The sequence below is a fragment of the Brevundimonas sp. genome (assembly GCF_035626535.1).
GTDB lineage: Bacteria > Pseudomonadota > Alphaproteobacteria > Caulobacterales > Caulobacteraceae > Brevundimonas.
In genome coordinates this window covers 1-53,888 of record NZ_DASPNO010000017.1, presented here as the reverse complement: position 1 = coordinate 53,888, position 53,888 = coordinate 1, and the positions used below count along the sequence as shown (strand labels likewise).

General features: G+C 69.4%; 61 protein-coding genes and 1 tRNA gene (1 of these 62 running past the window's edge). 26 read left to right on the top strand and 36 right to left on the bottom strand.

The window, feature by feature from the left end; translation table 11 throughout:
- The 3 genes from VEC04_RS02505 to VEC04_RS02495 all read right to left on the bottom strand — a co-directional run.
- Positions 1-506, bottom strand: the 5' portion of a protein-coding gene (locus VEC04_RS02505) for a hypothetical protein (RefSeq protein ID WP_324773529.1). 277 nt of this gene lie to the left of the window's left edge; only the first 506 of its 783 coding nucleotides appear in the window; the start codon lies at positions 504-506; the stop codon falls past the left edge of the window.
- Between the two features lie 20 nt (positions 507-526).
- Positions 527-1,477 carry a DUF2971 domain-containing protein gene (locus VEC04_RS02500; RefSeq protein WP_324773527.1) on the bottom strand — a complete coding sequence of 317 codons (951 nt, stop codon included), beginning with the start codon at positions 1,475-1,477 and terminating at the stop codon, positions 527-529.
- 231 nt (positions 1,478-1,708) lie between these two features.
- Entirely contained in the window at positions 1,709-2,824 is a 1,116-nt protein-coding gene (locus tag VEC04_RS02495) for a Kelch repeat-containing protein (protein WP_324773525.1), read from the bottom strand.
- 141 nt (positions 2,825-2,965) lie between these two features.
- Between VEC04_RS02495 and VEC04_RS02490 the strand changes: the two genes are divergently transcribed.
- A complete protein-coding gene (locus VEC04_RS02490; protein ID WP_324773523.1) occupies positions 2,966-3,685 on the top strand; it encodes a rhomboid family intramembrane serine protease in 720 nt (239 codons plus the stop codon).
- A gap of 329 nt (positions 3,686-4,014) precedes the next feature.
- On the opposite strand, the gene VEC04_RS02485 is transcribed toward VEC04_RS02490, so the two are convergent.
- From VEC04_RS02485 to VEC04_RS02470, 4 genes are all read right to left on the bottom strand, one after another.
- Positions 4,015-4,488: a hypothetical protein gene (locus tag VEC04_RS02485; RefSeq protein ID WP_324773522.1), complete on the bottom strand. Its 474-nt coding sequence runs from the start codon at positions 4,486-4,488 to the stop codon at positions 4,015-4,017.
- A 22-nt stretch (positions 4,489-4,510) separates the two neighbouring features.
- Positions 4,511-6,109, bottom strand: coding sequence for a 2-polyprenylphenol 6-hydroxylase (ubiB, locus tag VEC04_RS02480; RefSeq protein WP_324773520.1), 1,599 nt, complete (start codon positions 6,107-6,109; stop codon positions 4,511-4,513).
- Entirely contained in the window at positions 6,097-6,879 is a 783-nt protein-coding gene (locus tag VEC04_RS02475) for a class I SAM-dependent methyltransferase (protein WP_324773518.1), read from the bottom strand. Before VEC04_RS02475 ends, ubiB begins: the two co-directional genes overlap by 13 nt.
- A 65-nt stretch (positions 6,880-6,944) precedes the next feature.
- Positions 6,945-7,652: a Crp/Fnr family transcriptional regulator gene (locus tag VEC04_RS02470; RefSeq protein WP_324773516.1), complete on the bottom strand. Its 708-nt coding sequence runs from the start codon at positions 7,650-7,652 to the stop codon at positions 6,945-6,947.
- 140 nt (positions 7,653-7,792) lie between these two features.
- Here VEC04_RS02470 and VEC04_RS02465 point away from each other — a divergent pair, with 140 nt between their 5' ends.
- Together VEC04_RS02465 and VEC04_RS02460 are read left to right on the top strand one after the other, a co-directional pair.
- A complete protein-coding gene (locus tag VEC04_RS02465; protein ID WP_324773514.1) occupies positions 7,793-8,095 on the top strand; it encodes a 4a-hydroxytetrahydrobiopterin dehydratase in 303 nt (100 codons plus the stop codon).
- Complete coding sequence (locus VEC04_RS02460; RefSeq protein WP_324773512.1) at positions 8,092-8,874, top strand: SDR family oxidoreductase; 783 nt, start codon at positions 8,092-8,094, stop codon at positions 8,872-8,874. Before VEC04_RS02465 ends, VEC04_RS02460 begins: the two co-directional genes overlap by 4 nt.
- A gap of 10 nt (positions 8,875-8,884) precedes the next feature.
- On the opposite strand, the gene VEC04_RS02455 is transcribed toward VEC04_RS02460, so the two are convergent.
- Positions 8,885-10,177: a hypothetical protein gene (locus VEC04_RS02455; RefSeq protein ID WP_324773510.1), complete on the bottom strand. Its 1,293-nt coding sequence runs from the start codon at positions 10,175-10,177 to the stop codon at positions 8,885-8,887.
- A gap of 162 nt (positions 10,178-10,339) precedes the next feature.
- Here VEC04_RS02455 and VEC04_RS02450 point away from each other — a divergent pair.
- A tRNA-Arg gene (locus VEC04_RS02450) sits at positions 10,340-10,416 on the top strand.
- 91 nt (positions 10,417-10,507) lie between these two features.
- Positions 10,508-10,942, top strand: coding sequence for a surface-adhesin E family protein (locus tag VEC04_RS02445; protein ID WP_324773508.1), 435 nt, complete (start codon positions 10,508-10,510; stop codon positions 10,940-10,942).
- A gap of 6 nt (positions 10,943-10,948) precedes the next feature.
- Here VEC04_RS02445 and gyrB read toward each other — a convergent pair whose 3' ends face one another.
- Positions 10,949-13,399 carry a DNA topoisomerase (ATP-hydrolyzing) subunit B gene (gene gyrB / locus VEC04_RS02440; RefSeq protein ID WP_324773506.1) on the bottom strand — a complete coding sequence of 817 codons (2,451 nt, stop codon included), beginning with the start codon at positions 13,397-13,399 and terminating at the stop codon, positions 10,949-10,951.
- Between the two features lie 255 nt (positions 13,400-13,654).
- On the bottom strand, positions 13,655-14,617 hold the full coding sequence (mdh, locus tag VEC04_RS02435; protein ID WP_324773504.1) for a malate dehydrogenase: 963 nt from the start codon (positions 14,615-14,617) through the stop codon (positions 13,655-13,657).
- Positions 14,618-14,724: 107 nt separating this feature from the next.
- On the opposite strand from mdh, the gene VEC04_RS02430 reads away from it, so the two are divergent.
- The 3 genes from VEC04_RS02430 to VEC04_RS02420 all read left to right on the top strand — a co-directional run bounded on the left by VEC04_RS02430 (position 14,725) and on the right by VEC04_RS02420 (position 19,403).
- Positions 14,725-15,504 carry an EcsC family protein gene (locus VEC04_RS02430; RefSeq protein WP_324773502.1) on the top strand — a complete coding sequence of 260 codons (780 nt, stop codon included), beginning with the start codon at positions 14,725-14,727 and terminating at the stop codon, positions 15,502-15,504.
- Between the two features lie 74 nt (positions 15,505-15,578).
- Positions 15,579-16,466, top strand: coding sequence for a hydrogen peroxide-inducible genes activator (locus VEC04_RS02425; RefSeq protein WP_324773500.1), 888 nt, complete (start codon positions 15,579-15,581; stop codon positions 16,464-16,466).
- A gap of 87 nt (positions 16,467-16,553) precedes the next feature.
- On the top strand, positions 16,554-19,403 hold the full coding sequence (locus VEC04_RS02420) for a pitrilysin family protein (RefSeq protein ID WP_324773498.1): 2,850 nt from the start codon (positions 16,554-16,556) through the stop codon (positions 19,401-19,403).
- 3 nt (positions 19,404-19,406) lie between these two features.
- On the opposite strand, the gene VEC04_RS02415 is transcribed toward VEC04_RS02420, so the two are convergent.
- The 4 genes from VEC04_RS02415 to VEC04_RS02400 all read right to left on the bottom strand — a co-directional run bounded on the left by VEC04_RS02415 (position 19,407) and on the right by VEC04_RS02400 (position 22,845).
- Positions 19,407-20,231, bottom strand: coding sequence for a serine protease (locus tag VEC04_RS02415; RefSeq protein ID WP_324773496.1), 825 nt, complete (start codon positions 20,229-20,231; stop codon positions 19,407-19,409).
- 4 nt (positions 20,232-20,235) lie between these two features.
- The gene (locus tag VEC04_RS02410) at positions 20,236-20,679 is read right to left on the bottom strand and encodes a DUF350 domain-containing protein (RefSeq protein WP_324773494.1); all 444 of its coding nucleotides are present in this window, start codon (positions 20,677-20,679) and stop codon (positions 20,236-20,238) included.
- Positions 20,680-20,829: 150 nt separating this feature from the next.
- The gene (gene rlmN / locus VEC04_RS02405; protein ID WP_324773492.1) at positions 20,830-22,005 is read right to left on the bottom strand and encodes a 23S rRNA (adenine(2503)-C(2))-methyltransferase RlmN; all 1,176 of its coding nucleotides are present in this window, start codon (positions 22,003-22,005) and stop codon (positions 20,830-20,832) included.
- 429 nt (positions 22,006-22,434) lie between these two features.
- Positions 22,435-22,845, bottom strand: coding sequence for a metallopeptidase family protein (locus tag VEC04_RS02400; RefSeq protein WP_324773490.1), 411 nt, complete (start codon positions 22,843-22,845; stop codon positions 22,435-22,437).
- 118 nt (positions 22,846-22,963) lie between these two features.
- Here VEC04_RS02400 and VEC04_RS02395 point away from each other — a divergent pair, with 118 nt between their 5' ends.
- Together VEC04_RS02395 and VEC04_RS02390 are read left to right on the top strand one after the other, a co-directional pair.
- Complete coding sequence (locus VEC04_RS02395; protein ID WP_324773488.1) at positions 22,964-25,288, top strand: PAS domain-containing sensor histidine kinase; 2,325 nt, start codon at positions 22,964-22,966, stop codon at positions 25,286-25,288.
- A 179-nt stretch (positions 25,289-25,467) separates the two neighbouring features.
- Positions 25,468-26,322: an HAD family hydrolase gene (locus VEC04_RS02390; protein WP_324773486.1), complete on the top strand. Its 855-nt coding sequence runs from the start codon at positions 25,468-25,470 to the stop codon at positions 26,320-26,322.
- A gap of 3 nt (positions 26,323-26,325) precedes the next feature.
- Here the strand turns inward: VEC04_RS02390 and VEC04_RS02385 are convergent, their stop codons facing one another.
- The 11 genes from VEC04_RS02385 to VEC04_RS02335 all read right to left on the bottom strand — a co-directional run bounded on the left by VEC04_RS02385 (position 26,326) and on the right by VEC04_RS02335 (position 33,907).
- The gene (locus VEC04_RS02385) at positions 26,326-26,655 is read right to left on the bottom strand and encodes a PilZ domain-containing protein (protein WP_324773484.1); all 330 of its coding nucleotides are present in this window, start codon (positions 26,653-26,655) and stop codon (positions 26,326-26,328) included.
- Positions 26,652-27,452, bottom strand: coding sequence for a kinase (locus VEC04_RS02380; RefSeq protein ID WP_324773482.1), 801 nt, complete (start codon positions 27,450-27,452; stop codon positions 26,652-26,654). Before VEC04_RS02380 ends, VEC04_RS02385 begins: the two co-directional genes overlap by 4 nt.
- A gap of 7 nt (positions 27,453-27,459) precedes the next feature.
- Positions 27,460-27,780: a 2Fe-2S iron-sulfur cluster-binding protein gene (locus VEC04_RS02375; protein WP_324773480.1), complete on the bottom strand. Its 321-nt coding sequence runs from the start codon at positions 27,778-27,780 to the stop codon at positions 27,460-27,462.
- A 92-nt stretch (positions 27,781-27,872) separates the two neighbouring features.
- Complete coding sequence (locus VEC04_RS02370) at positions 27,873-28,436, bottom strand: DUF4142 domain-containing protein (protein ID WP_324773478.1); 564 nt, start codon at positions 28,434-28,436, stop codon at positions 27,873-27,875.
- An 83-nt stretch (positions 28,437-28,519) separates the two neighbouring features.
- A complete protein-coding gene (locus VEC04_RS02365) occupies positions 28,520-29,320 on the bottom strand; it encodes a succinate dehydrogenase iron-sulfur subunit (RefSeq protein WP_324773476.1) in 801 nt (266 codons plus the stop codon).
- A 4-nt stretch (positions 29,321-29,324) separates the two neighbouring features.
- Positions 29,325-29,723, bottom strand: a complete 399-nt coding sequence (locus tag VEC04_RS02360; protein ID WP_324773475.1) for a GFA family protein — start codon at positions 29,721-29,723, stop codon at positions 29,325-29,327.
- Complete coding sequence (gene sdhA / locus VEC04_RS02355) at positions 29,724-31,508, bottom strand: succinate dehydrogenase flavoprotein subunit (protein ID WP_324773473.1); 1,785 nt, start codon at positions 31,506-31,508, stop codon at positions 29,724-29,726.
- A 4-nt stretch (positions 31,509-31,512) separates the two neighbouring features.
- Positions 31,513-31,920 carry a succinate dehydrogenase, hydrophobic membrane anchor protein gene (gene sdhD, locus VEC04_RS02350; RefSeq protein WP_324773471.1) on the bottom strand — a complete coding sequence of 136 codons (408 nt, stop codon included), beginning with the start codon at positions 31,918-31,920 and terminating at the stop codon, positions 31,513-31,515.
- Entirely contained in the window at positions 31,917-32,390 is a 474-nt protein-coding gene (gene sdhC, locus VEC04_RS02345) for a succinate dehydrogenase, cytochrome b556 subunit (protein ID WP_324773469.1), read from the bottom strand. Before sdhC ends, sdhD begins: the two co-directional genes overlap by 4 nt.
- Positions 32,391-32,523: 133 nt before the next feature.
- Positions 32,524-32,952: an HIT domain-containing protein gene (locus VEC04_RS02340; protein ID WP_324773467.1), complete on the bottom strand. Its 429-nt coding sequence runs from the start codon at positions 32,950-32,952 to the stop codon at positions 32,524-32,526.
- 46 nt (positions 32,953-32,998) lie between these two features.
- Entirely contained in the window at positions 32,999-33,907 is a 909-nt protein-coding gene (locus tag VEC04_RS02335) for an SIMPL domain-containing protein (RefSeq protein WP_324773465.1), read from the bottom strand.
- Positions 33,908-34,139: 232 nt separating this feature from the next.
- On the opposite strand from VEC04_RS02335, the gene VEC04_RS02330 reads away from it, so the two are divergent.
- Together VEC04_RS02330 and VEC04_RS02325 are read left to right on the top strand one after the other, a co-directional pair.
- Complete coding sequence (locus VEC04_RS02330; RefSeq protein ID WP_324773463.1) at positions 34,140-34,694, top strand: peroxiredoxin; 555 nt, start codon at positions 34,140-34,142, stop codon at positions 34,692-34,694.
- Positions 34,695-34,779: 85 nt separating this feature from the next.
- Positions 34,780-35,313, top strand: a complete 534-nt coding sequence (locus VEC04_RS02325; RefSeq protein ID WP_324773461.1) for a carboxymuconolactone decarboxylase family protein — start codon at positions 34,780-34,782, stop codon at positions 35,311-35,313.
- On the opposite strand, the gene VEC04_RS02320 is transcribed toward VEC04_RS02325, so the two are convergent.
- Positions 35,310-36,098, bottom strand: a complete 789-nt coding sequence (locus tag VEC04_RS02320; RefSeq protein ID WP_324773459.1) for a LytTR family transcriptional regulator DNA-binding domain-containing protein — start codon at positions 36,096-36,098, stop codon at positions 35,310-35,312. The two genes, VEC04_RS02325 and VEC04_RS02320, sit on opposite strands and share 4 nt — an antisense overlap.
- Before the next feature lie 101 nt (positions 36,099-36,199).
- On the opposite strand from VEC04_RS02320, the gene VEC04_RS02315 reads away from it, so the two are divergent.
- Positions 36,200-36,838, top strand: coding sequence for a DUF2306 domain-containing protein (locus VEC04_RS02315; RefSeq protein WP_324773457.1), 639 nt, complete (start codon positions 36,200-36,202; stop codon positions 36,836-36,838).
- 4 nt (positions 36,839-36,842) lie between these two features.
- Here the strand turns inward: VEC04_RS02315 and VEC04_RS02310 are convergent, their stop codons facing one another.
- From VEC04_RS02310 to VEC04_RS02300, 3 genes are read right to left on the bottom strand one after another with little or no spacing between them, the layout of a single operon-like run.
- A complete protein-coding gene (locus VEC04_RS02310; protein WP_324773456.1) occupies positions 36,843-37,208 on the bottom strand; it encodes an MmcQ/YjbR family DNA-binding protein in 366 nt (121 codons plus the stop codon).
- Positions 37,205-37,726 (bottom strand): SRPBCC family protein, encoded by a 522-nt coding sequence (locus VEC04_RS02305; RefSeq protein WP_324773454.1) that lies wholly within the window; start codon positions 37,724-37,726, stop codon positions 37,205-37,207. The genes VEC04_RS02310 and VEC04_RS02305 overlap by 4 nt, the downstream gene beginning before the upstream one ends.
- Before the next feature lie 44 nt (positions 37,727-37,770).
- A complete protein-coding gene (locus VEC04_RS02300; RefSeq protein ID WP_324773452.1) occupies positions 37,771-38,622 on the bottom strand; it encodes a glutamate racemase in 852 nt (283 codons plus the stop codon).
- 124 nt (positions 38,623-38,746) lie between these two features.
- Between VEC04_RS02300 and VEC04_RS02295 the strand changes: the two genes are divergently transcribed.
- On the top strand, positions 38,747-40,918 hold the full coding sequence (locus VEC04_RS02295) for a M3 family metallopeptidase (RefSeq protein WP_324773450.1): 2,172 nt from the start codon (positions 38,747-38,749) through the stop codon (positions 40,916-40,918).
- A 96-nt stretch (positions 40,919-41,014) separates the two neighbouring features.
- Here the strand turns inward: VEC04_RS02295 and VEC04_RS02290 are convergent, their stop codons facing one another.
- Together VEC04_RS02290 and VEC04_RS02285 are read right to left on the bottom strand one after the other, a co-directional pair.
- Entirely contained in the window at positions 41,015-41,332 is a 318-nt protein-coding gene (locus VEC04_RS02290; RefSeq protein WP_324773448.1) for a UrcA family protein, read from the bottom strand.
- Positions 41,333-41,514: 182 nt separating this feature from the next.
- The gene (locus tag VEC04_RS02285; protein WP_324773446.1) at positions 41,515-41,814 is read right to left on the bottom strand and encodes a UrcA family protein; all 300 of its coding nucleotides are present in this window, start codon (positions 41,812-41,814) and stop codon (positions 41,515-41,517) included.
- Positions 41,815-42,010: 196 nt separating this feature from the next.
- Here VEC04_RS02285 and VEC04_RS02280 point away from each other — a divergent pair, with 196 nt between their 5' ends.
- The 9 genes from VEC04_RS02280 (at position 42,011) to VEC04_RS02240 (ending at position 48,324) form a co-directional block, all read left to right on the top strand.
- Positions 42,011-42,157: a hypothetical protein gene (locus VEC04_RS02280; protein WP_324773443.1), complete on the top strand. Its 147-nt coding sequence runs from the start codon at positions 42,011-42,013 to the stop codon at positions 42,155-42,157.
- Positions 42,158-42,422: 265 nt separating this feature from the next.
- Positions 42,423-43,943, top strand: coding sequence for a signal recognition particle protein (ffh, locus tag VEC04_RS02275; RefSeq protein WP_324773441.1), 1,521 nt, complete (start codon positions 42,423-42,425; stop codon positions 43,941-43,943).
- A 25-nt stretch (positions 43,944-43,968) separates the two neighbouring features.
- A complete protein-coding gene (gene rpsP / locus VEC04_RS02270; RefSeq protein ID WP_324773439.1) occupies positions 43,969-44,580 on the top strand; it encodes a 30S ribosomal protein S16 in 612 nt (203 codons plus the stop codon).
- A 195-nt stretch (positions 44,581-44,775) separates the two neighbouring features.
- On the top strand, positions 44,776-45,303 hold the full coding sequence (rimM, locus tag VEC04_RS02265; protein WP_324773437.1) for a ribosome maturation factor RimM: 528 nt from the start codon (positions 44,776-44,778) through the stop codon (positions 45,301-45,303).
- Between the two features lie 21 nt (positions 45,304-45,324).
- Entirely contained in the window at positions 45,325-45,540 is a 216-nt protein-coding gene (locus VEC04_RS02260) for a KTSC domain-containing protein (RefSeq protein ID WP_324773435.1), read from the top strand.
- Between the two features lie 74 nt (positions 45,541-45,614).
- Positions 45,615-45,986, top strand: coding sequence for a hypothetical protein (locus VEC04_RS02255; RefSeq protein ID WP_324773433.1), 372 nt, complete (start codon positions 45,615-45,617; stop codon positions 45,984-45,986).
- A gap of 36 nt (positions 45,987-46,022) precedes the next feature.
- Complete coding sequence (locus VEC04_RS02250) at positions 46,023-47,168, top strand: acyltransferase (protein WP_324773431.1); 1,146 nt, start codon at positions 46,023-46,025, stop codon at positions 47,166-47,168.
- Positions 47,169-47,207: 39 nt separating this feature from the next.
- Complete coding sequence (locus VEC04_RS02245) at positions 47,208-47,732, top strand: CHAP domain-containing protein (RefSeq protein WP_324773429.1); 525 nt, start codon at positions 47,208-47,210, stop codon at positions 47,730-47,732.
- Positions 47,733-47,817: 85 nt separating this feature from the next.
- Entirely contained in the window at positions 47,818-48,324 is a 507-nt protein-coding gene (locus VEC04_RS02240) for a hypothetical protein (RefSeq protein WP_324773427.1), read from the top strand.
- Here VEC04_RS02240 and mmcB read toward each other — a convergent pair.
- The gene (mmcB, locus tag VEC04_RS02235) at positions 48,309-48,752 is read right to left on the bottom strand and encodes a DNA repair putative endonuclease MmcB (RefSeq protein WP_414642635.1); all 444 of its coding nucleotides are present in this window, start codon (positions 48,750-48,752) and stop codon (positions 48,309-48,311) included. The genes VEC04_RS02240 and mmcB overlap by 16 nt on opposite strands.
- 179 nt (positions 48,753-48,931) lie before the next feature.
- Here mmcB and VEC04_RS02230 point away from each other — a divergent pair, with 179 nt between their 5' ends.
- Positions 48,932-49,153: a hypothetical protein gene (locus VEC04_RS02230; protein ID WP_324773423.1), complete on the top strand. Its 222-nt coding sequence runs from the start codon at positions 48,932-48,934 to the stop codon at positions 49,151-49,153.
- A gap of 6 nt (positions 49,154-49,159) precedes the next feature.
- Here the strand turns inward: VEC04_RS02230 and hslU are convergent, their stop codons facing one another.
- The 3 genes from hslU to hslV form a co-directional block, all read right to left on the bottom strand.
- Positions 49,160-50,461, bottom strand: a complete 1,302-nt coding sequence (gene hslU / locus VEC04_RS02225) for an ATP-dependent protease ATPase subunit HslU (RefSeq protein WP_324773421.1) — start codon at positions 50,459-50,461, stop codon at positions 49,160-49,162.
- Between the two features lie 19 nt (positions 50,462-50,480).
- The gene (locus VEC04_RS02220) at positions 50,481-51,401 is read right to left on the bottom strand and encodes a nuclear transport factor 2 family protein (RefSeq protein ID WP_324773419.1); all 921 of its coding nucleotides are present in this window, start codon (positions 51,399-51,401) and stop codon (positions 50,481-50,483) included.
- A 64-nt stretch (positions 51,402-51,465) separates the two neighbouring features.
- On the bottom strand, positions 51,466-52,026 hold the full coding sequence (gene hslV, locus VEC04_RS02215; RefSeq protein WP_324773417.1) for an ATP-dependent protease subunit HslV: 561 nt from the start codon (positions 52,024-52,026) through the stop codon (positions 51,466-51,468).
- A gap of 142 nt (positions 52,027-52,168) precedes the next feature.
- On the opposite strand from hslV, the gene VEC04_RS02210 reads away from it, so the two are divergent.
- On the top strand, positions 52,169-52,558 hold the full coding sequence (locus VEC04_RS02210) for a BLUF domain-containing protein (protein ID WP_324773414.1): 390 nt from the start codon (positions 52,169-52,171) through the stop codon (positions 52,556-52,558).
- A gap of 31 nt (positions 52,559-52,589) precedes the next feature.
- On the top strand, positions 52,590-53,324 hold the full coding sequence (locus VEC04_RS02205; RefSeq protein ID WP_324773412.1) for a molybdopterin-synthase adenylyltransferase MoeB: 735 nt from the start codon (positions 52,590-52,592) through the stop codon (positions 53,322-53,324).
- Here VEC04_RS02205 and VEC04_RS02200 read toward each other — a convergent pair.
- Positions 53,321-53,888 (bottom strand): alpha/beta hydrolase family protein (locus tag VEC04_RS02200; protein WP_324773410.1); only part of this gene is annotated, 568 nt, incomplete at its 5' end. The genes VEC04_RS02205 and VEC04_RS02200 overlap by 4 nt on opposite strands.

Genomic DNA, 53,888 nt, shown 5'->3' with positions numbered 1-53,888 from the left:
AGGGCGTGACGAACAGCATAGGCTACTAGGCTCGCTTCAATCCTCTGCCCCTGCTCAAGGACCAAAATGGCAAGGCCGGTCGCCGACTGGACGTCGAAGGCGCGCCGGGTTGCGGCGATCTGCTTGTCGGCACGTTGCAATTGCTGGCGGACAGCACGCCCTCCAATGTGGACCATCTGCCGGTTCACTTCCTCCCCGTTCGCTCGCTTTTGAAGCATCGGCTGGATACCGACTCGGCCAACAGCAAACATCCGCGGCTCTTCCGCCATCGCGTCGCGAACCAAGGCGGATACCCGAGCTGAAGGATCACCTTTCACAGTCTTGAGCTCCACGATCAGTCGGCGTTGATCAAGCAAGTAGTCAGCAATCTTGCCAACGAACCGAGTGCCGAAAGTTAGTTCGTCGAGGACTTCCGCTGACGGTCCAGCATTCAGAAACTTGGCAATCCGCGACTCTAGTCGGCCCGCTTTGCGGGTACTTGGGATAGGGCGCGCAAAGACGAGCATTCTCGCTCGAGAGACACCCATCAACGTAACGGAATGTCGGAGATGAAGACGCGCCTTTGCGCGTCCTCGACGCCAGCCTCCTGTAGAAGGCGGACGAAAGCATCTCGCATCGACCACGCGTCGACTGCTGGCCCGATGATTATGCGCTCGATTAGCTCCGCGACCTCAGCCCCCACGAAGCCTTCGTCTGGGTAATTCCTAAGAGGAATTTTGTGAACACACTGGGGAACGCCGCGCACCACCTCAACATTGGATGGTAGCCGGTCCGTCCCTTCCAGCGCCGGCGTATGGATGATCCTCCACTCTCGTTCTTCGTGAAACCCAGGGTGTTTGGTGCAAACGGTCGAGAACCGCATCATCTGAAAAACCGCCTCAATGACGCTCTCTTGGCCGAGTTCGCGCCATAGTTCGCGGCTGCTTGCGATGTTTTCGCTGACGGTACCGAATTCCCGAAAGAACTGCGCATCGCTGAGGTACGCTACAGGACTCGTATAGGCTCCAAGGGCATCGCTCGCTGTAGCGAAGGCCGTACTGTTCAAGACCATCGCTACACCGGCGGTTGCTCCGTATGCCCGCCACATCGAAAGCCGACCAATTCCGTCTTCGCTATCGTCATGTTCTGAAATGCACGTGACGTAGGTTTCACCCCGAAACGACGGAAGCCAAAGATTGAATCTCCGCTCAAGTTCCTCGCAGGTTCCGGGAAATTCCTCCTCTAGTGCGGCTTTCATCCTAGCGCCTGCCTCGCCTTTGTAGGCTGCGTTAAGGCATTCAAAGCCGTACTCCACCTCCATGTAGTCGTTCATGGTGGTCGTCCGTCGCATCCAGACTTCGCGGTTCTGAATTATTCGGACTGCGGCTTCGGCAGTCGTGTAGTGCACAAAACGGGTCTTCCCGTTTCTGACATCGTTCTGCTTCTTCGTGGCGTACGGGAAGAACAGCGCCGCCAGTTGATCGTCAACATCGCTCATAAAACTACGATAGGCCGAGTCGCGGAGCCGTAGCACTAGAACAGCTACGCCACCGCCTCATGCCCCTCTCCCGATGGGAGAGGGCTTGAGCGCACGGCGGCGCAGCCGTCGTTCTGGCGCTCAAGGGTGAGGGTCGGCCGTCCGGGGGCGGCTTCGCCGCTTCCACCAGCCGACCCTCATCCGGCCCTCCGGGCCACCTTCTCCCAAGGGGAGAAGGAAGGCACCCCCTCCTCACTCACAACTCATCTCCGGCCGGTACACCTGCATCGCGTTCGTCCCACTGTTCCCCCCCAGCGTGATCCCCCCGCCCGGCAGGAAGATCCGCCCGTCGATCACCGCCGCGCCCTTCAGCCCGTGCACCGCGATCGGCAGGTCGGGCAGCTGGGTCCAGCGGTCCTCCCCCGGATGATAGGCGTAGGTGTTCGGCGTCAGGCCCAGCACATGGGTCGGTTCGCCCTCGCCGCCGAACACGAACATGCAGCCGCCGTGGGCCGCGCCGGTGATCCCGCCCCGCGGCGCCGGCATCGGCGCGCCGCGCGTCCAGGTCCGGGTGGCGGGGTCGTAGATCTCGACCACGTCGGTGCGCTCGGCCCCGGCGCCCGGGCCGAAGCGGCCGCCGGCGACGATGACCTTGCCGCCGATGGCGACCATGGCCAGGTGGTTGCGCTGGGTCGGCAGGTCCGGGAGCTTTTCCCAGGTGTCGGTCGCCGGATCGTAGACCTCGAAGGCGTGGCCCCCGGGCGGGCGGCCGCCGGCCACATAGATTTTGCCGTCGATCACCGCCTTGCCGCCGCCGCTGCGCGCGGTCGGCATCGGCGCGCGCGGGACCCATCCGCCGACGGCCGGGTCATGCATCCAGACCGTGTCCAGATAGACCTCGGGCCGGCCGGTGCTGGCCCCGTCGCGTTCGCCGCCGATGACGTAGAGCTTCCCGTCCACCGCCGCCACCATCATGTGGTGCAGGGGCTCGGGCAGGCGCGGGCCGAGGGTCCAGCGGCTGGTCGCCGGGTCGTAGATCTGCACCAGGCTGGACGGCAGCCGGCCCGGCGGATAGCCGCCCAGCACCCAGATCTTCCCGTCGAACAGCGCCACGGCATGTTCGGAGCGGGGCAGCGGCATGGCCACGCCCATGCTCCAGCCGTCAAACTCGGGCATGGCCCCGACCGGCGGACCGGCGCTCACCCGCGCATTCCACGCCTCGAACAGTTCGCCGTCCTGGATCGGGGTGGCCGGCCCCAAAGGCGGTCCCTGCGGCGGTCCCCCGCCCGGCCCCTGCTGCGCCGCCGCCGCGCTCCCGATCAGCAAGGCCGCCGTCGCCGCGGCTGTCGCAATCCGATACCGTCCCATGCCGTCCTCCCGTCCCTCACCACCCGGCCAAGGTCTGCGAGGCCGGCTTCCGCTGCAAGATTCAACGGGCGGCGCCTCTCCGATCCGTCGCGGGGCCGATGCCCCTTGCCCCCGCGCCTCCGGTCCCGCCACACTCCCCCGATGGACGAACCCCTTGAGCCCTTCCGGCCCTCGGCCCTGACCCGCGCCACGGACGGGCGGGAGGCGCGCGGCTCGATCTTCTCTCCCGCGGACTGGGAGGACGAATACGGTCCCGACGGCGCCACCGGCATCTGGCCCGCCGTCGTCCTCGGCCTCGCCTTCGTCGGCCAGTGGTTCGTCGGCGGACCGGAGCCGTGGGGCCTGTCCGCCGAGGCCCTGGCCGAGGGGCGGTGGTACACGCCGCTGACCTCCATCCTGGTCCACGGCGGCCTCGCCCACATCTGGATGAACGTCGGCGGGGTGATGGCGCTGACGCCGCCGGTGCTGAGCCGGTTCGGCGGCTACCGGCGCGGCTGGGGGCGCTGGCTGCTGCTGTTCGTCGTCTCCGGCCTGGCGGGCGCGGCGCTATTTCTCGCCGTCAATCCCACCGGCGTCGTGCCGATGGTCGGAGCCTCCGGCGCCATCTGCGGCCTGTGGGGCGCGGCCGCCCGCTTCGATCCGGAAGGCGGCGTCGCGTTCCTGACCTCGCGGCGCGTGCGCGATCAGGTCGTCGGATTTCTCAAGATGAACGCGATCCTGTTCTTCATCCTGTTCGTCCTCGTCCGGCTCAGCGGCGGCGTCGGCGGTCTGGCGTGGGAGGCGCACCTCGGCGGCTTCCTCGTCGGCCTGCTCGTCGGCCCCCGGCTGGCGCGCCGGCACGCGCGCGAGGCGGCGGCCTGAGTCCGCACCTCCGCCTGACCCGTGACGCTGTGCTGGCAATCTGCGGAATTATAGTCCGATAGCGCGGAGAACCCCTCGCGCTTTCAATGACCTGACCTTTTCTCGAGTCGATCTTCCCGCCTGAGGAAAGACCCGGCGCATACTGTTCCGGTCCCTTCGCAGGGCCCGGTCTTTGACAATCGAACCACCGACCCGCCGCCCCCAGGCGCCGTCATGACCCCGAGCCGGCGATGTAGACTCTGCCGACTCCGCCACAGCGAATTCTGCAGACCTTGCCGACTCTGCCACAGCGTTTTTCGGATTTCACCCGGGTAGAACCGGGCCGGTCCCTACTCCGCCGGGCGGAACAGCAGGGCGGAGACCTTGCCTTCGGGATTGATGCCGATCAGCCACTGGGTGGCGGCGTTGGCGAAGGTGGCGTTGAACACGTCGATGCCGTTCTGACTGCCCACGAAGTCGAGCGTGACCAGCTCGCCGAAGCCGTCGATCACCGGCCGCATCGCCGCCGACTGCTCGCGCACCGCGGTGGCGATGGCGTCGGTCATCCGGCTGTAGTCGGGTTCGCCGGCCTGCAGTTCGGCGATGAGAGTGCGCAGGGTCTCTTCCGACGCCTCGTTGGCCCGCTCGGGCGACACCGGCGCCTGGGACGGCGCGGTCCGGACGGCGGGGCCGGGAGCCGGCGCGGCGGCCCGGGCCCGGGCGGCCGGATCGTCGAAGGTGTTGGGCACCGTGCCGGCGGCGACCTGGGCGTGGGCCGCGGCGGGAAGGAGGAGCAGGGCGGCGGCGAGCAGAAGCGGCTTCATGAGGGTCGTCTCCGGACGGAACTCAGACGATGGCGGGCCAAAGCGACAGAACAAGGGCGGCCCCCGCGGCGGCGAGGGCCAGCGTCATCCCGGCGACCATCCAGCCCGGCGTACGCACCTCGCGGATGACCACTGTGCGGGGCTCTGGCGGGTTCTGGGCCAGCCGCGACAGTGCTCTCAGCGTGGCCCTGAGCTCCTCCAGCGCGTCGCGGATCTGGGCCTGCGGACCCAGTTCGCGGCGGATCCAGCGCTCGACCACCGAATGCGAGGCGGCCCACAGGTCGTGGTCCGGGTTGAGCCGCCGTGCCACGCCCTCGACCGAGACCATCGTCTTCTGCAGCAGGATCAGCTCGGGCCTCAGATGCATGTCGAACAGGGCGGTGATCTCGAACAGCTGGCCCAGCAGCCGGCCCATCGACACCTGCGACGCCTGCTTGCCGATGACCGGTTCGCCCACCGCCCGCAGGGCCTGGGCGAAGGCCTCGACGGAGTGCTCCGGCGGCACGTATCCGGCCTCGAAATGGACCCGGCTTATGCGGTCGTAGTCGCGGCTCAGGAAGCCCCACAGGATCTCGGCCAGATAGCGCCGCTCCGACGGTCCCAGCCGCCCGACGATGCCGAAGTCGATCGCCGTCAGCTCCGCCGGCGCGTGGCAGAACAGATTGCCCTCGTGCAGGTCGGCGTGGAATGTCCCGTAGTCCAGCGCCTGGGTCAGGAAGGCCTGCACCACGTGGTCGGCGAGGGCGTTGCGGTCCAGCCCCGGCTGCTCGACGGCGGCCGGATCGGTCATCGCCAGCCCCGGGGCCCACTCCAGCGTCAGAACCCGCTTGCCGACCCCGTCCCAGATCACCGCCGGCGCGGTCATGTGGCAGGCGCCGCTGTCCCGGGCCCGGTCCATGATGTCCTTGAGCTCGGAGGCCGCCGCCGCCTCCAGCCGCATGTCCAGTTCGAGCTGCAGCGCGCGGGCGATGGTCTCGACGAAGGCCGAGGGCTCCAGCCGCCGCGCCGGGGCCACGAAACGCACCGCCAGCCGGGCCGCCAGCCGCATCGAGTCCAGCCCCTGTGCCACGCGCCGCTCGACCCCCGGCCGCAGCACCTTGACCGCCACCTTGCGCCCGTCGGCCAGCCAGGCCGGATGCGCCTGGGCCAGCGAGGCGGCGGCCACCGGCGGTCCGAAATCGGTGAACAGGGACTCCACCGGCCGCCCCAGCGAGCGCTCGACCTCGCGCCGCGCCTGATCGACCGGGAAGGGCTCCAGCGCGTCCTTCAGCCGCCCGAGGTCGCGGGCGAACTCGACGCCGAAGATGTCCGCCCGGGTGGCCAGCACCTGGCCCAGCTTGATGGCCACCGGACCGAGATGCTCGAACGCCCGGCCCAGCCTCTGGCCCGGCCGTCCCTCGCGACCCTCGCGGCCGGAGAAGGCGTGCAGCAGATGGGCGATCCAGCGCACCCAGACCGGCAGCAGCGGCGTGACCTCGCGCGGCAGCAGGGCGTCGTGGCGGACCAGCACCCAGCCCCAGCCGAGCAGGCGCACGAAGGCCTCGCCCGGATGCCGCACGGGAACCGTGGCGGGCGGCGGCGGCGGGGTCGCGGGGTCGATCCGGCGCGTCAGATCGCCCACCCATGATGGATCGCCGCCACGCCGCCGGACAGGTTGGTCACCGTCACCCGGCTGAAGCCCGCGGCCTCGATCATGGCCCTGAAGGCCGACTGGTCCGGGAAGCGGCGGATGCTCTCGACGAGGTACTGGTAGCTGTCGCGATCTCCCGCCACCCAGCCGCCGATGCGCGGGATAGCGTGGAACGACCAGGCGTCGTAGGCCTTGCGGATCGCCGAGGCCGTCGGGCGCGAGAACTCCAGGCACAGGAACCGTCCGCCCGGCTTCAGCACCCGCCGCGCCTCGCCCAGCGCCTGCGCAATGTCGGCCACGTTGCGGATGCCGAAGCTGATCGAATAGGCGTCGACCGAGGCGTCCGGCAGCGGGAGGGCCATGGCGTCGCCGACCGTCCACGACATCTCCGGCTCACCGCCCTTGTGGACGCCCGCCATGATCATCTCGGCGTTGTAGTCCAGCACGACGACCGAGGCGTCCTCCCCGCCGCGCCGCCGCTGCGCCGCCCGCGCCATCTTCGCATAGCGCCGCGCCATGTCCCCGGTGCCGCCGGCGACGTCGAGGATGGTCTCGCCCGGCCGCGGGTTCAGCTTCGCCGCCGCCGCGTCCTTCCACAGCCGGTGCACGCCCCCGCTCATCAGATCGTTCATCAGGTCGTAGTTCGAGGCCACGCTGTCGAACACGCCGCGGACCAGACGCACCTTCTCCCTGGCGTCCACGTCGCGGAACCCGAACGAAGAAGTCTTGCCGGATGAAGCGTCGGAGGCCGTGTCGGTCATGTCGGCGGTCTAGCGCGTCCCCGCGACGCCGTCATCCGTCCGCATGGCCGCAGCACGACACCGGCTCAGTGCATCGGCGAGCTGGGTCGCGGCACGCCGAGGTCCTTCATCACCGCGCGGATCATCGCGTAGCAGCCGCAAGACGCCTTCTCCAGCGCCTTGCGGTCCAGCACCTCGACCCAGCCACGGCCGCGCCGGATCAGTCCCTTCTCCTCCAGCGCCGACCCGACCTCGGACACCGTGGCCCGGCGCACACCCAGCATGCCCGCGATATCGGCCTGGGTCAGGGCGAAGCGATCCGCGTCGGCGCGGTCGTGGATGGTCAGCAGCCAGCGGGCCAAACGCTCGTCCAGCCGATGCTGCGCGTTGCAGGCCGCGGCCTGCTGCACCTGGGCGAACAGGCTTTCGGTGAATTTCGACAGCGCGGCCCGCATCCCCTCGCTGTCGCTGAGCGCGTCGGCGAAGACCCCGGCGGGGCAGCAGGCGGAGACCCCGTCAACCTGGGCGACGGCGCGGCTGGCGGCGCGGGCGTTGAGCGGGCCGCAGGTGACCCCAACCAGTCCCTCGCGCCCGATGGCCGCCGTCTCGATCATCCGGCCCCCATCGACAAGCGTCATCAGCGAGACCACGCCGCTCATTGGAAACCAGACCTCTTCGACAGACTCCCCGGCGTCATACAGCACCTGTCCCTGGCTGAAGGGACGCTCGTTCAGATGCGGCTCGATCCGCTGTCGGTCGGCGGGCTCGAGCGCGGCGATCCATAGATTGTCCATGTCCGGGCTCCAGCATTTCGGGCGTGACGCTCGGTAACGCTCAAGCTTCAACCGCGTTCCTGTGTCGGAATTCGGCGTCTTGTGGCCCGGAGGCGCGCGCGATACGGCTCGGGAGGGATCGTGGAACGAAGGACGGGACGATGGCTGAGCGGCTGGATGTTGACGAGGTCCTGAAGGCGCTGCCGTCATGGCGCGCCCATCCCGGCGACCGGCCCGCCATCGAGCGCAAGCTGGTGTTCGCGGATTTCAACGCCGCGTTCGGCTTCATGACCCGCGTGGCCCTGCTGGCCGACAAGGTCGACCATCATCCGGAGTGGTTCAACGTCTACAACCGAGTCGAGGTCGTGCTGACCACGCACGACGCCGGCGGAGTGACGCGGCGCGATCTCGACATGGCCCGCTTCATCGACGAGACCGCCGCCGCCATGGGCGCGAAGGCGTGAGCGGCCGCGTCGCCGGCAAGACGGCCCTGGTCACCGGCGCCGCCGGCGGACTGGGCCAGGCCATGGCGCGGATGCTGGCCCGCGAAGGCGCGAGGGTCGCGGTCACCGATATGAACCTCGAAGGCGCGAGGGAGCTGGCCGGGGAGATCAACGCCGATCACCCCGGCGCCGCCTTCGCCTTCGCCCATGACGTCACGGACGAGGCGCAGTGGGCCTCCGTGGTCGATCAAGCTGCGGCGGCAATGGGCGGGCTGTCGATCCTCGTCAACAACGCCGGCATAGGCTGCGACTTCGTCTGGTCCGAGCAGGACACGCTGGAGAACTGGCGCCGCGTTCAGGCGGTCAACGTCGAGTCGATCATGCTCGGCTGCAAGCACGCCATGCCGCACCTGCGGGCCTCGGGGGCCGCCTCGATCGTCAACATCAGCTCGGTCGCCGGACTCGCCGCCGCCCCGGGGATGGGGGCCTACAACGCCACTAAGGCCGCCGTCTGGATGTACACCAAGACCATCGCCCTCGAGGCGGCGAAGGGCGGCTGGAACGTGCGCTGCAATTCGGTCCATCCGGTCTTCATCAAGACGCCGATCCTCGATCCGTTCGTGGCCATGGCCGGCGGCGATGAGGCGACGGCGCACGAGAAGCTGGCCCGCGGCATTCCGCTGAAACGTATCGGCGAGCCGGACGACGTGGCGTACTGCGTCCTCTATCTCGCCTCGGACGAGTCGAAATTCGTCACCGGCGCCGAGTTCAAGATCGACGGCGGCATGCTGGCGCAGTGAGTCTCCGGGTTCAGTCTATGTCGGCGGGCAGTATCTGGCTCGAGAGCAGCGTCTCCATCGCCTCCCAGCGATCCCGCCCCTGCCGTTCGACCCAGGCCTGCACCACATCGCGGCCGAGGCCGTAGTTGATGATGTAGCTGCGGTAGGTGTCGATGAAGCGCAGCCGCTGGGTCGCCTTGGCGCGGTCGGCGAGGCTGTATTTCATCAGCTGCTCGATGGCCGTGTCACGGCTGATGCGGCCGGCCAGATAGGCGTCGGCGATCGTGTATTCCGCCCGGGCGAGCTGTCGGGTCAGCGCGGCCAGCTGCGCCTTCTTTTCCACCGTCGACGGATCCAGACCGGCCAGCGGGAACAGCACTTCGCGCTCGAAGTCCGTGCCCTCGTCGCCCGGGAAGGCGAGGTCGATGCCGTAGTTGGCGCTGCCCTCGGCCACGAACGACATGGGCGAAAACAGCGGATAGACGCTCATCTCGACCCAGCCGCGGTCGGTGACGAAGGTCTTCTCCAGCAGCGCATTGTAGACGTGGTGGCCCGGGTAGCCTTCGTGGCAGCCCAGATCGATCGCCCGCTCGGTGTAGATCGGGAAGTCGGCGTTGATCTCGATCTTCGAGTGCGAATTGCCCTGGTAATAATTATACCCCGACCACGGCTTGTCGCTGACGAAGGCGAGGGTGAAATTCTCGTTGGCGGGCAGGGTGATGTGCTGCGCGGTGCGGCGGCGGCATTCGGCGATGGCGGCGTCCATGACCACCTGCAGCCGGTCCTTCGGAATGACGTAGTGGGACTTGAACTCGGTGACCCGCTCGGCCAGCGAGCCGGGCCCCGGCAGGAGGGCGTCGATCTCGGCCAGAACCGGGTCGTAGGAGGACAGGGGCCGCAGCTCGGGGCGGACCCCGAACAGCGCCTCGGCCTCGTCGGCGAAGCTCAGCTTCTCGCCGGAGAGCATGCGCAGCCGGGCCGCCGCCGCCGAGACATGGGCGAGCAGATAGGCCCTGCGCTGCGCCACGGCCGGCTCCGCGCCGCGGGTCGATACCGCGTTCAGCCGGTCGGTGAGGGTCGCGGCGCCCTGGATCAGCTGCGGAATCTCGCGCGGATTGGCCTCGGCCGCCGCCAGCCATTCCGGCGGGCCGTAGTAGGCGTCGACGTAGCCTTCCTCGCGTTCGCCGATCTCGAGGATCAGGGCGACGTAGTCCCGGGCGATGGCGTCCAGGCTATCACCCGACGGGTCCGCCGGACCGGCCGGTGCCATGGGGGTCGCGCAGGCGCCGACCAGCAACAACAGGGCGAGAAGAACCGCACGCATCGAAAACCCTCCATCGTCGAAGCGGCGGCAGGCTAGAGCAGGACGCGCCGCGGCGGACCATTACAAATCGTCCAGAATGCTGCGGGGTTCAGGCGCGCATTCGGGATTGAGGGCGGAGCGGACCTGCTGTAAGCCCCTTCGTCCCGGCTTTGGCCGTCAGACGCACCCGTAGCTCAGCTGGATAGAGTACTGCCCTCCGAAGGCAGGGGTCAGAGGTTCGAATCCTCTCGGGTGCGCCATTCTCCCATCACATCGCAGCGACCGGCGCGGGGGCTCTTGCCAAGCGCCCGGCGCGGGGCATCATGGCGGGGCTGATCTGGGGAGGTCACAATGAAAATCGCCGCATCCATTGCCATCGTCGCATTCGCACTGGGGGGACCGGCCGCGGCCGAAACGTGGCAGGCGTTTTCGCGCAGCACCAACAACGCCTTCATGGCCGACGCCGACAGCATCGTGAGCGTGGACGGGATCACCTCCATCAAGGTCGCCACCGTGCCCCGCGCCGGCGAATCCGGCGACCGGAGCCATTCTGTCGAGACCTACCAGTTCCGCTGTGACGCCGGGCAGTGGCGCACCGCCGGCGTGGTCGAGTACGGGCCCGACGGAAGCGAGATTGGGCAGTATCCGGAGGACGACGCCGCATGGGAGCCGCTCCGCCGGGACACCATGCCCAACTACCTGAAGGAGATCGCCTGCGATGGCGCGCGCGCCGTGCCGCCGCACTGGCCGTCGATCCAGGCCTTCATCGACGCCGGGCGGCCATAGCGGCGGTCAGGCGTCGACGGCGGCGTCCAAGGCGTTGGCCTGGATGAACTCCCGACGCGGCTCGACCACGTCGCCCATCAGCTTGGCGAACAGGTCCGAGGCGTCCTCCTGGTGTTCGACGCTGACCTTGAGCAGGGTGCGGGCGTTGGCGTCCAAGGTGGTTTCCCACAGCTGCTCGGGATTCATCTCGCCCAGACCCTTGTAGCGCTGGATGGCGATGCCCTTCTTGCCCGCGTCTAGGACCGCTTCGAGCAGGTCCAGCGGACCGCGGATGGTCACGGTCTTGTCCTTGCGGCGATAGACGGCCAGCCTGTCGAACAGGCCCTCGAAGGCAGCGGAGCGTTCGGCCAGACGGCGGGCGTCCAGCGACCGGATGAGGGCCTCTTCCAGCACGACACGCTCGGTGACGGCGCGGCGCACGCGCTCGAACACCACCGCGCCCTGGGCGCCCGGGGAACCGGTCCAGTCGCCGTCGCCTTCCTCGGCGTAGAGGTTGAGACGGGCGGCCGCCTTCGACGGATCGGCGGCCTTCTCGTCGAACAGGCCGGCCAACGCCGCCTGCTCGACCGCGAAGGCGGGTGCGCGCTGCGACAGGCGATCGACGCCGGCCTTGAAGGCCTTGGCCTCCCGGACCAGAGCCTGCAGATCCAGACCGACGCGGCGCTCGCCGTTCGGCAGGTCCAGCTCGGCCTCGGAGGAGCCCTCCTCGATCAGGTAGGAGTCCATCTCCGCCTGGTCCTTGAGGTATCGCGACTGCTTGCCCTTGGAGACTTTGTAGAGCGGCGGCTGGGCGATGTAGACGTGGCCGCGTTCGATCAGCTCGGGCATCTGCCGGTAGAAGAAGGTCAGCAGCAGGGTCCGGATGTGGGCGCCGTCGACGTCGGCGTCGGCCATGAGGATGATCTTGTGATAGCGCAGCTTGTCGGCGTTGAAGTCATCGCGGCCGATGCCGGTGCCCAGCGCGAGGATCAGGGTGCCGATCAGATCGGAACTCAACATCCGGTCGAAGCGGGCGCGCTCAACGTTGAGGATCTTGCCCCGCAGCGGCAGCACGGCCTGGTTTTCGCGGTTGCGGGCCTGTTTGGCCGAGCCGCCGGCGGAATCGCCCTCGACGATGAACAGTTCGGCCTTGGCGGGGTCGCGTTCCTGACAGTCGGCCAGCTTGCCGGGCAGGGAGCTGATCTCCATCGCCGTCTTGCGCCGGGTCAGGTCGCGGGCCTTGCGGGCGGCCTCGCGGGCGGCGGCGGCCTCGATGATCTTGGCGACCACCTGTTTGGCCTCGACCGGGTGTTCCTCGAACCAGGTCGACAGGCCCTCGGAGCACAGACCCTCGACAGCCGGCCGGACCTCGGACGAAACCAGCTTGTCCTTGGTCTGCGAACTGAATTTCGGATCCGGCACCTTCACCGACAGCACGCAGGTCAGACCCTCGCGGGCGTCTTCGCCGGAGACCGAGACCTTCTCCTTGCGCGCCGCGCCGGCGGCGTCGATGTAGCTGCTCATGACCCGCGTCAGGCTGGCGCGGAAGGCCGACAGGTGGGTGCCTCCATCCCGCTGCGGGATGTTGTTGGTGAAGCACAGCATGGTCTCGTGGTAGCTGTCGTTCCACCACAGGGCGAGATCGATCTCGATCCCTTCCTTCTTGCCGCGGATGACGATGACGTCCTTGAGCAGCGGCGTCTTGGACTTGTCTAGGTGGCGTACGAAGGCTTCGACGCCGCCCTCGTAATGCAGGATCTCCTCAAACGGCTCGGCGCCGCGGTGGTCCTGCAGCTTGATGACCACGCCCGAGTTCAGGAAGGCCAGCTCGCGCAGCCGGTGCTCCAGCGTCTTCAGGTCGAAGTCGATGTGCGAGAAGGTGGTCACCGACGGGAAGAAGGTCACCTCGGTGCCCGACAGCGGCTGCCCGGCCCGCTCGCCGTCGGTGCGGATCGGGGCGTCACCGGTGACGCGCAGGCTCTCGACCGTGTCGCCGCGCTCGAAGCGCATCTCATGGCGCTTGCCGTTGCGGTAGATGACCAGCTTCAGCCAGTCCGACAGGGCGTTGACGACCGAGACGCCGACGCCGTGCAGGCCGCCGGAGACCTTGTAGGAGTTCTGGTCGAACTTACCGCCGGCGTGCAGCTGGGTCATGATGACCTCGGCCGCCGAGACGCCCTCGCCCTCGTGGATGTCGGTCGGGATGCCGCGGCCATTGTCGGTGACGGTCACGGAGCCGTCGGCGTTGAGGATCACCTGGACCAGATCGGCGTGACCCGCCAGCGCCTCGTCGATGGCGTTGTCGACCACCTCATAGACCATGTGGTGCAGGCCCGAGCCGTCGTCGGTATCGCCGATATACATGCCGGGCCGTTTGCGCACCGCGTCCAGGCCCTTGAGGACCTTGATGGAATCGGCGCCGTAGGCGGCCTCTTCGGCGGTGTCTTCGTGGCGCGCGGTCGGGTTCTGGTCGGTCATATATTCGGTCGGATCATCGCCCGCTTCGGGCCGGAAAGGACGGCGGTCGCGCCGTCCGGAATCATCTGTTTCCGGACAGCGAATCTCATCCGCGCCGGAACTGGCAAGATATAGGATTTTCCGGGGAAATTGCGAGCGAAACCGACGCAGTTCCACAGGTGTGGAACTGCGTCGGGGACGGGTGTTCAGAGGCGCCCGGGGCCTGTTCCGGGAGGGGCGGGGCGGCCGGCGGCTGGCCGACCGCGGCCGAAGGTCTCAGGCCAGCGAGCTGTCGATGTCCTTGCAGGCCTGGATCAGGCCTTGGACCGACTCCACCGACTTCGCCAGCATGGCCTTTTCGTCCTCGTTGGTGGTGAATTCGATCACCTTCTCGACCCCGCCCGCGCCGATCAGGGCGGGGACGCCGACGTAGAGGTCCGACAGGCCATATTCGCCGGACAGCCAGACGGCGCAGGGCAGGACGCGCTTCTGGTCGAGCAGGTAGGAACGGGCCATGGCCACGGCGCTCTCGGCCGGGGCGTAGAAGGCCGAACCGGTCTTGAGCAGGGCCACGATTTCGCCGCCGCCTTTACGGGTACGGTCGACGATGGCGTCCAGCTCTTCCTGAGACAGGAAGCCGGCCCCGACCGCGTCGGGCAGCGGCAGGCCGCCGACGGTCGAATGGCGCACCATCGGCACCATGTCGTCACCGTGGCCGCCCAGGGTCCAGGCGTTGATGTCCTGGATCGACACGCCGGTCTTCTCGGCGAGGAAGTAGGCGAAGCGCGCCGAGTCGAGCACGCCTGCCATGCCGACGACCTTCTCCTTCGGCAGACCCGAGAATTTCTGCAGCGCCCAGACCATGGCGTCGAGCGGGTTCGTGATGCAGATGACAAAGGCGTTCGGCGCGTGCTGTTTGATGCCCTCGCCGACGGCCTTCATGACCTTCAGATTGATGCCGATCAGGTCGTCGCGGCTCATGCCCGGCTTGCGCGGCACGCCGGCGGTGACGATACAGACGTCGGCCCCGGCGATATCGGTGTAGTCGTTGGCGCCCTTGAGCGCGACGTCGGTCCCGATCACGGCGGTGGCTTCGGCGATATCCAGCGCCTTGCCCTGCGGCGTGCCCTCGGCGATGTCGAACAGGACGACGTCGCCCAGCGCCTCGCGCGCCGCGATGTGAGCGAGGGTGCCGCCGATCATGCCGGCGCCGATAAGGGCGATCTTCGCGCGAGCCATTCTGTCTGTCTCCGGGGGGAAGGGGGTTGCGGTGCGATACCGCGGTCGGCCGGGGTCTAGACCCGCGCGCCCAGGCCTGCAACCGTGACGCCGCGTCAGGAGAGCCGATGGCCAGCCCGCCCGAAATCGTCAGCGTCGAGGACACCCCGGCGGACCTGATCCCGGTCGCCGACGAGGGCGCGATTCGGGCGGAGCTCGAGGCCTGGCGCGCCAGGGTGCTGAAGCGACCAGGCCTCTGGGACAAGGCGTCGCGGGCGGCGCAGGACAGCATCAATCGCGCCATCCCCGAGCGCGTGCACGCCGTCGTCACCTCGGGCGTCGAGGCGATGACCAAGGGCATTCTGACGGGTTCGGAGGTCCTCAGGGCGCGGCCGCCGGCGGGCGGGTCCCTGGCGGCGCGCGAGGCGAAGGCGCAAGCGATCATCCGCGCCTGCCGGAATGCGGCCAGCGTCGAGGGCGGCGTCGCCGGCGCCGGAGGCTTCCTGCTCGCCGCCGCCGACTTCCCCGCCCTGATGGCCATCAAGGTGCGGATGCTGGCGGACATCGTGGCGGTGTACGGATGGGGCGGCGGGGCGGCGGCCGAGCGGCTGTTCCTGCTGCACATCTTCCACCTCGCCTTCGCCAGCGCGAAACGGCGGCCCGAGGCGCTGAAGGCGCTGGAGGACTGGATCGCCGGCATGAACCAGCCGGACGGCGTGGCGGACTACGACTGGCGGCGTTTCCAGCAGGAGTACCGGGACTATATCGACCTGGCCAAGATGGCCCAGCTGATCCCGGTAGTCGGAGCGCCGATCGGCGCGGTGGTCAACTGGCGACTGGTCGAGCGGCTCGGCGAGACGGCGGTGATGGCGTGCCGGTTGCGGTGGTTCAGCCCCGCCGAAACCTAGAACGCCAGCGCCCGCCTCAATAGCTTCAGTCGATTGCCTTTGATTCAGGGATAGCGGGAGCCTATTTCGATCCCATGCTCCCCACCTTGCGCCAGCTCCAATATCTCAAGCTCCTCGCCGAGCACGCTTCGTTCAGCCGCGCGGCGGAGGCGGCGCATGTCAGCCAGCCGGCGCTGTCGGCGGGGGTGCAGGAGCTGGAGCGCATCCTGCGCGCGCCGGTCGTCGAGCGCACGCGCGGCAATGTGCAGCTCACCGCCGTGGGCGCCGAGGCAGTGCGGCGGGCCGAAGACGTGCTGGCCCGGACCGAGGATCTGGTCGAGGCGGCGAGAAACGCCGGCAAGCCCCTGTCCGGCCGCTTCCGGCTGGGCGTGATCCCGACCGTGGCCCCCTTCCTCCTGCCGGCCAAACTGCCGGCCCTGAAGGAGACGTATCCCGCCCTGCGGCTGTTCATCCGCGAGGACCTGACGCCGCGGCTGGTGGGCGGCTTGAAGGCGGGACAGCTGGATGCGGCGGTGATCGCCCTGCCCTACGCCGCTCACGGCATCGACCACGCCCGCATCGGCGACGACGAAATTCTGGCGGCGGCCCCCGCAGGTCATCCTCTGGCGGGCGCGGGCCCGATCCCGCCGGGCTCGCTGAGGGCCGAGGACCTGATCCTGCTTGAGGACGGCCATTGCCTGCGCGATCAGGCGCTGGCCGCGTTCGACATCGACCCGCCGAAGGGCGACGACGTCTTCGCCGCCACCTCGCTGCACACGCTGGTGCAGATGGTGTCGTCAGGCCTGGGCGTCAGCTTCCTGCCCGAGATGGCTGTGCGGGCGGGGCTGGCCGACATGCCCGGCGTGGTGGTCCGTCCCATCGCCGCCAGGGCGCCGCGCCGCGAGATCGTGGTCGCCTGGCGCACCGGCTCCAGCCGGGCCGCCGAGGCGAAGCTGCTGGCCGAGGCGCTGCGGATCGACTGAGGGCGCATTACGACTCCGTAAGGTGCGCCTGCTTTCGGCCCTGATAGGGTCGCCTCGCCCGCACCGGCGGGCGTTCGGAGCCGCCCCATGAAGTCCCGCCTGATCCTGACCGTCGCCGCCTCGGCGCTGCTTCTCGGCCTGCCCGCCGTCGCGCCCGCGATCGCCCAGACCGCCCCGGCCGCCGCCCCGGCGGGCGAGATCGTCGTGCCGCCGCTGGGCTTCCGCGAGCGCGTCCTGCCGAACGGGCTGAAGGTCTACACGGCGCGCGATACGGCCACCTCGAACGTGACGGTGCAGGTCTGGTACAAGGTCGGGGCCAAGGACGATCCGGAAGGGCGTTCGGGCTTCGCCCACATGTTCGAACACCTGATGTTCAAGGCGACCCGCAACCTGCCGCAGGAAACCTTCGACCGCCTGACCGAGGACGTCGGCGGCACCAACAACGCCTCGACCGGCCTCGACGTCACCAACTACTACGAAACCGTGCCGGCCCAGCATCTGGAGCGGATGCTGTTCGCCGAGGCCGAGCGGATGGGTTCGCTGGTCGTCGACGAGGCTTCGTTCGAGAGCGAGCGGGACGTGGTCAAGGAGGAGTTCCGGCAGCGCGTGCTGTCGACCCCCTACGGCCGGTTCCAGCGCCTGCACTCCCAAGCCTTCATCTATCAGACCAGCCCCTACCGCCGGCCCGGGATCGGCTCGATCGCCGACCTCGACGCGGCGACGATGGACGACGTGCTGCGCTTCCACGAGACCTTCTACCGGCCCGACAACGCCTATCTGATCGTGGCCGGCAATTTCGACCAGGCGCAGCTGGACGCGTGGATCGACCAGTATTTCGGCGGCATAGAGAATCCCGACCGGCCCCTGCCCGAGAACAACGTGCCGGAGACCTTCGGCCCGGCCCGCGAGGCGACCTTCTACGGCCCGAACGTGCCGCTGCCCATGGTGCAGATCACCTGGCCGACCGTGCCCTACAACCACCCGGACCGCGCGGCGCTCGACGTGCTGGACGGCATCCTGTCGACGGGCGAGAGCTCGCGGCTCTACCAGTCGCTGGTCTATCGCCAGCAGATCGCCACCACCGCCTCCTCCTCGAACAGCCAGCAGCAACAGGTCGGGGTGCTCAACACCTTCGCCATCATGAGCGACGGCAAGACCGCGGATGAGGGTCTGGCGGCGCTGCGGACCGAGGTGGCCCGGCTGCGCGACGAGCCGGTCAGCGAGGCGGAAGTCGCCGAGGCCAAGACCGAACTGACAGCCCAGGCCCTGCGTGGACTGGAGACCATCGACGGCCGCGCCTTCCAGCTCGGCTACGCCCTGATCATGACCGGCGACCCGACGGCCGCCGACCGCGACATCCCGAACATCCAGCGGGTCACCGCCGCGGACGTGCAGCGGGTGGCGCGCCAGTACCTGACCGACGATCGAGCCATCGCCATGCGCTATCTGCAGGCCGACGACGCGCACCCGGTCTCCGAGGTGCAGGAGGTCTTCACCGCTCCGGTGACCCTGGCCGAGCTCGCGCCCGCGGGCGAGCCGGTCACCCTGCTGCCCGAAGGCCAGCGTACGCCGCTGCCGGAGCCGGGCGCGGCCATCGACGCGGCGACGCCGCAGGTGGCGGAGCGCCGTCTCGCCAACGGCATGCGGGTGCTCGTGGCGACGAAGCCGGGCCTGCCGCTGGTCTCGGCGCGGCTGAGCTTCAACGCCGGAACGGCGGACGACGCCGCGGCCGGCAAGGCGGGCGTGGCCAATCTCACGGCCTCGCTGCTGACCCAGGGCACCGAGACCCGCTCGGCCCCCGAGATCGCCACCGAGATCGAGCGGCTTGGGGCCGACATCGGCGCCGGGGCCGGCGTGGACTTCACCAACGTCTTCGCCTCCTCGCCGGCCAATGTCTTCCCGCAGACCATGGCCCTGATGGCCGACATCGTGCGCAATCCGGCCTTCACCGCCGAGGACCTCGACCGCGAAAAGACCCAGACCCTGAACGGCCTGCGCGTGCAGCTGGCGCAGCCCGGTCCGGTGGCCAGCCTGGCGGCGGCCCGGGCGGTCTACGGCGACGCGCCCTACGCCGTCCCCGGCTCGGGCACGCCCGCGTCGATCCCGTCGATCGGGCGCGAGGATCTCGTCGCCTTCCACGGCGGCATGTACCAGCCGTCGAACGCCACCCTCGTCTTCTCGGGCGACATCACGCCGGACGCCGCCTATGCGCTGGCCGAGCAGGCGTTCGGCGACTGGCAGGCCGGTCCGGCGGGGGCCCCGGTCGCGGATCCGGCCGGTCCCGCGGCCGCGCCGCGCGTGATCGTCATCGATCAGCCCGGCGCCGGACAGGCGGCGGTCGTCGCGGCGATGCGCGGGATCGCCCGCACCGACGAGGACTATTTCCCGGTCCTGGTCGGCAACGGCGTCATGGGCGGGGGCTTCTCTGCCCGCCTGAGCCAGGAGATCCGCATCAAGCGCGGCCTCAGCTACGGAGCCTACTCCAGCCTCAGCGCGCGCGAGGACGAGGGCCTGCTCTCGGCCTCGGCCCAGACCCGCAACGACGCCGTGCCGCAGGTGGCGGAACTGATCCTGGCCGAGATCGCGCGCCTGTCGGCGGAGCAGGCGACCGAGGCCGAACTGGCGCCTCGCAAGGCGACCTTGGTCGGATCGTTCGGGCGTTCGCTGGAGACCGTCGACGGTCTCGGCGGTCTGGTCGCCAACCTGGCGCTCTACGGCCTGCCGCTGACGGATCTGGCCAGCTACGACGAGGACGTCAACGGCGTCACTCCGGCGCAGATCCAGGCCGCCGCGGCGGAGCATCTGCCGGCCTCGAACGCCAGCCTGGTCGTCGTCGGCGACGCCTCGGTCTTCATCGAGGCGCTGCGGGCGAAATATCCGAACGTCGAGGTAATCCCGCTGTCCGACCTGAACATCGACTCGGCGACGTTGCGGTAGGCCTCAGCTGGACAGGCAGACGACCTGGGCCACGCGGAGGTCGCGGCGCAGGTCGTCGGCGACGAGGCCGTAGTTGTCGATGGTGACGGTGCGGCCCGTGAGCGGCTCGTCGGCCTTCTGCAGGCCGCGGATGGCGGGGCCGAAGGTGTCGGGCGAGGTGGTGTAGATGCGGCCCCGGCGCGGGCTTTCGGCGATGGTGACGCCGACGGCGCGGCCCTGCCGGTCCAGCACCGGCGCGCCGGACAGTCCGGCGAGGGTGCCGCCCAGCCGGTCGGTGCGGCCCACTTCGGCCCAGGCCAGCACGGGCTCGTCGCGCTGGCCCCGGCCGCGCACCCGAAGCGTCTCGCGGCCGAGCAGACGCGAGGTGACCTCGCCGGCGCGGCCCTGCGGGAAGCCGGGATGGAAGGCGCGCTGGCCCTTGCGCAGCGGCCCGTCGCCGACGACTGGTATCGCCGCCGGTCCGCCGGCGGTCTGAAGCACCGCGATGTCGGCGCGCGGGGCGAGGCGGACGTCGGCGGCGACGGCGCGGTCCCCGCCGACCATTATGGCCGGCCGGCGGCAGCCCTCGACCACGTGCCGGGCCGTGACCCAGCGGCCCTCGTCCGCGATCGAGAAGGCGGTGCCGGCGGCGGGCTGGAAGGGGATGTCCGGGGCGTTGACGGTGACGGCGGGATCGAACGGGGTGACCGGGCCGAGCAGGGCGCCTTCCATCTCGTCCGGCGGTGGCGGGGCCGGTGGGGCGTCGGCGTTCTCCCGCTGGCCGAGGGAGAGGCCGATCAGGGCGGCGAGGACGAGGGTGTAGATCACCCAGTCGGGCGGACGGGCCATCGCCTCAGCCGGTCAGGGCGGCGGCCAGGATGACCGCCGTGGCGAGCTTGGCGCCGACCAGCAGCACGGCGGCCGAGACCTCGCCCTCGCGGATGCGCTGGGGCAGGCCGGTGAGCAGCAGGTCGACGATGCGGAACACCAGCAGCTGGAGCACCACCGTGGCGACGCCCCAGATCAGGATGTCGCGAACCGAGGTCGAGACGCTGAGACTGATGGCCAGCGGAACCGCGAGGCCGACCAGCACGCCGGCGAAGGCCACCGAGGCGGCGGCGTTGCCCTCGCGGATCAGGGAGATCTCCTTCCACGGGGTCAGCAGGGCGTAGATCACCGCGCCGGCGACCAGCAGGCCCAGAGTCACGCCGAGATGGAGCACCGTCGTGGGGAAGCCGGTAGCGAAGGCCTGAACCTCGGGGCTTTCGAGCACGGTGGTGAGAGACGAGGAGTCCATGGCTGTCCGGGCGGCTGACACAGCAAGGCTGTGCCCCAATCCCGCCCCAATCCGCAAGCGTGGCGGAGCCACAGTTGGTGAGGAATTGTTACGGGCCCAGGTGGGCCTACCTCGCTTCGCGCTACTTGAGGCCGAGGATTCCCGCCGCCTTCAGGCGGCTTCGACGGTTCCGGCGGCGGCGGCCTGTCCGGCGCGGCGGACGCTGGCCCGGACCTTTTCGCTCTCGGACTTCAGCTGGCCGCAGGCGGCGAGAATGTCGCGGCCGCGCGGGGTGCGGATCGGCGAGGCGTAGCCGGCCTTGTTGAGGATGGCCGCGAACCGCTCGATGGTCTTCCAGTCCGAGCATTCGTAGTCCGTGCCCGGCCACGGGTTGAACGGGATCAGATTGACCTTGGCCGGAATGCCCTCGATCAGCTTCAGCAGGGCGCGGGCCTCTTCCGGGCTGTCGTTGACGCCCTTGAGCATGACGTATTCGAAGGTCACGCGGCGGGCGTTGGAGAGGCCCGGATAGGCGCGGATGGCGGCCATCAGCTGTTCGAGATTGTACTTCTTGTTCAGCGGCACCAGCACGTCGCGAAGGGCGTCGTTGGTGGCGTGCAGGCTGATCGCCAGCATGGCCTGGGTGCGGGTCCCCAGCGCCTCGAGTTGCGGCACCACCCCCGAGGTCGAGACCGTGATCCGGCGTCGCGACAGGGCGATGCCCTCGTTGTCGGAGATGATGTCGATGGCGTTGGCGACGTGGTCCAGATTGTAGAGCGGCTCGCCCATGCCCATGAACACGATGTTCGACAGGCGGCGGTCTTCCTTGGGCGACGGCCATTCGCCGAGGTCGTCGCGGGCGACCTGGACCTGGGCCACGATCTCGGCGGCGGTCAGGTTGCGGACCAGCTTCTGGGTGCCGGTGTGGCAGAAGGTGCAGTTCAGGGTGCAGCCAACCTGCGACGAAACGCACAGGGCGCCGGCGCGACCCACATCGGGGATGTAGACGGTTTCGATCTCGATACCCGGGGCGGTGCGGATCAGCCATTTGCGGGTGCCGTCCTTCGACACCTGCCGCTCGACGATCTCGGGACGGGCGAGGGTGAAATGCCCGGCCAGTCTGGCCTGCATGTCCTTCGCCACATTGGTCATCGCCGCGAAGTCGGTGACGCCGTAGTGGTGGATCCAGCTCCACACCTGCGAGGCCCGCATCTTCGCCTTCTCCGGCGGGCAGACCCCGGCGTCGATCAGCGCCTGACGCAGTTCGGCGCGCGTCAGACCGGAGAGGTTGACCGCGGCGGTCAGAACGGCCGCTGACGTGCGCGAAAGGTCGAGCGTAAGGCTCAAGGGGACATCCTTGGGTGGCGGGAGGCGCGCCTTATACCACAGATCGGGCTGGTTTTAAGGCGGGGGAGGGACCGGGGCGCCGGCGAAAAAAACGGTGTGTCAGAGTCGGCAGAGTCGGCGCCGGAAAATGGTGTGAGAGTCGGCAGAGTCGGCGCCGGAAATCGGTGCGGCAGAGTCGGCAGAGTCTACATCCTCGAATGACGAGCGCCTGTAGACGGCGGTCGGGGGATAGGATTGTCAAAGACCACGGCACGCGAACGCCGACAGTATGGGCCGGCGGTCTCCTCAGGCGCGTTCATGACGCTGTCGCCGGGACGTTGTGCCGGAAATACAGCGGGTTGGCTGTTGAAAGTGTGATGGCTGGCGGCGAATTTGCAGCGCAGCAATTCTAGTCCCTTCTCCCTCCGGGGGAGAGGATTCGCTTTTGCCCTAGTCCGCCGCGTCCTCGATGTGGTGGATCTGGTCGTCGTCGAGGCCGAAGTGGTGGCCGATCTCGTGAATCAGGACGTGGGCGATGATCTCGGACAGGCCGACGTCGCCGCGCTCGCACCATTCGTCGAGGATCGGGCGGCGGTAGAGGAAGATGCGCGACGCCTCCGGGGCGGGGCCGAGACCCTCGCGGCGGCCGATGTCGACGCCGTGGTAGAGGCCGGTGAGTTCGAACGGGTCCTCCATCTCCATCATCGCCAGGGTCTCGTCGTCGGCGAAGTCGTCGACGCGGATGACCACGTCGCCCGCCAGCGAGCGGAACGGCTCGGGCAGGCCGTCGAAGGCCTCGCGCGCCAGCCGGGCGAAGTCGTCGAGGGAGGGGGCGAGTTGGTCGGTCCAGCGGCTGCTCATGCGGAGCCATATCGGACCTCCGGAGCATCCTCGCAAATCCCGCGACGCGGGTTATGGTTACCGAATCGGTATTGGGCGGCCCGCGTAACGGGGCCGGGGCGCGGAGCAGAACGACAGGATGGCCGAGGCCGACATCGCCTATGTCGCGACCGCGGGCGCCGCGGGGCTGGCGCTGGCGCTCAGCGCCTGGGCGGCGCGGCTGCGCGGGCGGCTGGCCGAGCGGGCGCAGACGGCCGAGGCGGAACTGTCGGCGGCGCGTATCGCCCTCGCCGACCGTGACGGGGCGCTGGCGGCGTTCGAGGACGCGCGGCTGGCCCTGACCCCGGACGGCCACACCCGGCGGCTGGGCGCGGCGGCGGCGTGGAACGCCATCACCCGTGAACTGGCCGGGCAGGAATGGCCCGAGGTCGATCCGGCGCTGGTCGTGCTCGACGCCGTGCGCGCGGCGGCCGGACCGCGGCTGGACGCCCTGATCGACCAGGGCGAACCCTTCGACGCCGTGCTGGACGGCGCCGGCGGGGCGTGGGCGGTCGAGGGACGATCCTCGGCGGGGGCGGCGTGGCTTCGGCTGTCGCGGCTGGGGCTGGTGGGCACGGCCGCGGAAAGCGGGCTGGGACTGCTGGCCGACGCCTATCCCGCTCCGACCTGGATCACCGACGCGGCCGGACGTCTGGCCTGGGCCAACAAGGCGTGGCTGGCCGAGATGAAGGCCGACAGCATCGACGCGGCGCGGGAGAAGGGCCTCAGCTTCGACCGCGGAGCCGACGCCATCGTCGCCGAGGCGGGGCGGCTGCATCAGCGGCAGGAGGGCTTCCGCTGGACCACCGGCGGCGGACGGCGGCGGGCGTGGCGCATCGTGGCCGAACCCGCGCCCGGCGGGGCCGGAGCGGTGCTGGCCTTCGCCCTCGACATGACCGAGGCGGAAGAGACGCGCGACACCCTGCGCCGCCACGTCGAGGCCCATGACGAGACGCTGAACCACCTCGCCGACGCCGTGGCCATCTTCGGCCCGTCGAAGCGGCTGGCCTTCCACAACACCGCCTTCCAGCAGCTGTTCAACATCGATCCGGCCTGGCTGGACGAGCGGCCGACGCACGCCGAGCTGCTGGACCGGCTGCGCCAGCGCCGGCTGCTGCCCGAGGTCATCGACTACGCCGGCTGGAAGGCCAACGAACTGGACTTCTACGGGGCTTCCGAAGCCGCGCCGGACGACAGCTGGTCCCTGCCCGACGGCCGCACCCTGCGCGTGGTGCGCCAGCCGCACCCGTTGGGCGGGGTGCTGCTGCTATTCTCGGACATCACCGACGAGCTGCAGCTGCGCAGCCGGTTCAACGCCCAGATCCAGGTGCAGAAGGCCACGCTCGACAAGCTCAACGACGCCGTGGCCGTGTTTGGCTCCGATGGCCGCATCCGCCTGCACAACGAGGCCTTCGACACCTTCTGGAACGTACCGGGCGAGGCGCTGGACGCGGCCAGCGATTTCGACGCCATCGCCGCCCTGTGCCAGGAGACCATGCCCGACCCGGCGCTGTGGCTGGGACTGAAGGCGCGGGTCGCCGACCCCGATCCGGAAAGCCGGGTGCCGATCGCCGGCGAGGGACGCACCGCCGACGGCCGCATCGCCTCGTGGCAGACCCGGCCGCTGCCGGACGGCGCGACTCTGGTGGCCTTTTCGGACATTACGGCCCGGCGCGGGCTGGAGCAGGCGCTGGCCGCCAAGGCCCAGGCGCTGGAGGAATCGACGGCGCTGAAGCGCGAGTTCGTCGGCAGCGTCAGCTACGAACTGCGCACGCCGCTGACCACCATCGTCGGCTATTCCGAACTGCTGGAGACACAGGCCGATCTGCCGGAGCGCAGCCGCCAGCACGCCGGGGCCATCCGGGTCGCCGCCAGCCAGCTGGCCGGCTCGATCGACGACGTGCTCGACATGGCCCAGATCGACGCCGGCGAGATGGAGCTGACCCTCGGCGACGTGCGCGTCTGCGACCTGCTCGAAGAGGCGGCCGACAAGGTCCGCGAGCGGATCGAGGGCCGCGGCGCGACCCTGACCGTGACCTGCCCGACCGGCCTGAAGCCGATCCGCGCCGACGCGCAGCGGGTCGGGCAGGCGCTGGGGTATCTGCTCGACAACGCCGCCCGGGCGGTGTCGGAAGGCGGCGCCGTGACCCTGACGGCGGAGGCCGCGCCGGCCGAGGTGCGCATCCGTGTCGAGGACACCGGGCGCGGCATCCCCTACCACCTGCAGGCCCATGTCTTCGACCGCTTCGTCAAGCGCGAGCGGGGCGGGCCGGGCGTCGGCCTGGCCCTGGTCAAGGCCTTGGTCGAACTGCACGGCGGCTGGGCCGAGGTGGAGAGCGAGCCGGGCAAGGGCGCGGCCTTCATCCTGCACCTGCCGCTGGAGGCGACCAGCGTGGCCGCGGCGCCGGAGTTGAGGCTGGGATAGCTTCCGCATTCCGCTCATCCCGGCGAAAGCCCGGACCCGGCGCCTTGGGTGGCCGCTCTCTGATCCGATGTCCCCGGCGGTCGTCCCGAGGTGCGAGTTTCAAGCTGGACAGCGCCGGGTCCCGGCTTTCGCCGGGATGAGCGGAAGACTATGGAGGGTTCAGTCCCGCAGGATTCCCCATGGCCAAACTCCTCAAGACCGCGCTGATCTACGACTTCGACGGCACGCTCGCGCGCGGCAACATGCAGGAAGTCACCTTCATCCCCTCGGTGGGGATGGGGATCGGCGACTTCTGGGGCGCGGCGGACAAGCTGACCCGCGAGGCCGACGCCGACAACATCCTGATGTACATGCAGCTGATGCTGCAGCGGGCTCGGGAGAACGATCACCCGATCACGCGCGAGCTGCTGGCCGGGCACGGCGAGGACGTCAAGCTGTTCGACGGGCTGAAGTCCGACCTGACCGGCAAGGGCTGGTTCGAACGCATCAACGCCGTGGGCGAGAAATACGGGCTGGAGATCGAGCACTACATTATCTCGGCGGGGCTCGAGGAGATGATCGACGGCTGCCCGATCCGGCCGGAGTTCCGGCACGTGTTCGCCTCGAAATTCGTCTACGACGAAAACGGGGTGGCCATCTGGCCGGCGGTGGGCGTCAACTACACGACCAAGACCCAGTATCTGTTCCGGATCAACAAGGGCGTGCTCAATCACTGGGAGCACGAGAAGATCAACCGCTTCATGGCCGACGACGACCGGCCCGTGCCGTTCGACCGGATGATCTTCCTCGGGGACGGCGACACCGACGTGCCGACGATGAAGATGATGCACACCAAGGGCGGCTTCTCGATCGCGGTCTACGACCCGCGCAATTCCGAGCGCGACCAGCAGAAGATTTACGGCCTGATCTCCGAGGACCGGGTCAATTTCGTCGCCGCCGCCGACTACCGCGAGGGGTCGGCGCTGGACCTGATCGTCAAGGGGCTCATCGGCCGGATCGCGATCAACGCCGGGACGATGCCCGACGGAGTGTAGCTTCTAGCGGCCGCCGGCGCGCAGGAAGGCGGCGCGGGCGGCGGCGAGGCGGGAGGGGACGAGGCCGCGCAGGGACGAGGCGGCGGCGCTGCGCTTGACGCCAGCCTCCTGTCCCTTGCACCAGACCACCTCGGCCTCGACCGCCGTGGCCAGGGCCATGTCGATGAGCACGATCTGTTTCGGCAGGGCGAGGTTGCGGTCCATGCGCAGGCGTGCGCCCGACCTGGACTGGTCGACGATCAGGCAGGGCAGTTCGAGACCGGTCGTGACGATCAGACCGCGCGTGTTGGCGGGCCAGCGGGGCTCCAGTCTGCGGTCGTCGGGTCGGTTCATCGGACGGTGGTTACCGGCTGACGGTTTCGATCCAGTTTCACTGTGATGCTGGATCGCACGCCGCCCGACAGCATACGCCGGGTGACGCGTTCGAAATACTGGATGAAGCCGGCGAGGCGGGCGCGCTCTTCAGGGGGCAGGTCGGCGGGGGCGAGGCCGAGCAGGTCCGCCTCCTGCTGGCAGCGCCAGTCCAGCACCACTTCAAAGCCGGGCGCCTGCAGAAACAGGATGGCGTCGAAGCGGGCGGCGAAGGCGGCGTAGGGACCGGCGACGAAGCCGTTGACGGCGCGCCGCCAGTCGCCGTCGGGATCGTGGTCGCGCTCGAGGGCGTTGACCGGAGCGGCGAGGGCGGCCTCGTCCTGCGGCAGGGCGCCGAGGCACCAGGCGTCGATCAGGACGGCGGACGGCCGGCCGGTGAACCGGCGCCAGCGCTCGACGGGCCAGCGGTCGTCGCCGCGCTTGTCAAAATCGGGGATGAGGGTTTCGTCGCCGGGGGCGGCGGCGGACAGGCCGTCGATCAGGTCCTGCAGCAGCGCCAGATCGTGCGTGCCGGGGGGGCCGCGGACCACGAACAGCGGATGGAGTTCGCGCGCCAAGGCCCCGCGCTCCGCCCGGGTCAGATAGACGTCGTCGATGGAGATCTGCGCGGCGCCGAAGCGTTCGGCGGCCTCGCGGGCGAGGGTGGTCTTGCCCGACCCTTGCGCCCCGACGATGGCGATCAGCGGCGGGCGGTGCTTCGGACCCGCTGCGATCAGATCGCCGACGAGTTCGACCAGGTCCGGGTGCGCGCGGCCCACGGCCGGCTCAGTGCTGGGATTCGGGCAGCCGCACGATCAGGCCGTCGAGCTCGTCGCTGACCCGGATCTGGCAGGAAAGGCGCGAATTCGGCTGCACGTTCTCGGCGAAGTCCAGCATCGACTCCTCCATGGCCGAGGCGCGGCCGGTCTCGGCCTGGAAGTCCTCGTCGACGTAGACGTGGCAGGTGGCGCAGGCGCAGGCCCCGCCGCAGTCGGCGTCGATGCCCGGCACATTGTTGCGGATGGCGCCCTCCATGACGGAGAGGCCGTTCTTGACCTCGACCACATGCTCGCGGCCGTCGTGTTCGATGTAGGTGATCTTAGCCATCGCACCGCTCTTAGCGCGGTATTCGGCGCTGGCAATGCGCAACGACGCATGGACGGAGGCGGCGGTCGCTCGCCCCCGTCCGTTCGCACGGGTCAGTGGCGGGCCTGACCGCCATGGCCGCCGCCGTCCTGCATGGCGACGATCTCGTTGTAGTGCCGCGCCACGATCGGAACGGCGGTCCCGGCGGCGGTCTTCAGCTGGGGAGTGTCGCCATTGCGGGAGTAGCTGGTGTGCAGGGTCAGCGCCTCCCGGTGCGCTTGCACCTGCTGCTGCTTGTAGAGCGCATCGCGCGCTGTGCCCTGGGCGGCCTGAAGCTGGCGGATCATCTGCGATTTCGGCGCGTCGAGCGCCGGGGGCGGCGGGGTCAGGCCGGCGGCCCGGGCCGCGGCGGCGACCGTCGCCGTCGTCTGGGTGTGATGGTCGATCATCATCTGCGCGAACCCGCGCAGCCCGGCGTCCTGGGTGGTCTGCAGGACCAGCTGGCTGGACTGGATCTCGTACAGATCGCTGGCCCCGGCCATACGGACGAACTCCATGGCGGCGGGCGCAGGCTGGTCCATCGCCGCCTCGGCGACCATGGCGGCCTCCCCGGTCGGCATCGATCCACAGGCGGACACAAGCGCGGCGGCGGCCGCGCACAAAAGCAGGCGTTTCATCGATCAACTCCCTGAAAGCGCAGTGGCGCGCGGGAGGCAACCGGGAGATCGGCCTGTCGTTCCTGTGTCGGATTATCGACGGACTAGGCCGCTTCCGTCTTCTTCCGCGACGGCGAGACCATCAGCTTCTTGGTCTCGGCGATGGCCTTGGCCGGGTTCAGGCCCTTCGGGCACACCTGGGCGCAGTTCATGATGGTGTGGCAGCGGTAGAGCTTGAACGGGTCCTCGAGGTCGTCGAGCCGCTTGTCGGTGGCGTCGTCGCGGCTGTCGGCGATCCAGCGGTAGGACTGCAGCAGGGCGGCCGGGCCGAGGTATTCGGTCTGGTTCCACCAGTAGCTCGGGCAGGACGTCGAGCAGCAGGCGCACAGGATGCACTCGTAGAGGCCGTCGAGCTTCGACCGCTCCTCCGGCGTCTGCAGCCGCTCGGTCTCCGGATCCGGCTCGTCGGACTGGAGGTAGGGCTGGATGGAATCGTACTGGGCGTAGAACAGGGTCAGGTCGGTGACCAGGTCCTTGACCACCGGCTGGTGCGGCAGGGGCGCGATCGAGATGGTCGACGACGAGCACTCCTCCCAGCCCTTGGTGCAGGCCAGGGTGTTGCGGCCGTCGATGTTCATCGAGCAGGAGCCGCAGATGCCCTCGCGGCACGAGCGGCGGAAGGCCAGGGTCGGGTCGATCTCGTTCTTGATGTGGATCAGGGCGTCGAGCAGCATCGGGCCGTGGTCGTCGGCCGAGACCTCGTAGACGTCCCAGCGCGGGTCGGCGTCGACCTCGGGGTCGTAGCGGTAGACCTTGTAGGTCTTGACGTTCTTCGCGCCGTCCGGGGCCTTGTGGACCTTGCCCTTGGTGGGCTTCGAACCGCGGGGGAGGGTGAGCTGGACCATGGGATCAGACTTCTATGGGTCGGCGTGCGAGGTCGTCAGGCAGGGTGTGGGCGTCGGCCATCCAACCCATGCGGCTGCGCACCCAGATCTGCTCGACGGGCGGGGCGGCGTCGGGATCGTCCAGGCTGGCGGTGGTGATGTCGATGCGGTCGCCGTAGGCGGCGTCCTTGAAGGTGATCTGCGTGCCGCACCGGCCGCAGAACGTCCGCTCCGCGTGGTCTGACGAGGCGTAGCGGACCGGCTCCCCGCTCATCGCGAGGTCGGCCTCGCGCACCGTGAACCACGCGACCGCAGGAGCCCCGGTGGTCTTGCGGCAGAGTTCGCAATGGCACAGGGCGCGCTCGAACGGTTCGCCGTCCGCCTCGTAGCGTACCGCTCCACAATGACAGCCGCCGGTGAGCATTCAGTACACCCGAGCCTTGGGCTCGATGTAGCCGATGTCGTTCGACATCGTGTAATTGTGGACCGGGCGGTAATCGATCTTCACCGCGTCGCCGGGGACCTTCCAGGCGAGGGTGTGCTTCATCCAGTTCACGTCGTCGCGGTCCGGATAATCCTCGCGGGCGTGGGCGCCGCGGCTTTCGGTTCGGTTCAGCGCCCCCTCGATGGTGACCAGGGCCTGATCGATCAGGTTGTCGTATTCGAGGGTCTCGACCAGATCGGTGTTCCAGATGAGGCCCCGGTCGGTGGTCCTGATGTCGGCGCCCGCGGCGTGGATGGCGCGCAGCTTGGCCACACCCTCCTCCAGCGTCTTGCCCGTGCGGAACACGGCGGCGTCCGACTGCATGGCGCGCTGCATCTCGATGCGCAGCTTCGCGGTCGGGGTCGCGCCGTCGGCGTGACGGAAGCGGTCGAGACGCGACAGGTGGCCGTCGGTGGCGGAGGCGGGGGCGGCGGGCACGGCGGAAGTCTTGTCAACCACCTCGCCGCAGCGAAGGCCGGCGGCGCGGCCGAACACCACCAGATCGGTCAGGCTGTTGGAGCCGAGGCGGTTGGCGCCGTGCACCGAGACGCAGGCCGCCTCGCCCACCGCCATGAGGCCGGGGACCACGCTGTCGGCATTGTCGCCGACCTTGGTCAGCACCTCGCCGTGATAGTTCGTGGGGATGCCGCCCATGTTGTAGTGGACCGTCGGCAGGACGGGGATCGGCTGTTTGGTGACGTCGACGCCCGCGAATATCTTCGCGCTCTCCGAGATGCCGGGCAGGCGCTCGTGCAGGATCTTCGGGTCGAGGTGATCGAGGTGCAGGTGGATGTGGTCCTTGTTGGGACCCACGCCGCGGCCTTCACGGATTTCGATGGTCATGGAGCGGCTGACCATGTCGCGCGGCGCGAGGTCCTTCACGGTCGGCGCATAGCGCTCCATGAACCGCTCGCCCTCGGAGTTGGTCAGATAGCCGCCCTCGCCGCGCGCCCCCTCCGTGATCAGGCAGCCGGCGCCGTAGATGCCGGTCGGGTGGAACTGGACGAACTCCATGTCCTGCAGCGGCAGGCCGGCGCGCAGCACCATGGCGTTGCCGTCGCCGGTGCAGGTGTGGGCGCTGGTGGCCGAGAAATAGGCGCGACCGTAGCCGCCGGTCGCCAGGATGACCATCTTGGCGCGGAAGCGGTGCAGTTCGCCGGTGTCGAGCTGGAGCGCGGTAAGGCCCGTGCAGGCGCCGTCCTGCATGATCAGGTCGAGCGCGAAATATTCGACGAAGAATTTCACCTCGCGGCGGACCGACTGGCCGTAGAGGGTGTGCAGGATGGCGTGGCCGGTGCGGTCGGCGGCGGCGCAGGTGCGCTGCACCGGGCCCTCGCCGAAATTGCGCGTCATGCCGCCGAAGGCGCGCTGATAGATCTTGCCCTCGTCGGTCCGCGAGAAAGGCACGCCCCAGTGCTCGAGCTCGTAGACTGCCTTGGGGGCGTTACGGACGAGGTATTCGATGGCGTCCTGGTCGCCGAGCCAGTCCGACCCCTTGACGGTGTCGTACATATGCCATTGCCAGGAATCCTCGCCCATGTTGCCGAGCGAGGCGGAGATGCCGCCCTGGGCCGCGACGGTGTGCGAGCGGGTCGGGAAGACCTTGGTGACGCAGGCGACCTTCAGCCCCTGCTGGGCCGCGCCAAGGGCCGCACGAAGGCCGGACCCGCCCGCGCCGACGACGACGACGTCATAGGCATGGTCGACGAATTCATAAGCAGCCACGCGATCAGGCTCCCAGGCCGGCAGGCAGCGGGGCCGAGCCCAGCGCCAGGCGCACGATGAAGAAGACGCCCGCCGCGGCGAGCAGGACGCAGACCAGGCCGATCAGACCGACCAGGGTGTTCCGCGACACGGGCTTGTGGATGTAGTCGTCGACGATGACCTTGGCGCCCATGTTCATGTGCCACAGGCTGACCAGCAGGGTGACGGCCAGCAGGGTCGCGTTGACCGGCGACCGGAACCACTCCATCGCGTCGTCGTAGCCGGCGCCGGACAGGACCCAGCCGCTCCACAGGCCCCACAGGGTCAGGGGGATCAGGATCAGCGACGACAGCCGCTCCTGCATCCACTCGCCCGCGCCATGGCGTTCGGAGACCTTCACGCCCTTGATGTAGCTCCTGGTCCCGAGGCTCAAAGGACGACCCTCCCGGTCATGAACAGCGCGGCCCAGAAGACGGCGACGATGACGACGGCGGCGACCATGCTGACGATGGTCAGGTTGGTGGCGGTCTTCGGCGTCAGGCCCGAGCCCGCGTCCCAGATCATGTGCCGGATGCCGGCGGTCAGGTGGTAGGCGCCGGCGAGGCTGAGCCCGAACCAGACCAGGAGGCCGAGCGGCGAACCCATGATCGAGGCGAAGCGGGCGTAGGCGTCCGAGCCGAACGCCGCCGAGCCGAGCCACGCCACGACGAACAGGGTCCCGAACGACAGGGCGCCGGCCGCGATCCGGTTCAGGATCGACCCCGCCATGGTCAGATGGAAGCGCCAGACCTGCAGGTGGGGCGAAAGCGGACGGACGCGGCCGTTGGGCTGGCGCACGAACCGGCCGGTCTGGTCTTCCGTCGGATCGTTGGAGGCGTCGCCCGGCAGGGGGGAGATCGACATATGCGAATGGTTCTCAGAAACCTGAGCGAAATCAGCCGCTCGAAATCGGTGATCAGGCTTTAGTCCAGCCGCGCCGCAGGGGTCAACGAAGCGTGGGCGCGGGGCGTGCGGATGAATCACGAATTCGCCCGGTTCACCCGGTCTGGCTGATCCGGATGCGCGACGCCGCCGCCTGCAGCGCCTGGGCGCCGTAGGGCGTCGGAGCGCCGCGGCCCCAGACCGGGTCGGGCCAGAGGCCGTCGTCGTGGCGGCGGCCGACGACGTGCACATGCAGCTGGGCCGTGACGTTGCCGAGGGCGGCGACGTTGAGCTTCTGCACCGGCCTCAGCGCCGTCTCGCCGAGCATCCGCACCACGTCTCCGGCGCGGACGATCTCGTTCATCAGCAGGGCCCGCTCCGGACCGGTCAGATCCTCCAGCTCGTGCAGACCGGCCCGGCGCGGGATCAGGATGAGCCACGGAAAGCGGGCGTCGTCCTGCAGTCGGACCTGGCACAGCGGCCAGTCGCAGATCACGACCGAACCGGGGTCGAAGGCGGGGTCGGCAGTGAAGCGGGGCGTCATCCCCCTTCGGTCGCCCGACCCGTCCTCCGCGTCAACCGGCGCCGGATCAGTTCAGCGCATAGACGACGCAGGCGCGGTCGGTCAGTTCTCGCAGCGGCGGCTGCAGGGCGAGGCGCGCGGACTCGATCTGCGCCTCGGACGGCGCGCCGCCCTGGGCCGGCGGCGGCGGCGCGGGTAGAGCCATGGGGCCGCGGGAGCGCGCGCCTGTGACGACGATATCGCTGGCGTCGACATCCGTGGCGTGCTCCTCGCCGGACGCATAGCTGGGCCAGCCCGCCAGCACGTCGGTCTCGCAGGCGCGGCCGGTCGGGTCGATCACCCTCACGCCGCCGAGCGAGGCGCCGGCGTTGGACGCCGCCTCCCGGGCGCGTCGCGCCGCGTCCTTAACCGCCTCGCCCTGCAGCCACGTCCTGGTGGCGTTCTCGGGCTCGAGATTGAAATAGACGGGGCTGGTCGAGGTCGGCTGGGAGGCGATCACCGTGGCGTAGACCCGCTCCAGCACCGCCATGTCGCGGACCGTGACGCTGACCGTCGCCTCGGCTTGGTAGCGTTCGATCTGGTCAGGGCGGGCGTTGTCGCGCAGCACGCCGTTCTCGTCCCGGTACTGGTCGTAGAGGGGTTGAGTCGAGACCGAGGTTTCGACCCGGACCTTTTCGACGCCATAGGCGGCCAAGGCCTGGCTGAGGGCCCGGACCTGGTCGGCGGCCTTGCGGGCGGCCTCGGCGGCGTTGCGGTCGATCGACCGGAAGGTGGCGTTGAGGGCGGCGCGGTTGGCCGGAACCTCGGCTCGGACATAGCCGACCGAGGCGATCACCGGATCGCGCATCCACCACGGCGCGGGCACATAGCGGTCGCCGATGGTGGCCGGCGGCGTCTGGGCGGAGGCGACGGCGGGGGCCAGTCCGGCCGGAAGGGCGACGGCGGCGGTCAGGAGGACGGCGGTGAAACGGCGCATGATCAGGATCCTTGTTCGGGCGGAACCCTGGAGCGGCCCCGGGAACACATCAAGCGGCGGTAAGGTTTCGTCAGGCGGCGGGCGGCGGCCTATGGTGATCATAGATATTATTGATCATGGATTTGGTTTCCAGTGATTGACTTTGTGTTCCTCGAGGCTCAATTCCCGACCCGCGGCGCCGCTCCTCCGGCGCTCCAGAGCTTTCGTTCCAGAAACCATCAGGAGAACCACCATGCTGGGCGTCGGTGAAAAACTGCCGGAATTCAAAATCACGGGCGTGAAGCCCGGTTTCAACAGCCACGAAGAGAACGGCGTCTCGGCCTTCGAGCCGATCACCCAGGACAGCTTCGAGGGCAAGTGGAAGGTCATCTTCTTCTATCCGAAGGACTTCACCTTCGTGTGCCCGACTGAGATCGCCGAGTTCGCCTCTCTGGCCCGCGATTTCGAGGACCGCGACACCGTCGTCCTGGGCGGCTCGACCGACAACGAGTTCGTCAAGCTGGCCTGGCGCCGTGACCACGCCGACCTGAGCAAGCTGCCGATCTGGCAGTTCGCCGACAACGGCGGTCGCTTCGCCCGCGCCCTGGGCGTGCTCGACGAGGCCGAGGGCGTCGCCCTGCGCGCCACCTTCGTGGTCGACCCGCACAACGTCGTGCAGCACGTCTACGTCACCAACCTGAACGTCGGCCGCGCGCCGGCCGACACGCTGCGCGTCGTCGACGCCCTGCAGACCGACGAACTGTGCGCCTGCAACCGCCCGGTGGGCGGGGAGACGCTGGCGGCGTAAGCCACCCGTCTTGCTGAACCCGAAGCAGGCGGCGGCTCCGGTCGCCGCCTGTTTTGCATCCAGACCAGATTTTCGAGGACCTCCCATGTCGATCGATACGATCCGCGACCTCATCCCCGCCTACGCCAAGGACATCTCCCTGAACCTCGGTTCGCTCGCTTCGGAGACGGTGCTGAACGACCAGCAGAAGTGGGGCGCCTTCCTCGCCTCGGCGCACGCCATCGGGGTGGCGCCGGTGGTCAAGGCGATCGAGGCCCAGGCGGCCACGGTCCTGACGCCCGAGGCGATGAACGCGGCCAAATCCGCCGCCGCCATAATGGGCATGAACAACATCTACTACCGGTCGCTGCACCTGATGAAGAACCAGGAATACACGACCATCCCCGCCCGCCTGCGGATGAACGTCATCGCCAATCCGGGCGTCGACAAGATGGATTTCGAGCTGTGGTCGACGGCGGTGTCGGCGATCAACGGCTGCGGCGCCTGCCTCGATGCCCATGAGGGCGAACTTCGCAAGCACGGCGTGCCGGCCACCCAGGTGCAGGCGGCGCTGCGCATCGGCGCTGTGGTCCACGCCGCCAGCCGGATCGTCGCTTCGGAAGCCGCTCTCGCCGGCTAGGCGGCCGCGGCGGCCCAGTCCGTGCCGCGCAGGGCGGCCGCGTAGGTCCGGCTGACCGGCGCCACCGCGCCGTCGGACAGAGTCAGCTCGCCGCGTCCGGCCTTCCAGCGCGCCGCCTCCACGCCCGTGCGCGCCACCCACCACGAGCGGTGCACGCGAAAGCCGTCGGACCTCTCGAGCGCGGCGAGCGCGTCCGCCAGCCGCATCAGCACCAGGGCCGAGCCGGCCTCGGTGCGGATGCGCAGATAGTGGTCCTCGGCCTCCACCGCGATCAGCCGCGCCCGCGCCAGCCGGGGCGGCAGCCGGCAGCGCAGCTCCGGCGGGGGCGCCCCCTCCGGCGCGGAAACCCGCGTGAGCGGCCGGTTCAAGGCCGAGCGGGTCAGCCAGGCCAGGCCGACGACGGCGACGTTGATCGTCAGCACGCTCGGCGTGGACCAGAACAATTTCTCCAGCGTGAACGAGCGCCCGAAGAACAGCACCGGGAAGACCGAGACCCACAGCGCGATAGGCGGCGTCATGGCGATCAGCTGGGCGAGGGCGAAGGCTCGCGGGCGGCGGGGAAACAGACGGGCCACCCACGGCTCGATGACCGCCGCGATCACGCCGCCGCCCAGCATGGCCAGCTGCCAGTAGGGATAGCGCTCCCGCGCCGGGACGCCCTCGCCGTCATAGGCTGCGATCGCCGCGAGGAAGAGGCCGAACAGGGACAGGCCGACCATTTCGGCGACGCCGGACCGGCCGATCCGGACGGACCGGAAACCTCTCATGACATCGTCGTCCGTCATGCCCCGCTCCGTTCGCGAATGGACCCCCGCCGTTCGCGAAAGTCAGGCTGACACGGCCACCGCCGCGGTTTCAAGCGGGCTCCGATTTTCGAGGAGCCCCCATGACCCGTGTGATGACCCGGATCGCGACGACGACCCTGTTCTGGCTGACCGCCCTGCTGTGCGTGACCGTGGCGCTGTTCAGCGCGCGCTTTCTGCTCCCCCAGCCGTTCATGACCCAGGGGATGGCGCCGCATATCGAGGCGCGTCCGCTCATCTTCCTGACCCATGTCGCCAGCGCACTGACCGCGCTGGCGCTCGGCCCCTTCCAGCTGATCACCCGGCGAGGACCCCGGCGCGTCTGGCACCGCTGGTCGGGACGGACCTATGTCGCGGCCTGCCTGACCGCCGCCGTGTCCGGATTCGGGCTGGCGGTGTCGAGCCTGTCCGGCCCGATCTCCGGACTGGGCTTCGGCCTTCTCGCCATCGCCTGGTTCATGACCACGGCGATGGGCTGGCGCAAGGCGGTCCAGGGTCAGTTCGGCCAGCACCGTCGGTGGATGATCCGCAGCCTGTCGCTGACTTTCGCGGCGGTGACCCTGAGGCTGATGTTGCCGATAGTTCCGCTGACCGGCCTCGACTTCACCGACGCCTATCGCGCCATCTCGTTCCTGTGCTGGGTTCCCAACCTGCTCCTCGCCGAGCTGTGGCTGAGGACGTGCGGGTGGGATGCCATTCCGGCCGCGCCGCGGAGGACCTGACCGATCAGGGCGCCGGCGGGGCCAGGGCGACCAGCTTCCTGGGGGCCTGGGCGCGGTAGCTCTCGTCGATCCACGAGCGGAACATCGCCATCGGATCGGCGACGCCTTCGGGCCAGGAGGCCGTGACCCAGCCGCTCTTGCCGAGGCCGTAGCCGGTCGGTTGCACGAAGGGCGTCTCGCGCGCCTCGGCGCCGGTGAAGGGCAGCTTGCAGGAGAGGCTGAACGGGTCGCCGGCGACGCTGAGATAGGCGAAAGTCCTGTCGCGCACCGCGAGGTCGGCGTGGCCTGGCCACGGGCTCTTCAGGTGCGCTTCGGGATAGGTCAGGCCGAAGGCGCGCAGGGCATCGGCGGCGTCGGGCGGCGCGATCATTCGGCGGCGCTGCCCAGATGGGCGGCCAGACGGCCGAACTGCTCGGCCATGACCCCGTCGACCGGGCCGGCCATGGCGGCGGTCCCGGGGCCGTTGACCGTGAAGGTCCATTTCAGCGTCAGGCCAACGCCATCGGCGGCGTCGGCCCAGGTCATGGTCAGAATGGCGTCGGCCCCCAGATCCTGCAGCGGGCCGAAGGGCGCGTCGAAGCGGACCATCCGCCGCTCCGGCCAGACCAGCACCGCCTCGGCGTGCTTGACCCCGCCGCCTGGCAGGGCCTCGCACCAGCAGCCGCCGGGCCGCAGGTCGACCGAAATGTTGGAGGCGCTGCCGGAATACGTATGGGCGTCGCTCCACCAGGCGCCGGGCGTGGCGAGGGCCTCGAGGACGGCCTCGGGCGTCGCCGCGACGCGCCGCTCGTAGGACAGGCTGAAACCGTGGTCAGAGCGGGCGACGATCTCCGCCGGGGCGGGGCCGGCGACGGCGCACAGCAGGATGGCGAGCAGCAGACGTTTCATGTGAGGTCCTCCCGCCGCCATCGGCCCCGGAAGCGCGCCCGCCGTCAAGCCGCCGTGAAGGTCAGGGGGGCGCCCCAGAACTGGGCGACCAGCTCCGACTGCGGGCCGGGCTGGCCGCTGGTCAGGAAGTCGCGGCGGCCGGAACCGCCCAGCGCATATTCGGGATGGCGGGCGAAATAGCGGTCCAGCGCGTCGGCCACGGCGGTGGGCTGGTGGATCAGCGGCGTTCCCTCGGGCAGGGCGGCGGCGAACAGGTCGGCGACGATCTCGTAGTGGGTGCAGCCGAGGATGGCCTTGTCGGGGTGGCGGCCGATGCGGCGACGCAGGGCGTCGACGTGGTCCTGGACGACGACCCGCAGCTCGCCCGCCGGGGCGCCCAGTTCGATCAGGCCGGCCAGACCGGGGCACGGCTCGGAGAAGACCGCCAGATCCTCGCGGCGCTTGTCTATCTCGATCTCGTAGACGCGGCTCATCGCCGTGGCGGCGGTGCAGAACACGCCGGTGATCTCCAGCGCCTCGATCTTGTCGCCAAGCCGCTCGGCCTCATAGGTCCACGGCAGGCCGGTCGCCGCCTCGATGGTCGGAACGATGATGCCGAGCACATTGATCGGCCGGCCGTGCCTCGCCCGCGCCTCGGGCACCCAGGTCTGCTGCAGGCGGCGCAGGGCGATGGCGCTGGCCGTGTTGCAGGCCAGCACGATGATGTTGGCGCCGGCCTCGAACAGCCGCTCGCATCCGGTCCGGGTCAGGTCGACGATCTCCTCGCCACCGCGCCCGCCGTACGGGGCGTTGGCCTGATCGGCCAGATAGACGAAGTCCCGGTCGGGGAACCGCCGCGTCAGTTCGCGGTGGACCGTCAGCCCGCCCACGCCGGAGTCGAATACGCCAATCGCCATGGGCGGGGTGTTAGCGGCGCGGCCCTTTGTCGTCCATGTCCAAGATTACGGGCCGTTCATGTGACAGTCAGCGGCGAGAGGGCCTAGGTTGCCGCCACGATCTGAAACCGACGGAGTCCTGTCCATGCATCGACGCCAACTTCTCATCGCCGGGGGCAGCCTGTTCGCCCTGTCGGCCTGCGCTTCCAACGGCATGGGCATGGGCGGCGCCTCGCCCGCCAGCCTGGCGGAAGACGCCCGGATCGGCCGAGCGGTTCTGCCGGCGCAGACGCCGCGCGCCGAGCTGCTGCAGCCGTGGACCGGCCCCTACGAGGGCGTTCCGCCGTGGGACCGGGTCACCGCCGCCAAGCTGCGCGAGGCGATGCTGGAAGGCATCGAGCTGCAGCGCGCCGAGATCGAGGCCATCGCCAACAATCCCGAGCCGCCGACCTTCGCCAACACCATGGTCCCATACCAGATGGCCGGCGAGCCGCTGGACCGGGCGAGCAGCATCTTCGGGGTGATGACCCAGAACATCGGCTCGGACGACTACAACGCCGTCGACACCGAGCTGTCGCCGCTGCTGTCCGCCGCCGGCGACGAGATCACCTTCAACGAGCGGCTGTTCGCCCGCATCAAGACCGTCGCGGACAACGCCGCCCAAGCCGGGCTGACGCCCGAGCAGACCCGGGTCGCGGTGCGCACCCGCGACGCCTTCGTGCGCAACGGCGCGGCCCTGGACGCCGCCGGCAAGGCCGAGCTGGGCCGGATCAACACCGCCCTGTCGAACGCCTTCACCAGCTTCAGCCAGAAGGTCGTCGCCGACGAGAACACCTTCACCCATATCCCGAACGAGGCCGGGGTGGCGGGCCTGCCGGCGTCGAACAAGGCCGCCGCCGCCGCCGCGGCGCGCAACCGCAACGTCTCGGGCTACGCCATCGTCAACACCCGCTCCAGCGTCGACCCCTTCCTGTCGTTCGCCGACGACCGCGGGCTGCGCGAGCGGGTCTGGCGCAAATTCGTCAACCGGGGCGACAACGGCGACGCCAACGACACCAACGCCATCATCGCCGAGATCGTGAAGCTGCGGGCCGAGCGCGCCCGCCTGCTGGGCTTCGGCAACCACGCCGAATGGCGGATGCAGGACACCATGGCCAGGACCCCGGCCGCGGCCATGGACCTGATGATGCGGGTGTGGGCGCCGGCCAGGGCCCGTGTCACCGAGGAGGTGGCCGACATGCGCGCCATCGCCGGTCACGACATCGAGCCGTGGGACTATCTCTACTACGCCGAGAAGGTCCGGAAGCAGAAGTACGACCTCGATCAGAACGAATTGAAGCCCTACTTCGAGCTGAACAACGTCAAGCGCGGCGCCTTCTACATGGCCGAGCGGCTGTACGGCTATCAGTTCACGCCGCTGCCGAAGGGCGCGGTCCCGGTCTTCCATCCGGACGTCGAGGTGTTCGAGGTCACCGACAAGGCGACCGGCCGTCACGTCGGCCTGTTCTATTCCGACGACTTCGCCCGGCCCGGCAAGCGGTCGGGGGCGTGGATGACCACCTACCGGTCGTACTCGACCTACGACGGCGTCAAGAACGTGCTGGCGTCGAACAACAACAACTTCATCAAGGCCGAGGGCGACGAGCCGATCCTGATATCGCTGGACGACGCCGCGACACTGTTCCACGAGTTCGGCCACGCCCTGCACTACCTGTCGTACCGGATCACCTATCCGGCGCTGGGCGGCACGCCGCGCGACTACGTCGAATATCCCTCGCAGGTGCACGAGCACTGGGTGCTGAGCCGGCCGATCCTCGACGGCTACATGAAACACGTCGAGACCGGCCAGCCGATGCCGCAGTCGCTGGTCGACAAGATCGAGGCCGCCAACACCTTCAACCAGGGCTATGAGACGGTCAGCTATCTGTCGTCGGCCCTGGTCGACATGGACCTGCACACGCGGGCGACGCCGCCGACCGACATTGACGCCTTCGAGCGCGAGAGCCTGGCGCGGATCGGCATGCCGAAGGAGATCGTGATGCGGCACCGCCTGCCGCAGTTCAATCACCTGTTCACGTCGGACGCCTATTCGGCGGGGTATTACAGCTACCTCTGGTCCGAGGTCATGGACGCCGACACCTGGGCCTATTTCGAGGAGTCCGGGGACGTCTTCAATCCAGACATCGCAGCCCGCTACAAGGCCATCATCCTGTCCGAGGGCAATTCGTCGGATCGCGGCGAGGCCTACCGCCGCTTCCGCGGCCGCGACCCGGACGTGACGGCCCTGCTGAAGGTTCGGGGTTTCCCGACTTCCTAGTGGAAACGCGCTAACGCGCACCACGCGGCGGCTCGCGACTTCAACGCGATGAGACAGAGAAAGGGCCCGGCGGAGAGATCCGTCGGGCCCTTCATGTCACGCCGGCGACCGGCCCGCGCGAACGGCCAGAATGGCGGCGGACCGGGACCGGGCGTAGTCGTGGCGTCGGCTTCCCGGAAGCGCTTGCAGCGCATCGCGCCGGAAACGCCGCAGGCAGCCGAGATCGACGAGGGTCGGCCCATTCGCTTCGCGACAGGCCTGGCGGCCGGCATCGCGGACGCGCCGGTCGAACGCGGTCGCGCCGGGCGGCGACGACAGGTCGAGGTCGCCGAACGGTATGCGCTGGGTTTCCTGCGCCACGGCAGGCGCGGCATAAAGCAGGGAGGCGGCCAGGAAGGGGAGGGTTCTGGTCATCGAAAGGTCTCCACGTCGCCATGAGCGGCGACGTCGAGCCAGATGAATGGCCTATCCCGAGCTTTCCAGACCAGAACCCGGTATGATTAGTGTACTGCCGCCTTAGGCCCAGCAACGACGGGCAGGTATACTTTGTGTATCTGTCCTGAACGTCGGCCCGCTACGCGGTTTTCGGACCCGGATCAGGCCACGAGAGGCACGCGACTGAGGGCATAGTCGACTTGGGCGGCGCCGGGCAGCAGGCTGACGGCCTCGTCGCGGACCGCGGCCTGGCAGGCGGCGCGCCCGCCGATCATCGGTACGTTGCGGCACATCTTGCGGGCGGCGGCGCGGACCCGGGCGTCGAAGGCGTCGGCCCCGGCCGGGGTCGACAGGTCCAGATCGCCCCATGGAATGCGGACCTCCGCGGCGGAGGCCGACCCGCCAAAGGCGATGACGGGGGCGACGATCAGGACGGCGGCGAGAGAAGCGAGGGTTTTCATGGCGGTCTCCTGCGGAGATCTGCGTCGCTCCTTGGCGGCGACGGTGCAGGAGGTATGGCCAGGCTGTTGCAGCCTGATGTGGAATTCGCGGCGAAATGGCGACGCTGGATGAATTCGCGGAAAGCTGAACGCCGATCACGCCAAACGGGAGCCAATTCGGCGGCGGGCGGTTGCTCCGGGGAAAGGAGACATCGCCATGGAAGCTTTTCCCTGGGGGATCGTCATCGTCGGCGGCCCCCTCCTTCTCTTCATCGCCCTCGTCTGGGCGAAGATGCGCAGCGGCAAGGCCAGCCGCCAGGCCGACCCGAACACGCCATCGGACGACCCTTCGAAGGGCATGTAGCGGCGGCAGCGCCCTCGCCCGCGCCTTGCCTTGTCTTCGCCCGGCTTTTCCGCCATAAGCCGCCGCTTCCGGCGCAAGTGAACCCTGCGTCTCCACCGGGACGACCCCTGTTTCGACAGGACGAGCCCGGCGAGAACCCTCTGCCGACGTGATCGTCGCCAGGGGCCGTTGTCGTATGGAGCCGTTTCACCCGTCGGCGTTGAGCGGCCCATTTTCTGGATTCAGGTCATCCTGACCTGAAGCGAAAGTGGGCATGAGGTTGTGAATGTTCGAGGCTCTGAACGAGCGGCTGACAGGCGTCTTCGACCGGATCACCGGTCGCGGCGCCCTGTCCGAGAAGGATGTGGCCGAGGCGATGCGCGAGGTCCGCGTGGCGCTGCTCGAGGCCGACGTCGCCCTGCCGGTCGTCAAGGACTTCATCGCCTTCGCCACCGAGCGCGCCACCGGCGAGGAGGTCATCCGCTCGGTCAAGCCGGCCGATCAGGTCATCAAGATCGTCTACGACGGACTCGTCGAAATGCTGGGCGGCGAGGAGCCGGTCCCGGTCAATCTGAACGCCACGCCGCCCGCCGTCATCCTGATGGCCGGCCTGCAGGGCTCGGGCAAGACGACGACCTCGGCCAAGCTGGCGCTGCGGCTGACGAAGTTCGACCGCAAGAAGGTCATGATGGCCTCGCTGGACACCCGCCGTCCGGCCGCCATGGAGCAGTTGCAGACCCTCGGCAAACAGATCGAGGTCGCCACCCTGCCGATCGTGGCCGGCGAGAGCCCGGTGCAGATCACCCGGCGGGCGCTGCAGTCCGCGAAACTGCAGGGCTTCGACGTCCTGATCCTCGACACCGCCGGCCGCATCACCCTCGACGAGGCGCTGATGGCCGAGGTGGCGGAAGTCGCCGCCGTGTCGAAGCCGGTCGAGACCCTGCTGGTCGCCGACAGCCTGACCGGTCAGGACGCGGTGCGCACCGCCCGGGCCTTCCACGAACGCCTGCCGCTGACCGGACTGGTGCTGACCCGCGCCGACGGCGACGGACGCGGCGGGGCCATGCTGTCGATGCGGGCCGTCACCGGCCTGCCGATCAAATATCTCGGCTCGGGCGAGAAGGTCGATGCGCTGGAGGTGTTCGACGCCCGCCGCGTCGCCGGCCGGATCCTCGGCCAGGGGGACATCGTCGCCCTCGTCGAGAAGGCGTCGCAGGAGCTCGACCAGTCCAAGGCCGAGGCCATGGCCCGCAAGCTGGCCAAGGGCCAGTTCGACCTCAACGATCTGGCGGCCCAGCTGCAGCAGATGAAGCGGATGGGCGGGCTTCAGGGCATCATGGGCATGCTTCCGGGCGTGGCGAAGATGAAGGCCCAGATGGCCAGCGCCAATGTCGACGACCGGATGATCGCCCGTCAGGAAGCCATCATCAGCTCGATGACCAAGGCCGAGCGCAAGAAGCCGGACGTCCTCAACGCCAGCCGCAAGAAGCGCATCGCCGCCGGCGCCGGGGTCGAGGTCCAGGAGATCAACCGCCTGCTCAAGCAGCACCGGCAGATGGCCGACATGGTCAAGTCGATGTCGAAGGGCGGCGGCAAGGGCCTGAAACAGATGGCCGCCATGATGGGCATGCCCGGCATGGGAGGCGGGGCCGGCGACATGGCCCGCCTCAAGGCGCTGGGCGGCGGCAAGATGCCCGAGCCCACGGCCGACGAAATGAAAGCCATCCAGGACCGGCTCGCCGGACTGGGCGGCGGACAACTACCGGGAGGTCTTCCGGGCCTGCCGGGCTTTCCTCCCAAGAAATGATTCCGCTTAAAGAAAGAGACTGAAAATGCTGAAGATTCGTCTGGCCCGTGGCGGCGCCAAGAAGCGCCCCTACTACTACATCGTCGTCGCCGACTCCCACTCGCCTCGCGACGGCAAATTCATCGAGCGCGTCGGCACCTACAACCCGATGCTGCCGCGTGACGGCGAGCAGAAGCGCGTCGTGCTGAAGGCCGACCGCATCGCCGAATGGCTCGGCAAGGGCGCCCAGCCGACCGACCGCGTGGCCCGCTTCCTGAGCCAGGACGAGGCTCTGGCCGACAAGGTCAAGTGGACGCAGTCGAACAACCCGAACAAGGCTCAGCCGGGCAAGAAGGCCCAGGAACGCGCCGCCGAGCGCGCCCAGCGCGAAGCCGACCGCGCCGAGGCCGAAGCCGCCGCCAAGGCCGAGGCCGCCGAAGCCGCCGCCCGCGCCAAGGAAGAGGCCAAGGCCGCCGCCGAGGCCGCCAGGAACGCCCCGGCTCCGGAGCCGGAAGCCGCCGCCGAGGAGGCTCCGGCCGCCGAAGCCGCTGCTGAAGAAGCTCCGGTTGCCGATGCGACCGGGGAAGCCCCGGCCGAAGCCGCCGCCGAGGAAGCCCCTGCCGCCGAGGCGACCGAGGAAGAGAAGACCGAGGCCTGATCCGGTGATCCTTCTCCCCTCCGGGGGAGACGGTGGCCGGCGGAGCCGGTCGGATGAGGCGGATATCGGACGTGGAGCAGGACGGATGAGAACGAGTGGCGTCGGACAGCCCCCTCATCCGTCTCGCTCCGCGAGCCACCCGTCGGCGGATCGGCTCCGCCGATCGTTCCTCCACCCCCGAGGGGAGAAGGACGCATGACCGACCACAGCAAACTGATCCTCGTCGCCCAGGTCGCCGGCGGGTTCGGGGTCAAGGGCGAGGTGCGGGTGACGGCTTACACCGCCGAGCCCATGGCGCTGCTGTCGTACGGACCGCTGCTACGCGCCGACGGCTCGGTCGGCCTGACCCTGACCTCGGCGCGGCCGGACAAGAACGGCGTCGTCGGACGGGCGAAGGAGATCGCCACCAAGGAACAGGCCGACGCCCTGCGCGGCCTCAAGCTGCACATCCCGCGCGAGCGGCTGCCCGAGCCGGACGAGGACGAATTCTACCTGACCGATCTGGTCGGGCTGCAGGCCCGCGGCTCGTCCGGCGCGGTTCTCGGGTCCGTGAAGTCGGTGCAGAATTTCGGCGCCGACGACATGCTGGAGATTGCCCCGGCGACGGGTGGGCCGACCTGGTATCTGCCGTTCACCCGCGAGGCGGTCCCTGAGCTGCACATCGCGGACGGCTGGCTGCTGGCGGTGCGCCCGGTCGAGATCGGCGAGCGCGAACCGGACTGACCGGCTCCGCGTTCTGATGGCATGCCTTCCGCCGTCATCCGCCGCTTCAGCTATGACGAGCCGCACCGCCGCCTGCGCGTGGTCTTCACCAGCGGCGACGTCTACGACTACGAGACGGTGCCGCCGGACGTGGTGGAGGACTTCAGGGCGGCTCCCTCGAAGGGACGGTTCTTCGGGCCAAACATCCGCGACCGCTATCCCTACCGCCGCGTCGAGAAGGCGCTGCGAGCCGGCTGAAGCCGCGCGCTCGCGCTTTCGCGCGGCCGCGAACCATGCCTATGGTGGCGCTTCGGACCTTCGGGAGTGATCGGATGCGCCGGACCGTCGTCGCCATTCTGGCCGCAGCCGCCTTTGTCGCGGCCTGTCAGCCGCCGGCCGAAACCCCGGAAGCGGAGGCGGCGGGACCCGCCGCCCCGCCGCCCGAGATGCCCGCCGACGCGCCGCCGCAGGAGGAGGTTGATCCCGCCCTCGCCGTGTCTCCGGCGGGCCAGCCGGGGTCCTGCCTCGCCGAAGCCGGTCCGGCCGCCTCGGCGCGGCTGGTCGAGCGCTGCATCGCCGTCAGTCCCGCCACCCACCCGCCGTGCAACGCCGCCAATCCGTGCGAGATGATCCAGCGGGAAATCGACCGCGCCTGCGAGATGTACGCCCCCGGGGAGGCCCGGCCGGCCGAATGCGGCGCTTAACGGTTCCTAGAGCCTGATCGCCTAGTCTGGCGCGCCATGACGCCCGTCCAGACGCCCCCCGACCTGCGCGCCCTGACCACGCTGCGATTCCTCGCCGCGCTGTGGGTGGTGCTGTTCGCGGCCTGGCCGCATCTCGATGTCGACCTTGTTCCGGTGGCGGTGACGAAGGGCTATCTCGGCGTTGAGGTCTTCTTCGTCCTGTCCGGCTTCATTCTCAGCCACGTCTATCTCGAGGCGGCGGGGCGCGGAGCCGGGTTCAGCTATCGCGGTTTCCTGTGGGCCCGGATCGCGCGGGTGTTTCCGCTGCATCTGGTCACCCTGGCGGGGATGATCGCCCTCGGCGTCGGGGCCACGGTCGCGGGCCTGACGGTCAGCGAGAGCCTGCTCGACTGGCGCTCCCTGCCGGCCCACCTGAGCCTGACCCATGCCTGGGGTCTGGCCTCCAGCGCCGCCTTCAACCATCCGTCGTGGTCGATCTCGGCCGAGTGGTTCGCCTATCTGGGTTTCCCCGTCTTCGCCTTCGCCGCGTGGAAGATGCGCGAGCGGCCGGCGCTGGCCACGGCGATCGCCGCCGCCGCGGCGCTGGCGCTCTACGCCGGGTTCGAGCGCGCCGCCGGCTTCTCCCTGACAGAGGCGACGTTCCGCTGGGGCGCGCTCAGGATCGTGCCGTGCTTCGCGCTCGGCTGCGCCCTCTACCTGATCCACCGCCGCGCGCCCGTGCGCCACGGCGGCCTGATCGCTCTCGCCTGCGGCGCCGGCGTGATCGCCTGCGCCTCTCTGGCCCTGTGGGATCCGCTGGCGGTGCTGTTCGCCGGCGGGCTGATCCTCGGGCTCGGCGGCCTCGACAACGATCGCGCCGGCGTCTTCGCCTCGAAGGCCGGGGTCTATCTCGGCGAGATCTCCTACTCGATCTACATGGTCTGCGCGCCCGTTCTGCTGCTCGGCGTCAACGTCGCGGCGCGGCTGACCGGGGCGGACGACAAGCGGCTTCACGTGATTGTGTGGCTGGGCGTCATCGCCCTGATCCCGATCGCCGCCGCGGTCACCTACCACCTCGTCGAACGCCCGGCCCGCAAGGCTTTGAGAGGTCTGGCGGCGCGCAACGGCTCAGCTTCCCACGCGGCTGTCGCACAGGCGAATTCGCCTGAAAGGGTTCTTCAACCCTCCAAAACTATCGTCTAAGGCTGATTCCACAGGCAGGTCGGGAAGCACGCCAGCATGATGAAACGGCTCACAGCCGCCGCGGTTGCGGCGACCTTCGGATGTTTCGTACTGGGTGCCGCCGCCCCCGTCGCGAAGGCCGATGAGCCGTACTGGCAGTGCGTCACCTTCGCGCGGATGTTCTCCGGCATCGAGATTTTCGGCGACGCCCACACCTGGTGGGGCCAGGCCCAGAACCGCTTCCAGACCGGCCATCGCCCGCAGACCGGCGCGGTGCTGACCTTCCAGCCCAGCGGCCGCATGAGCCGCGGCCACGTCGCCGTGGTTTCGGAAATCCTCACCGACCGGGTGATCCGCGTCACCCACGCCAACTGGGGCGGCAGCCGCGGCAAGGTCGAGGAGAACGTCACCGTCGTCGACGTTTCGGATGGCGGCGACTGGAGCGCGGTCAAGGTCTGGTACAACCCCATCAACGACCTCGGGACCACCGTCTATCCGACCTACGGCTTCATCTACAAAGCCCCGGCGCAACCGTCCGGCGGCCTGCTGATGGCCTCGGCCCCGACGACCGCCGGACAGCCCTGACAACCTGAACCTTTTCTCCGGTGCCGCGCTCATGCTTGACGGCGCAGCTTGTCACGCGCTCCATGACCGCGACCGGGAGATCTCCATGCGCGCCTATGCCCCCCTGACGCTCACCGCCGCCCTCGCCGCCATGGCGCTCGCGGCCTGCTCGCCGCCCGCCGAGGCGCCGAAGGAGCCCGATCCCGCGCCGCAGCCCGCCCCGCCCGTGCTGGCCGGCGTCGATCTGACCCAGCCCTTGCGCGCCCTCGGCACCGAGCCGTTCTGGGCGGTCGAGCTGACCGGGTCGGAGATGGTCTATTCCGGCGCCGACCGGCCCGAGCAGCGCGCTCCTCAGGGCCGGCCGACGATGCAGGGCACCATGGCCATCTGGGAGGCCACCACCTCGGCCGGCAATCCGCTGTCCGTGACCCTGACGGCCACGGACTGCAGCGACGGCATGAGCAACCGGACCTATCCGCTCACCGCCATGGTCCGGATCGGCGACGAAACGCTGATGGGCTGCGCCGCAACCGTCAGCGCCATCATGTCGACAGGCGAGAGCGGCCGGGTGGTCGACGGAGCCCAGCCCGAGACGCCTCAGCCGACCGGCTGATCCCTCAGGGTCCTGAGCGCCCCCAGCCGGGCGAAGGCGATGGTCAGCGCCTTGCGGCGGGCGGGCGCAAGGGGGATCGAGATCGCATCGCGCACCACCGCCCCGCCGAAGCCGTCGGCCACGATCAGGCCCGGCTCGTCCGGCAGGATGTCCGAGGGAAACTCCGGCGCCACGGCGAAATAGAACAGATCGCAATACGGCCGGTACTCGCCCCATTTCCGGTCGACCCGGAAGTCCTCGAGGCCCGACTTGACCTCGCAGATGGCGATCTCGCCGCGCGGGCCCAGCGCCATGACGTCGGCCCGGCGCCCGTTGGGCAGGCCGACCTCGAGCAGGGGCGCATAGCCCATGTCAGCCATCAGCCGCGCGGCGCCGCGGGTGACCGAAAGAGTCGTCGCGGGGCGGCTGAAAATCAGGTCGATGTGCAGGGCGGCGGCGGGCACGCCCCTCTATGTTCCGTTTGTGTTCCGTTTTCAAGCCGGCCTTGCCGGCCGTGATCATGGTCAAGCTGTCCACAGGCGCGAGCCGACGCCCTGCTGCATAGCTTGGCGCTTCGCCTCCGGCGGGTTTATTAACCAACGATCAAGGTTCGGCGAAGGCGCGAGACATGCTGGTGGACAACGATCCCGGCGCACGGCGCAATCACGGCGACGCCGCGGGCCTGTGGGTGATCAACGTCCTCGTCGGCGCCCTGGTCGCTGTTCTCAGCCTCTATACTTTCCGGGCGGAAGGGACCCGCCACGATGCGAGAACGGCCATGGCGGCTATCGAGGTCCTGCCCGGCCATCTCGCCGCCTCACCGGCGATGGCGGCGGCGCCGGAAGACTGACCCCGCCTAGAGGATGAAGCGGCTGAGATCGGCGTCCCGCGCCAGATCGGCGACCTTTTCGCGCACCTGATCGCCGTCGAAAGCGATGGTCTGGCCCGCCAGATCCGACGCCTTGAAGCTGGTTTCCTCCAGCACCCGTTCCAGCACCGTCTGAAGCCGGCGCGCGCCGATGTTCTCGACCGTCGAATTAGCGGCCACCGCCGCGTCGGCGAGAGCTCCGATGGCGTCGTCGGTGAAGGTGAGGGTGACGTCCTCGGTGGCCAGCAGGGCCTGGTTCTGACGGATCAGGTTGGCCTCGGGCTCGGTCAGGATTCGCACAAAGTCGTCGCGCGTCAGGGCCTTGAGCTCGACCCGGATCGGCAGCCGCCCCTGCAGCTCGGGCAGCAGGTCCGACGGCTTGGCGACGTGGAAGGCGCCCGAGGCGATGAACAGCACGTGGTCGGACTTCACCGGCCCGTATTTGGTCGACACCGTGGTGCCCTCGATCAGCGGCAGCAGGTCGCGCTGCACCCCCTCGCGGCTTACGTCGGCGCCGGCGCGATCCTGCCGCGCCGCCACCTTGTCGATCTCGTCGAGAAAGACGATGCCCTCGTTCTCGGCCAGCAGCACGGCCTCACGGGTCAGGCTGTCCTGATCGAGCAGCTTGTCGCTCTCTTCGGTGATCAGCGGCCCGATGGCGTCGCGCACCGGCAGCTTGACGGTCCTGGTGCGGCCGCCGCCCAGCTTGCCCAGCATCTCCGACAGATTGATCATGCCGATGCCGCCGCCGCCCGGCAGGTCGAGCCCCTGCATGGGCGAGGCGGTGTCGGCCAGCGACAGTTCGACCTCCTTGTCGTCCAGTTCGCCGGCCCGCAGCTTCTTGCGGAAGCTCTCGCGGGTGGCGGGCTGCGAGCCGGGCCCGACGAGGGCGTCGAGGATGCGCTCCTCGGCCGCGGCTTCCGCCTTCGCCTTGACGCCGGTCCGGCGCTTCTCGCGCACCATGACCAGCGCCGCCTCGACGAGGTCGCGCATGATCTGGTCGACGTCGCGCCCGACATAGCCGACCTCGGTGAATTTGGTCGCCTCCACCTTCAGGAAGGGCGAGCCCGCCAGCCGGGCAAGGCGGCGGGCGATCTCGGTCTTGCCGACGCCGGTGGGGCCGATCATCAGGATGTTCTTCGGCGTCACCTCGTCGCGCAGGTCCTCGGGCACGCGCTTGCGCCGCCAGCGGTTTCTCAGGGCCACGGCCACGGCGCGCTTGGCGTCGTCCTGGCCAACGATGAAGCGGTCGAGTTCGGAGACGATTTCGCGGGGAGAGAGGTCGGTCATGGAAGGGAGATAGGACGGCTCAGCCGCCGGCGGGAGGGGGCGGTGACGCGGGCGGCGGCGGGGGAGCCGGGATCAGCTGGGCCAGCACGATCTTCCAGCCGCCATCCTGCCTTTGCCAAAGCCGCACATAGTGGCCGGTCCGGGCCTCCCCGTCCGCGCTCCAGCCAGCGGGGCCGTAGGTCCAGACGAGGTCGCCGTAGACCGACGCGCCGCCGCCCTCGGTGGGGCCGAAACGGAAGGTGGCGGGCCAGCCGGAGAGGGCGTCGGCGAACGCGTCGCGCCCGATCGCCGGCGGCCGGGGCGCGACGTAGAGGCGCCCGTTGTCGGCGAGAACGGCCAGGTGGGCGGCCTTCTGGTCGACGGCGGCCGCCTCGGCCAGCGCCGCCTCCTGCGTCTTCACGGCTCTCATGGCCCATTCGGCGGCCGAGACGCGGGAGGGAGGCTCGCCCTGGCGGACGACCCGCAGAAGCTCGGGCCCGGGCGGCAGGATGACCGGCTCGCTGTCCGGCCCCGGAACCCCGGCGGCGCTGGCCCCCGAGCCGCCGTCGTAGACCCATTTCCACGAGCCGTCGGGCTGGCGCTTCCAGATGGTGAAATAGTGCCCGGTGCGCCGCCCGTTCAGCGCCACCCCGCCTGTGGTGAAGCCGAGATCGCCGGAGCGCGCGACGCCGGCGAAATTCGGCCACCACTCCAGCAACGGCTCGTCGGCTGGTTTCGGTCCGTCGGGATAGACCTCGCCGATCCTCCGGGCCTCTCCGCCCGCGATCAGGATGGCGTCGGGGACGGACCATTTGTTGAAGCTGCGGGCGATACCCATCGACGGCGCGTCCGCCGCGAACGCCCGCTCGGCGGCCACGACTTCCGCCACGTCCGGCGTCTGGGCGAGGGCCGGTGAAACCAGCAGGGCAAGGGGCAGAGCGAAGACGGCGGGATGGCGCATGGAAATCCTCCGCCGGCATGGAAGCGCGGCCGGGACGCCCTGTCCCGTTAAATCCCTGTCAGGGTCAGTCCAGCGTCTCCACGACCAGATTGCCGTTGGTGTAGACGCAGATGTCGGCGGCGATGGCCATGGCGCGACGGGCGATGGTCTCGGCGTCCATGTCGGAATGGTCGAGCAGGGCGCGGGCGGCGGCCAGCGCGAAATTGCCGCCCGAGCCGACCGCGGCCACCCCATGCTCCGGCTCCAGCACGTCGCCGACGCCGGTGACGGTGAAGATCGAGGTCCGGTCGGCGACCAGCAGCATGGCCTCGAGCCGGCGCAGGTAGCGATCGGTTCGCCAGTCCTTGGCGAGGTCGACGCAGGCACGGGCCAGCTGGTCGGGATACTGCTCCAGCTTGGCCTCGAGCCGCTCGATCAGGGTGAAGGCGTCGGCGGTGGCCCCGGCGAAGCCCGCCAGCACCTTGCCGCCTGCGAGGGTGCGTACCTTGCGCGCCGCGCCCTTGACGATGGTCGGGCCCATGGAGACCTGGCCGTCGCCGGCGATCACCGTGCGTCCGTCCTTGCGAACCGCGAGGATGGTGGTGCCGTGCCAACCGGGAATGGAGGTGTCGTTCGCGTGGGTCATCGGCCCCAGATGGCGACCGAAATGCGGCGCGGCAAGCCGTTTCCGGTGAGATTCCAACAGCTACGCCAAGTCACATTCTCACCAATGTAACCTGTTACATCGACAATCTCTGACCCCGATTTCGCCATGCAAGGGAAGCGCCGTGCTTCATCGCGTCATCTACGCCAGTGAAGCCGTCGGCGCGACGGGCGCCTCGACCGCCTCGATCGTGCAGATTCTCGGCGTCTCGGAAGGCAACAACCGCCGCGACCACCTGACCAGCTGCGTCATGTTCCACGAGGGCCATATTCTCCAGGCCATCGAGGGCGCGCGGGTGGACGTGGACCGCCTGCTGCGCCGCCTGCTCCAGGATCCGCGTCACTCCGGCCTGCGCATTCTCGTCGACACGCCGATCGCCGCCCGCCGCCTGACCGAGCCGATGGTGCTGTGCGGCGACCCCGCCGCCCTGCTGAGCCGGGTCGGCCTCCCCTGCCTGTCCCGCATCACCGCCGATGAGGCGGAAGCCATACTGGATATTCGCAAGGCCGCGTGACCTCGGGGCACGAACGCTCTAATCGGGGCGGGTGAGCTTTTCCGACGACGAGATCGAACGCTACGCCCGCCATCTGGTGCTGGCCGAGATCGGCGGGCCCGGCCAGCAGCGGCTGAAGGCCGCGCGGGTCGGCATCGTCGGCCTCGGCGGGGTCGGCGCCCCGGCGGCCCTGTATCTGGCGGCCGCGGGCGTCGGCGCGCTGCGTCTCATCGACGACGATCGGGTCGGCCTGTCCAACCTGCAGCGCCAGATCGCCTTCTCCGAAGCGGATGTCGGCGAGCCCAAGGTAGAGGCGGGCGCGGCCCGGCTGGCCGCCCTCAATCCGCATGTCGAGATCGAGCCGGCGCCCGAGCGGCTGACCACCGACAACGCCGCCTGGCTGCTGGAAGACTGCGACGTCGTTATCGACGGCACGGACGATTTCGGAGCCCGGTTCGCCACCAACGCCGCCTGTGTCGCCGCCGGCTTGCCGCTGGTCTCGGGGGCTCTGGGGCGCTGGAGCGGTCAGGTGGGCGTGTTCGCGGGCCGTCCCTGCTATCGCTGCCTCGTCGCCGAAGCCCCGCCGGACGCCGAGACCTGCGCCCGCGTCGGCGTGGTCGGGGCGCTGGCTGGGGTGGTCGGCTCGATGTGCGCGCTGGAGACGGTCAAGCTCATCACCGGCGCCGGTCGGCCCCTCACCGGCCGGCTGCTGCTCTACGACGGCCTCGCCGGAACGGCGCGCACCGTCGGGGTCGCCGCCGACCCCGCCTGCCCGGTGTGCGGCTAGGCGAAGGCCTGGCGGAACAGGGCGACGTAGCGGGTCATCAGCTCCTGCTCCCTGGCGTCCTCCCAGTCCGCATGCCCGGCGTCGCCGACCTCGATCAGCTCGACCGGCTTGCCGGCGCCGCGCAGGGCGTCGCGCATCCGGCGCGACTGGATCATCGGCAGAACAGGATCGTCGACGCCATGCACCAGCAGCACCGGGCAGGCGATCTCGGAGGCGCGGCGGCGCGGGGAAGCCGCCTCCAGGGCAGGCCCCATCGCCGACCGGTCGCCGATGCGCTTCGTCCAGAACTCGTAGATCGGCTGGCCCGGGGTATCGTCCGTGCGATCCTCCCACTCCAGCACGTCGGGCAGGTCGTAGACGCCGCAGATGCCGATCGCGGCCTTGTACAGGTCCGGCCGTTTCGCCGCCCCCATGAGGGCCGCATAGGCGCCGTAGCTGGCGCCCATGATCGCGACCTTCGACGCGTCCAGCCCCTTCGCGGCGATAGCGTGGGCGACGGCGTCCTCGACATCGTCCTGCATGCGGTCACCCCAGCGGGTCCAGCCCTGCTGCGCGAAGCTCTGG

Bases quoted from the DNA above. Each gene is read 5' to 3' on its own strand.
- VEC04_RS02500 (WP_324773527.1), bottom strand. From the start codon at position 1,477: ATGAGCGATGTTGACGATCAACTGGCGGCGCTGTTCTTCCCGTACGCC.
- VEC04_RS02495 (WP_324773525.1), bottom strand. From the start codon at position 2,824: ATGGGACGGTATCGGATTGCGACAGCCGCGGCGACGGCGGCCTTGCTG.
- VEC04_RS02490 (WP_324773523.1), top strand. From the start codon at position 2,966: ATGGACGAACCCCTTGAGCCCTTCCGGCCCTCGGCCCTGACCCGCGCC.
- VEC04_RS02485 (WP_324773522.1), bottom strand. From the start codon at position 4,488: ATGAAGCCGCTTCTGCTCGCCGCCGCCCTGCTCCTCCTTCCCGCCGCG.
- VEC04_RS02475 (WP_324773518.1), bottom strand. From the start codon at position 6,879: ATGACCGACACGGCCTCCGACGCTTCATCCGGCAAGACTTCTTCGTTC.
- VEC04_RS02470 (WP_324773516.1), bottom strand. From the start codon at position 7,652: ATGGACAATCTATGGATCGCCGCGCTCGAGCCCGCCGACCGACAGCGG.
- VEC04_RS02465 (WP_324773514.1), top strand. From the start codon at position 7,793: ATGGCTGAGCGGCTGGATGTTGACGAGGTCCTGAAGGCGCTGCCGTCA.
- VEC04_RS02455 (WP_324773510.1), bottom strand. From the start codon at position 10,177: ATGCGTGCGGTTCTTCTCGCCCTGTTGTTGCTGGTCGGCGCCTGCGCG.
- VEC04_RS02445 (WP_324773508.1), top strand. From the start codon at position 10,508: ATGAAAATCGCCGCATCCATTGCCATCGTCGCATTCGCACTGGGGGGA.
- gyrB (WP_324773506.1), bottom strand. From the start codon at position 13,399: ATGACCGACCAGAACCCGACCGCGCGCCACGAAGACACCGCCGAAGAG.
- mdh (WP_324773504.1), bottom strand. From the start codon at position 14,617: ATGGCTCGCGCGAAGATCGCCCTTATCGGCGCCGGCATGATCGGCGGC.
- VEC04_RS02430 (WP_324773502.1), top strand. From the start codon at position 14,725: ATGGCCAGCCCGCCCGAAATCGTCAGCGTCGAGGACACCCCGGCGGAC.
- VEC04_RS02425 (WP_324773500.1), top strand. From the start codon at position 15,579: ATGCTCCCCACCTTGCGCCAGCTCCAATATCTCAAGCTCCTCGCCGAG.
- VEC04_RS02420 (WP_324773498.1), top strand. From the start codon at position 16,554: ATGAAGTCCCGCCTGATCCTGACCGTCGCCGCCTCGGCGCTGCTTCTC.
- VEC04_RS02415 (WP_324773496.1), bottom strand. From the start codon at position 20,231: ATGGCCCGTCCGCCCGACTGGGTGATCTACACCCTCGTCCTCGCCGCC.
- VEC04_RS02410 (WP_324773494.1), bottom strand. From the start codon at position 20,679: ATGGACTCCTCGTCTCTCACCACCGTGCTCGAAAGCCCCGAGGTTCAG.
- VEC04_RS02400 (WP_324773490.1), bottom strand. From the start codon at position 22,845: ATGAGCAGCCGCTGGACCGACCAACTCGCCCCCTCCCTCGACGACTTC.
- VEC04_RS02395 (WP_324773488.1), top strand. From the start codon at position 22,964: ATGGCCGAGGCCGACATCGCCTATGTCGCGACCGCGGGCGCCGCGGGG.
- VEC04_RS02390 (WP_324773486.1), top strand. From the start codon at position 25,468: ATGGCCAAACTCCTCAAGACCGCGCTGATCTACGACTTCGACGGCACG.
- VEC04_RS02385 (WP_324773484.1), bottom strand. From the start codon at position 26,655: ATGAACCGACCCGACGACCGCAGACTGGAGCCCCGCTGGCCCGCCAAC.
- VEC04_RS02375 (WP_324773480.1), bottom strand. From the start codon at position 27,780: ATGGCTAAGATCACCTACATCGAACACGACGGCCGCGAGCATGTGGTC.
- VEC04_RS02370 (WP_324773478.1), bottom strand. From the start codon at position 28,436: ATGAAACGCCTGCTTTTGTGCGCGGCCGCCGCCGCGCTTGTGTCCGCC.
- VEC04_RS02365 (WP_324773476.1), bottom strand. From the start codon at position 29,320: ATGGTCCAGCTCACCCTCCCCCGCGGTTCGAAGCCCACCAAGGGCAAG.
- VEC04_RS02360 (WP_324773475.1), bottom strand. From the start codon at position 29,723: ATGCTCACCGGCGGCTGTCATTGTGGAGCGGTACGCTACGAGGCGGAC.
- sdhC (WP_324773469.1), bottom strand. From the start codon at position 32,390: ATGTCGATCTCCCCCCTGCCGGGCGACGCCTCCAACGATCCGACGGAA.
- VEC04_RS02340 (WP_324773467.1), bottom strand. From the start codon at position 32,952: ATGACGCCCCGCTTCACTGCCGACCCCGCCTTCGACCCCGGTTCGGTC.
- VEC04_RS02335 (WP_324773465.1), bottom strand. From the start codon at position 33,907: ATGCGCCGTTTCACCGCCGTCCTCCTGACCGCCGCCGTCGCCCTTCCG.
- VEC04_RS02330 (WP_324773463.1), top strand. From the start codon at position 34,140: ATGCTGGGCGTCGGTGAAAAACTGCCGGAATTCAAAATCACGGGCGTG.
- VEC04_RS02325 (WP_324773461.1), top strand. From the start codon at position 34,780: ATGTCGATCGATACGATCCGCGACCTCATCCCCGCCTACGCCAAGGAC.
- VEC04_RS02320 (WP_324773459.1), bottom strand. From the start codon at position 36,098: ATGACGGACGACGATGTCATGAGAGGTTTCCGGTCCGTCCGGATCGGC.
- VEC04_RS02315 (WP_324773457.1), top strand. From the start codon at position 36,200: ATGACCCGTGTGATGACCCGGATCGCGACGACGACCCTGTTCTGGCTG.
- VEC04_RS02310 (WP_324773456.1), bottom strand. From the start codon at position 37,208: ATGATCGCGCCGCCCGACGCCGCCGATGCCCTGCGCGCCTTCGGCCTG.
- VEC04_RS02305 (WP_324773454.1), bottom strand. From the start codon at position 37,726: ATGAAACGTCTGCTGCTCGCCATCCTGCTGTGCGCCGTCGCCGGCCCC.
- VEC04_RS02300 (WP_324773452.1), bottom strand. From the start codon at position 38,622: ATGGCGATTGGCGTATTCGACTCCGGCGTGGGCGGGCTGACGGTCCAC.
- VEC04_RS02295 (WP_324773450.1), top strand. From the start codon at position 38,747: ATGCATCGACGCCAACTTCTCATCGCCGGGGGCAGCCTGTTCGCCCTG.
- VEC04_RS02290 (WP_324773448.1), bottom strand. From the start codon at position 41,332: ATGACCAGAACCCTCCCCTTCCTGGCCGCCTCCCTGCTTTATGCCGCG.
- VEC04_RS02285 (WP_324773446.1), bottom strand. From the start codon at position 41,814: ATGAAAACCCTCGCTTCTCTCGCCGCCGTCCTGATCGTCGCCCCCGTC.
- VEC04_RS02280 (WP_324773443.1), top strand. From the start codon at position 42,011: ATGGAAGCTTTTCCCTGGGGGATCGTCATCGTCGGCGGCCCCCTCCTT.
- ffh (WP_324773441.1), top strand. From the start codon at position 42,423: ATGTTCGAGGCTCTGAACGAGCGGCTGACAGGCGTCTTCGACCGGATC.
- rpsP (WP_324773439.1), top strand. From the start codon at position 43,969: ATGCTGAAGATTCGTCTGGCCCGTGGCGGCGCCAAGAAGCGCCCCTAC.
- rimM (WP_324773437.1), top strand. From the start codon at position 44,776: ATGACCGACCACAGCAAACTGATCCTCGTCGCCCAGGTCGCCGGCGGG.
- VEC04_RS02260 (WP_324773435.1), top strand. From the start codon at position 45,325: ATGCCTTCCGCCGTCATCCGCCGCTTCAGCTATGACGAGCCGCACCGC.
- VEC04_RS02255 (WP_324773433.1), top strand. From the start codon at position 45,615: ATGCGCCGGACCGTCGTCGCCATTCTGGCCGCAGCCGCCTTTGTCGCG.
- VEC04_RS02250 (WP_324773431.1), top strand. From the start codon at position 46,023: ATGACGCCCGTCCAGACGCCCCCCGACCTGCGCGCCCTGACCACGCTG.
- VEC04_RS02245 (WP_324773429.1), top strand. From the start codon at position 47,208: ATGAAACGGCTCACAGCCGCCGCGGTTGCGGCGACCTTCGGATGTTTC.
- VEC04_RS02240 (WP_324773427.1), top strand. From the start codon at position 47,818: ATGCGCGCCTATGCCCCCCTGACGCTCACCGCCGCCCTCGCCGCCATG.
- VEC04_RS02230 (WP_324773423.1), top strand. From the start codon at position 48,932: ATGCTGGTGGACAACGATCCCGGCGCACGGCGCAATCACGGCGACGCC.
- hslU (WP_324773421.1), bottom strand. From the start codon at position 50,461: ATGACCGACCTCTCTCCCCGCGAAATCGTCTCCGAACTCGACCGCTTC.
- VEC04_RS02220 (WP_324773419.1), bottom strand. From the start codon at position 51,401: ATGCGCCATCCCGCCGTCTTCGCTCTGCCCCTTGCCCTGCTGGTTTCA.
- hslV (WP_324773417.1), bottom strand. From the start codon at position 52,026: ATGACCCACGCGAACGACACCTCCATTCCCGGTTGGCACGGCACCACC.